The sequence below is a fragment of the Nocardia nova NBRC 15556 genome (assembly GCF_001613005.1).
Taxonomy (GTDB): domain Bacteria; phylum Actinomycetota; class Actinomycetes; order Mycobacteriales; family Mycobacteriaceae; genus Nocardia; species Nocardia nova.
Genome location: NZ_BDBN01000049.1, coordinates 1 through 57,091, shown reverse-complemented (window position 1 = coordinate 57,091; position 57,091 = coordinate 1). Strand labels below are relative to the sequence as shown.

55 protein-coding genes and 1 pseudogene (1 of these 56 cut by a window edge) are annotated in these 57,091 nt (G+C 69.0%); 20 read left to right on the top strand and 36 right to left on the bottom strand.

Annotation, left to right across the window (positions count from 1 at the left end; all coding sequences use genetic code 11):
- Positions 1–1,997 carry the 5' portion of a protein kinase domain-containing protein gene (locus NN2_RS20160; protein ID WP_063015479.1) on the bottom strand. 1,282 nt of this gene lie to the left of the window's left edge, so only the first 1,997 of its 3,279 coding nucleotides appear in the window; it begins with the start codon at positions 1,995–1,997; its stop codon lies off the left edge, out of view.
- A gap of 222 nt (positions 1,998–2,219) precedes the next feature.
- Here NN2_RS20160 and NN2_RS36430 point away from each other — a divergent pair, with 222 nt between their 5' ends.
- Positions 2,220–2,984 carry a Zn-ribbon domain-containing OB-fold protein gene (locus NN2_RS36430; protein WP_082857129.1) on the top strand — a complete coding sequence of 255 codons (765 nt, stop codon included), beginning with the start codon at positions 2,220–2,222 and terminating at the stop codon, positions 2,982–2,984.
- Between the two features lie 202 nt (positions 2,985–3,186).
- On the opposite strand, the gene NN2_RS20150 is transcribed toward NN2_RS36430, so the two are convergent.
- The 3 genes from NN2_RS20150 to NN2_RS39215 are packed head-to-tail and all read right to left on the bottom strand — an operon-like array spanning position 3,187 to position 5,985.
- The gene (locus NN2_RS20150) at positions 3,187–4,212 is read right to left on the bottom strand and encodes a C-terminal binding protein (protein ID WP_063015468.1); all 1,026 of its coding nucleotides are present in this window, start codon (positions 4,210–4,212) and stop codon (positions 3,187–3,189) included.
- Complete coding sequence (locus NN2_RS39220) at positions 4,199–4,918, bottom strand: IlvD/Edd family dehydratase (protein WP_218022042.1); 720 nt, start codon at positions 4,916–4,918, stop codon at positions 4,199–4,201. Before NN2_RS39220 ends, NN2_RS20150 begins: the two co-directional genes overlap by 14 nt.
- Positions 4,919–4,935: 17 nt before the next feature.
- On the bottom strand, positions 4,936–5,985 hold the full coding sequence (locus NN2_RS39215; RefSeq protein WP_218022041.1) for a dihydroxy-acid dehydratase domain-containing protein: 1,050 nt from the start codon (positions 5,983–5,985) through the stop codon (positions 4,936–4,938).
- A 170-nt stretch (positions 5,986–6,155) separates the two neighbouring features.
- Between NN2_RS39215 and NN2_RS20140 the strand changes: the two genes are divergently transcribed.
- On the top strand, positions 6,156–7,193 hold the full coding sequence (locus tag NN2_RS20140; RefSeq protein ID WP_218022040.1) for a quinone oxidoreductase family protein: 1,038 nt from the start codon (positions 6,156–6,158) through the stop codon (positions 7,191–7,193).
- A 297-nt stretch (positions 7,194–7,490) separates the two neighbouring features.
- Here the strand turns inward: NN2_RS20140 and NN2_RS20135 are convergent, their stop codons facing one another.
- Positions 7,491–8,072: a TetR/AcrR family transcriptional regulator gene (locus tag NN2_RS20135; protein WP_063015467.1), complete on the bottom strand. Its 582-nt coding sequence runs from the start codon at positions 8,070–8,072 to the stop codon at positions 7,491–7,493.
- A gap of 99 nt (positions 8,073–8,171) precedes the next feature.
- On the opposite strand from NN2_RS20135, the gene NN2_RS20130 reads away from it, so the two are divergent.
- On the top strand, positions 8,172–9,137 hold the full coding sequence (locus NN2_RS20130; protein WP_245658785.1) for an NADP-dependent oxidoreductase: 966 nt from the start codon (positions 8,172–8,174) through the stop codon (positions 9,135–9,137).
- Positions 9,138–9,358: 221 nt separating this feature from the next.
- Positions 9,359–9,760 (top strand): hypothetical protein, encoded by a 402-nt coding sequence (locus NN2_RS20125; RefSeq protein WP_063015465.1) that lies wholly within the window; start codon positions 9,359–9,361, stop codon positions 9,758–9,760.
- A 132-nt stretch (positions 9,761–9,892) separates the two neighbouring features.
- Here NN2_RS20125 and NN2_RS20120 read toward each other — a convergent pair whose 3' ends face one another.
- Positions 9,893–10,915, bottom strand: coding sequence for an NADP-dependent oxidoreductase (locus NN2_RS20120; RefSeq protein ID WP_063015464.1), 1,023 nt, complete (start codon positions 10,913–10,915; stop codon positions 9,893–9,895).
- A gap of 253 nt (positions 10,916–11,168) precedes the next feature.
- On the opposite strand from NN2_RS20120, the gene NN2_RS20115 reads away from it, so the two are divergent.
- A complete protein-coding gene (locus NN2_RS20115) occupies positions 11,169–12,284 on the top strand; it encodes an aminotransferase class I/II-fold pyridoxal phosphate-dependent enzyme (RefSeq protein ID WP_063015463.1) in 1,116 nt (371 codons plus the stop codon).
- A gap of 19 nt (positions 12,285–12,303) precedes the next feature.
- Here the strand turns inward: NN2_RS20115 and NN2_RS20110 are convergent, their stop codons facing one another.
- Together NN2_RS20110 and NN2_RS20105 are read right to left on the bottom strand one after the other, a co-directional pair.
- Complete coding sequence (locus tag NN2_RS20110) at positions 12,304–12,975, bottom strand: TIGR04282 family arsenosugar biosynthesis glycosyltransferase (protein WP_063015462.1); 672 nt, start codon at positions 12,973–12,975, stop codon at positions 12,304–12,306.
- A complete protein-coding gene (locus NN2_RS20105; RefSeq protein WP_227462922.1) occupies positions 12,972–13,634 on the bottom strand; it encodes a glycosyltransferase family 2 protein in 663 nt (220 codons plus the stop codon). The genes NN2_RS20110 and NN2_RS20105 overlap by 4 nt, the downstream gene beginning before the upstream one ends.
- 113 nt (positions 13,635–13,747) lie before the next feature.
- Here NN2_RS20105 and NN2_RS37275 point away from each other — a divergent pair, with 113 nt between their 5' ends.
- The 3 genes from NN2_RS37275 to NN2_RS20090 are packed head-to-tail and all read left to right on the top strand — an operon-like array spanning position 13,748 to position 16,915.
- Positions 13,748–15,154 carry a hypothetical protein gene (locus NN2_RS37275; protein WP_439955859.1) on the top strand — a complete coding sequence of 469 codons (1,407 nt, stop codon included), beginning with the start codon at positions 13,748–13,750 and terminating at the stop codon, positions 15,152–15,154.
- Between the two features lie 5 nt (positions 15,155–15,159).
- Entirely contained in the window at positions 15,160–15,849 is a 690-nt protein-coding gene (locus NN2_RS37270) for a response regulator transcription factor (protein WP_063015477.1), read from the top strand.
- On the top strand, positions 15,839–16,915 hold the full coding sequence (locus NN2_RS20090) for a sensor histidine kinase (RefSeq protein ID WP_082857128.1): 1,077 nt from the start codon (positions 15,839–15,841) through the stop codon (positions 16,913–16,915). The genes NN2_RS37270 and NN2_RS20090 overlap by 11 nt, the downstream gene beginning before the upstream one ends.
- 9 nt (positions 16,916–16,924) lie before the next feature.
- Here NN2_RS20090 and NN2_RS20085 read toward each other — a convergent pair whose 3' ends face one another.
- Positions 16,925–17,989, bottom strand: a complete 1,065-nt coding sequence (locus tag NN2_RS20085) for an NAD-dependent epimerase/dehydratase family protein (protein WP_063015460.1) — start codon at positions 17,987–17,989, stop codon at positions 16,925–16,927.
- 172 nt (positions 17,990–18,161) lie between these two features.
- A complete protein-coding gene (locus tag NN2_RS20080) occupies positions 18,162–18,647 on the bottom strand; it encodes a MarR family winged helix-turn-helix transcriptional regulator (RefSeq protein ID WP_197516560.1) in 486 nt (161 codons plus the stop codon).
- A 224-nt stretch (positions 18,648–18,871) separates the two neighbouring features.
- Between NN2_RS20080 and NN2_RS20075 the strand changes: the two genes are divergently transcribed.
- Complete coding sequence (locus NN2_RS20075; protein WP_082857126.1) at positions 18,872–20,479, top strand: carboxylesterase/lipase family protein; 1,608 nt, start codon at positions 18,872–18,874, stop codon at positions 20,477–20,479.
- Between the two features lie 23 nt (positions 20,480–20,502).
- On the opposite strand, the gene NN2_RS20070 is transcribed toward NN2_RS20075, so the two are convergent.
- On the bottom strand, positions 20,503–21,984 hold the full coding sequence (locus tag NN2_RS20070) for an amidase (protein ID WP_063015458.1): 1,482 nt from the start codon (positions 21,982–21,984) through the stop codon (positions 20,503–20,505).
- A gap of 325 nt (positions 21,985–22,309) precedes the next feature.
- Between NN2_RS20070 and NN2_RS20065 the strand changes: the two genes are divergently transcribed.
- Positions 22,310–22,783 (top strand): NUDIX hydrolase, encoded by a 474-nt coding sequence (locus tag NN2_RS20065; protein WP_063910817.1) that lies wholly within the window; start codon positions 22,310–22,312, stop codon positions 22,781–22,783.
- 37 nt (positions 22,784–22,820) lie between these two features.
- Here NN2_RS20065 and NN2_RS20060 read toward each other — a convergent pair whose 3' ends face one another.
- The gene (locus tag NN2_RS20060; RefSeq protein ID WP_174554994.1) at positions 22,821–23,693 is read right to left on the bottom strand and encodes an SDR family oxidoreductase; all 873 of its coding nucleotides are present in this window, start codon (positions 23,691–23,693) and stop codon (positions 22,821–22,823) included.
- Between the two features lie 31 nt (positions 23,694–23,724).
- Between NN2_RS20060 and NN2_RS20055 the strand changes: the two genes are divergently transcribed.
- Positions 23,725–24,153, top strand: coding sequence for an acyl-CoA-like ligand-binding transcription factor (locus tag NN2_RS20055; protein ID WP_156511379.1), 429 nt, complete (start codon positions 23,725–23,727; stop codon positions 24,151–24,153).
- Positions 24,154–24,169: 16 nt separating this feature from the next.
- On the opposite strand, the gene cbiE is transcribed toward NN2_RS20055, so the two are convergent.
- Positions 24,170–25,465: a precorrin-6y C5,15-methyltransferase (decarboxylating) subunit CbiE gene (gene cbiE, locus NN2_RS20050; protein WP_082857124.1), complete on the bottom strand. Its 1,296-nt coding sequence runs from the start codon at positions 25,463–25,465 to the stop codon at positions 24,170–24,172.
- Positions 25,466–25,586: 121 nt separating this feature from the next.
- Complete coding sequence (gene dprE2 / locus NN2_RS20045; protein ID WP_174554995.1) at positions 25,587–26,342, bottom strand: decaprenylphospho-beta-D-erythro-pentofuranosid-2-ulose 2-reductase; 756 nt, start codon at positions 26,340–26,342, stop codon at positions 25,587–25,589.
- Between the two features lie 43 nt (positions 26,343–26,385).
- Here dprE2 and NN2_RS20040 point away from each other — a divergent pair, with 43 nt between their 5' ends.
- Positions 26,386–26,796 carry a TIGR03618 family F420-dependent PPOX class oxidoreductase gene (locus NN2_RS20040; protein ID WP_063015455.1) on the top strand — a complete coding sequence of 137 codons (411 nt, stop codon included), beginning with the start codon at positions 26,386–26,388 and terminating at the stop codon, positions 26,794–26,796.
- Positions 26,797–26,853: 57 nt separating this feature from the next.
- Here the strand turns inward: NN2_RS20040 and NN2_RS20035 are convergent, their stop codons facing one another.
- Entirely contained in the window at positions 26,854–27,981 is a 1,128-nt protein-coding gene (locus NN2_RS20035; protein WP_063015454.1) for a M24 family metallopeptidase, read from the bottom strand.
- Between the two features lie 103 nt (positions 27,982–28,084).
- Here NN2_RS20035 and NN2_RS20030 point away from each other — a divergent pair, with 103 nt between their 5' ends.
- Positions 28,085–29,050, top strand: a complete 966-nt coding sequence (locus NN2_RS20030) for a 5'-3' exonuclease (protein ID WP_063015474.1) — start codon at positions 28,085–28,087, stop codon at positions 29,048–29,050.
- A 63-nt stretch (positions 29,051–29,113) separates the two neighbouring features.
- On the opposite strand, the gene NN2_RS36420 is transcribed toward NN2_RS20030, so the two are convergent.
- The 13 genes from NN2_RS36420 to NN2_RS19965 form a co-directional block, all read right to left on the bottom strand.
- Positions 29,114–29,857 (bottom strand): DUF4333 domain-containing protein, encoded by a 744-nt coding sequence (locus tag NN2_RS36420; protein WP_063015453.1) that lies wholly within the window; start codon positions 29,855–29,857, stop codon positions 29,114–29,116.
- Positions 29,858–29,961: 104 nt separating this feature from the next.
- A complete protein-coding gene (locus NN2_RS20020) occupies positions 29,962–32,658 on the bottom strand; it encodes a DEAD/DEAH box helicase (RefSeq protein ID WP_063015473.1) in 2,697 nt (898 codons plus the stop codon).
- Complete coding sequence (tatC, locus tag NN2_RS20015; protein ID WP_063015452.1) at positions 32,655–33,644, bottom strand: twin-arginine translocase subunit TatC; 990 nt, start codon at positions 33,642–33,644, stop codon at positions 32,655–32,657. Before tatC ends, NN2_RS20020 begins: the two co-directional genes overlap by 4 nt.
- A gap of 111 nt (positions 33,645–33,755) precedes the next feature.
- On the bottom strand, positions 33,756–34,046 hold the full coding sequence (tatA, locus tag NN2_RS20010; RefSeq protein ID WP_062997181.1) for a Sec-independent protein translocase subunit TatA: 291 nt from the start codon (positions 34,044–34,046) through the stop codon (positions 33,756–33,758).
- Positions 34,047–34,146: 100 nt separating this feature from the next.
- Complete coding sequence (locus NN2_RS20005) at positions 34,147–35,190, bottom strand: 2-dehydropantoate 2-reductase (RefSeq protein WP_063015451.1); 1,044 nt, start codon at positions 35,188–35,190, stop codon at positions 34,147–34,149.
- Positions 35,187–36,191 carry a helix-turn-helix transcriptional regulator gene (locus tag NN2_RS20000; RefSeq protein ID WP_030518118.1) on the bottom strand — a complete coding sequence of 335 codons (1,005 nt, stop codon included), beginning with the start codon at positions 36,189–36,191 and terminating at the stop codon, positions 35,187–35,189. Before NN2_RS20000 ends, NN2_RS20005 begins: the two co-directional genes overlap by 4 nt.
- 40 nt (positions 36,192–36,231) lie before the next feature.
- Positions 36,232–37,227 (bottom strand): helix-turn-helix transcriptional regulator, encoded by a 996-nt coding sequence (locus NN2_RS19995; RefSeq protein ID WP_030518119.1) that lies wholly within the window; start codon positions 37,225–37,227, stop codon positions 36,232–36,234.
- A 119-nt stretch (positions 37,228–37,346) separates the two neighbouring features.
- Positions 37,347–38,705 (bottom strand): Pup--protein ligase, encoded by a 1,359-nt coding sequence (gene pafA / locus NN2_RS19990; protein WP_030518120.1) that lies wholly within the window; start codon positions 38,703–38,705, stop codon positions 37,347–37,349.
- A gap of 323 nt (positions 38,706–39,028) precedes the next feature.
- Complete coding sequence (gene prcA / locus NN2_RS19985) at positions 39,029–39,811, bottom strand: proteasome subunit alpha (protein ID WP_063015450.1); 783 nt, start codon at positions 39,809–39,811, stop codon at positions 39,029–39,031.
- A complete protein-coding gene (gene prcB, locus NN2_RS19980) occupies positions 39,808–40,626 on the bottom strand; it encodes a proteasome subunit beta (RefSeq protein WP_063015449.1) in 819 nt (272 codons plus the stop codon). The genes prcA and prcB overlap by 4 nt, the downstream gene beginning before the upstream one ends.
- A gap of 26 nt (positions 40,627–40,652) precedes the next feature.
- Positions 40,653–40,847: a ubiquitin-like protein Pup gene (locus NN2_RS19975; RefSeq protein ID WP_030518123.1), complete on the bottom strand. Its 195-nt coding sequence runs from the start codon at positions 40,845–40,847 to the stop codon at positions 40,653–40,655.
- Between the two features lie 182 nt (positions 40,848–41,029).
- Positions 41,030–42,529 carry a depupylase/deamidase Dop gene (gene dop / locus NN2_RS19970; protein ID WP_030518124.1) on the bottom strand — a complete coding sequence of 500 codons (1,500 nt, stop codon included), beginning with the start codon at positions 42,527–42,529 and terminating at the stop codon, positions 41,030–41,032.
- A gap of 82 nt (positions 42,530–42,611) precedes the next feature.
- On the bottom strand, positions 42,612–43,367 hold the full coding sequence (locus NN2_RS19965) for a TetR/AcrR family transcriptional regulator (RefSeq protein ID WP_051757114.1): 756 nt from the start codon (positions 43,365–43,367) through the stop codon (positions 42,612–42,614).
- Positions 43,368–43,466: 99 nt separating this feature from the next.
- Between NN2_RS19965 and NN2_RS19960 the strand changes: the two genes are divergently transcribed.
- Together NN2_RS19960 and NN2_RS38655 are read left to right on the top strand one after the other, a co-directional pair.
- Positions 43,467–44,366 (top strand): AurF N-oxygenase family protein, encoded by a 900-nt coding sequence (locus tag NN2_RS19960; protein WP_063015448.1) that lies wholly within the window; start codon positions 43,467–43,469, stop codon positions 44,364–44,366.
- Complete coding sequence (locus NN2_RS38655; RefSeq protein ID WP_245658784.1) at positions 44,363–45,253, top strand: DUF4873 domain-containing protein; 891 nt, start codon at positions 44,363–44,365, stop codon at positions 45,251–45,253. Before NN2_RS19960 ends, NN2_RS38655 begins: the two co-directional genes overlap by 4 nt.
- 10 nt (positions 45,254–45,263) lie before the next feature.
- Here NN2_RS38655 and NN2_RS19950 read toward each other — a convergent pair whose 3' ends face one another.
- Both NN2_RS19950 and NN2_RS19945 read right to left on the bottom strand, forming a co-directional pair.
- Positions 45,264–45,644 carry a nuclear transport factor 2 family protein gene (locus tag NN2_RS19950; protein ID WP_063015447.1) on the bottom strand — a complete coding sequence of 127 codons (381 nt, stop codon included), beginning with the start codon at positions 45,642–45,644 and terminating at the stop codon, positions 45,264–45,266.
- Between the two features lie 118 nt (positions 45,645–45,762).
- A complete protein-coding gene (locus tag NN2_RS19945) occupies positions 45,763–46,131 on the bottom strand; it encodes an arsenate reductase family protein (RefSeq protein WP_030518129.1) in 369 nt (122 codons plus the stop codon).
- A gap of 41 nt (positions 46,132–46,172) precedes the next feature.
- Here NN2_RS19945 and NN2_RS19940 point away from each other — a divergent pair, with 41 nt between their 5' ends.
- Together NN2_RS19940 and NN2_RS19935 are read left to right on the top strand one after the other, a co-directional pair.
- Positions 46,173–46,781 carry an acyl-CoA-like ligand-binding transcription factor gene (locus NN2_RS19940; protein ID WP_063015446.1) on the top strand — a complete coding sequence of 203 codons (609 nt, stop codon included), beginning with the start codon at positions 46,173–46,175 and terminating at the stop codon, positions 46,779–46,781.
- A 52-nt stretch (positions 46,782–46,833) separates the two neighbouring features.
- A pseudogene (locus tag NN2_RS19935) lies at positions 46,834–48,436 on the top strand (FAD-dependent monooxygenase).
- A gap of 15 nt (positions 48,437–48,451) precedes the next feature.
- Here the strand turns inward: NN2_RS19935 and NN2_RS19930 are convergent.
- From NN2_RS19930 to NN2_RS19915, 4 genes are all read right to left on the bottom strand, one after another.
- Positions 48,452–49,414 carry a hypothetical protein gene (locus tag NN2_RS19930; RefSeq protein WP_245658783.1) on the bottom strand — a complete coding sequence of 321 codons (963 nt, stop codon included), beginning with the start codon at positions 49,412–49,414 and terminating at the stop codon, positions 48,452–48,454.
- A 589-nt stretch (positions 49,415–50,003) separates the two neighbouring features.
- A complete protein-coding gene (locus NN2_RS19925; RefSeq protein ID WP_063015445.1) occupies positions 50,004–50,864 on the bottom strand; it encodes a 5-oxoprolinase subunit C family protein in 861 nt (286 codons plus the stop codon).
- Positions 50,865–50,881: 17 nt separating this feature from the next.
- Positions 50,882–51,514 (bottom strand): 5-oxoprolinase subunit B family protein, encoded by a 633-nt coding sequence (locus NN2_RS19920; RefSeq protein ID WP_063015444.1) that lies wholly within the window; start codon positions 51,512–51,514, stop codon positions 50,882–50,884.
- Positions 51,511–52,260, bottom strand: coding sequence for a LamB/YcsF family protein (locus tag NN2_RS19915; protein ID WP_063015443.1), 750 nt, complete (start codon positions 52,258–52,260; stop codon positions 51,511–51,513). Before NN2_RS19915 ends, NN2_RS19920 begins: the two co-directional genes overlap by 4 nt.
- Positions 52,261–52,366: 106 nt before the next feature.
- Here NN2_RS19915 and NN2_RS19910 point away from each other — a divergent pair, with 106 nt between their 5' ends.
- A complete protein-coding gene (locus NN2_RS19910; RefSeq protein WP_063015442.1) occupies positions 52,367–52,894 on the top strand; it encodes an NUDIX hydrolase in 528 nt (175 codons plus the stop codon).
- On the opposite strand, the gene NN2_RS19905 is transcribed toward NN2_RS19910, so the two are convergent.
- Positions 52,891–53,571 (bottom strand): TIGR00266 family protein, encoded by a 681-nt coding sequence (locus NN2_RS19905; protein ID WP_030518137.1) that lies wholly within the window; start codon positions 53,569–53,571, stop codon positions 52,891–52,893. The two genes, NN2_RS19910 and NN2_RS19905, sit on opposite strands and share 4 nt — an antisense overlap.
- A 198-nt stretch (positions 53,572–53,769) precedes the next feature.
- Here NN2_RS19905 and NN2_RS19900 point away from each other — a divergent pair, with 198 nt between their 5' ends.
- On the top strand, positions 53,770–54,423 hold the full coding sequence (locus NN2_RS19900) for a peptidylprolyl isomerase (protein WP_036526032.1): 654 nt from the start codon (positions 53,770–53,772) through the stop codon (positions 54,421–54,423).
- A gap of 63 nt (positions 54,424–54,486) precedes the next feature.
- Here the strand turns inward: NN2_RS19900 and arc are convergent, their stop codons facing one another.
- Positions 54,487–56,247, bottom strand: coding sequence for a proteasome ATPase (arc, locus tag NN2_RS19895; protein ID WP_063015441.1), 1,761 nt, complete (start codon positions 56,245–56,247; stop codon positions 54,487–54,489).
- Between the two features lie 285 nt (positions 56,248–56,532).
- Here arc and NN2_RS37265 point away from each other — a divergent pair, with 285 nt between their 5' ends.
- The gene (locus NN2_RS37265; protein ID WP_063015440.1) at positions 56,533–57,036 is read left to right on the top strand and encodes a WKL family lipoprotein; all 504 of its coding nucleotides are present in this window, start codon (positions 56,533–56,535) and stop codon (positions 57,034–57,036) included.
- Positions 57,037–57,091 lie beyond the last annotated feature (55 nt).

The window sequence follows — 57,091 nt, the reverse complement described above, 5'->3', positions numbered from 1 at the left end:
TGCTCACGCCCGTAGTCGCGCACGGTCTCGAACATCCGGAACCGGACAGCGCCCTCCAGCTCCTCCCGGATCACGATCGACTTATCCACCAGCGACGACAACTCGTCGAGCAGACTCCCCCGCCCCGCCTCGGCCGTGCAGACCCGCTCGACCGCATCCATCTCGAAACCGCCCGCGAACACCGACAATTGAGCCCACAGCCGCTGCTCGGCCGGTGCGCACAGGCGGTAGCTCCAATCGATACACCACCGCAACGTCTGCTGCCGCTGCGGTGCGGTGCGGCTGCCGCGAGTGAGCAGTGCGTAGCGGTCGGTCATCCGAGCCAGGATCTGCTCGGGCGACATCGTGCGGATCCGCGCGGCGGCGAGTTCGATCGCCAGAGGCAGGCCCTCCAATCGGGCGCAGATTCCCGCCACCGCGGACATATTCTTCTCGGTGACCTCGAATCCGGGCACCACCGCCGCCGCGCGCTCGGTGAACAACGCCACCGCGTCGTATCGAGGCAGTGCCCGCAGCGTCGGCGCCGCGTCGAGAGTCGGAACGGTCAGTGGCGAGACCCGCAGCACCGCTTCTCCGGCGATGTCGAGCGGCTCCCGGGTTGTCACCAGAACCCGCAGGTCCGCGCACGCCAGCAACAGCGTTTCCACCAGATCCGCCAACGCGTCCACGACCTGTTCGCCGTTGTCCAGAACCAGCAGCGCCTCCCGCGCACGCAAGAATTCCACCAACGCCTCACGCATCGGCCGCGCCGGATCGTCGCGCAACCCCAGCGCACCCGCCACCACATCGATCAGCAGTGCCGGATCGGTCACGTCGGCGAGTTCTATCAGCCACACCCCGTCGGCGAAATCGGTGCGCACCATCGACGCCGCCCGTAACGCCAGCCGCGTCTTACCGACCCCGCCGACACCGGTCAACGTCACCAGCCGCCCCGTTGCCAGCAGGTTCTTGATCTCGGCCATCTCTCCCCGTCGGTCGATGAAACTGGTCAGCTCGAGCGGGAGCTCGGCCGTGCCGGCGCGTCCTGAAACTGGTTGCTGTGGAACGGATTCGGTATTCGGCGACGTCTCGTCGCGCGGCCTTCGCTTGGCGGCCGGCTGTCCTGGCAGGGCCATCTCGCCGACCCGGTATCCGTGGCGGTGCTGGACCTCTCGCAGCGCCTCGCCCAGCTCCGCCGCCGAGGGCCGCGCCTGCCGATCCCGATTCATCGCCGACTCCACGAGCGCGGCGACGTCTTCGGGGATGCCGCCTTCGCGCAGATCCGGCAGCGGCGCACTGGTGATCCGCAGGAACTGCGCGACGACCTGCTCACCGGTGCGCCGCTCGAACGCGGCATGCCCAGTCAATGCGGCGAACAGGGTCGCACCGAGCCCGTACACATCCGCGGCCGGCGTCGCCGCTTCCCCTGCGAGCACCTCGGGCGCGGTGAAGGCCGGCGAGGCGGTCACCACCCCCGTGGCCGTATGGAAGCCGCCGGCGATCCGGGCGATACCGAAGTCGGTGAGTGCCGGTTCCCCGTACTCGCTCAGCAGGATATTGCCCGGCTTCACATCCCGATGCATGATCCCCAGCCGATGCGCGGTCTCCAGCGCACCCGCGATCTTCACCCCCACCCACAGCACCGTCTCGACCGGCAACGGCCCTTCCCGGCGAATCCACGCATCCAGCGAATCCAGCGAGTGATACGGCATCACCAGATACGGCCGCCCACTCGCGGTCACGCCCACCTGCAACACCGTGACGATATTCGGATGCCCGGTCAACCGGCCCATCGCCTTCTGCTCCCGCAAGAACCGCGCCTGATTGTCGGCGTCCAACTCCGCGGTCAATACCTTCACCGCCACTGCGCGATCCAGGGCCGGCTGCGTACAGCGGTACACCACACCGAAACCGCCGTGCCCGATCTCCTCGGCATCCTCGAAACCCGACGCACTCAACTCCACCGCCACGGGTATGTTCACGTCGCGGCTGGTCCGCAGCGGATCCTCGTCGACCATCAGTCGCTCGCGAAGCATTGGGCTGTACCGGGCGCCATGCGCTCACCTTCCGACACCGCCAGCGTATCGCCGGCAAAGCCGCGAGACCGGCGCTTCGACCACAGCACCCGGCTCCTCCGACACGGCCGCTCCACACCGAGGAGCGGGCTCCCCGGTCGAAAAATAGGTATGTTCCGGGTAGTTCTACCGTCGCGCGAGACACGCCCGGAAACGAAGCTGTGAATGCGGGGGATCCCGATATCACCTTCGAGGTTTGCGATGGTCCAGCACACACAGACACCGAGCGGCTACCACACCCGCACCGGCGACTCTCTGATGGTTCGACGCTGCAGGCAATGCGACGGAATGCACGCGCCGACCACTGCGGAATGCGCCGCGTGCCGTACCCGGAACATGGAGTGGACCCCATCGTCCGGCCGCGGCTCGCTCGTGTCCTACCGGCTGGTGCACCGCAGCATAGGCGCACCGCATGCCGAGGTCGTCCCGCTGACGATCGCCATCGTCGAACTCGACGAGGGACCACGCATCTACGCCACCGTCGAAGGCGACCTCCCGACCTCCTCCGACCACCCGGTGCGGGTGCGCTTCGAGGCCCGGCCCAAATACGACCGCTTCCCGGTCTTCACGATCGACACCGCGCCCAAGGAACAGCTTCGCGAGTCGCCCGGTGACGCGGCAGACCGCGGCACGGAATGCGACGCCGCGTGGGTGCGGTCCTCGCTGCGCCGCTGCGATCTGATGGCACGAGCGGGCCTGCTGAGCGCCCCCGAAAAGACACTGGTCGCCTTCGCCGTTCGATGGGCGCCCTTCGGCGGCTCCAGCGGGGAGGAGTTGCTCGTGGCCTTCGGCACCGATCGGCGCAGGTTCCTGCATCTGGTGGCCGAAGCCCTGCACCCACGACGGACCGACACGCGCGCGGTACGCGAACACAAAAGACTGCTGCATCAGACCCTGACCCGAGCATGGCAGGTTGGACACACGAACTAGCGGCAACCGACTGCTCTCGCCGAAGCGGCCGAAATAGCCGAGGCCATCAACGCCCGTACGCCGATTCCGACGCCGAGCGCGGACTGACCCGGACTGTTCGAGTGGGACTGTGAACGTACGGCCGTCGACCGCGACTCCGGCAAGTTGATGCTGAAATACCCTCTGTGTGAGAGCCTTTCGGTTCGGCAGTCCGTCGGGCTTGTCACCTCCGAACTTCGTTCCGCCCGGCGCCGGGCGGTAGGTCGTTGACCGGGTATCGCGCCGGTTTCCCGGTCAGAACCCGGACGGCCTCTTCCGCGGCGATGGCCCGCACCGTTCTGACAGCTTCCTCGGAGTAGTAGGCGGCGTGGGGTGTGACGATGATGTTGGGTAGTTCGAGGAGGGGGTTGGTCGGGCGCCATTCGCGCTGTTTCGCGGGCTCCTCCTCGAGGTCGTCCAGTGCCGCGCCGGCGATCCATCCTTCGGTGAGCGCCTGATGCAGCGCCGCGTCCTCCACGATCGGTCCGCGTGCTGTATTCACAAGGATGGCAGTCGATTTCATCCTGCGCAGCGTCGCACGGTCGAAGGTGTGGTGGGTCTGCGGAGTGAGCGGCGTTTGGACGATGACGTAGTCGGCACCTGCCACGAGGTCGTCGAACGACATCGGCCGGACCTGAGCTGCTCGGATCTCGGACTGGTCGGCGAAGGGGTCGTATGCCCAGACCTCTACGCCGAAGGCTTTCGCGCGTTCGGCGATGAGCCGTGCGATCGCCCCGAAGGACAGCAGGCCCAGCACCTGACCCCGCAATCTGTGGATGGGCTCCCCGGTCTTCCAATGCCATTCGCCCTGCCGGGTCGCCCGGTCGTACCGGCAGATCTTGCGGGCGGACGCGAGCCACAGCGCGACCGCATGATCGGCGACCTCTTCGGCACACCATTCGTTCGGCGCGTTCGTGACCTGTATTCCGTGGCGGGTCGCGGCGTCGACATCGACGATGTCCACTCCGGTGCCGTAGCGGGCGATCACCCGGCACCGGGTCATCGCGCTGATCGCGCGCGATCCGACCCGCGCGTACTGAGTCAGGACGCCGCCGGCCTCGCGGCCCGCCTCGATCACCTCGTCCTCGCTCTTGCACTGCGCGGCAACCAGCCGCAGACCGGCCCCCTCGATGATTGCGCGTTCGATATCCACATCGCCGAAGTCGAAGTCGGCGATCAGGATCGTTTCGCCGGAGTCAGTGTGAGTCACGAGGAATCCCCTTGGTGTGGACGAGGTCCTGGTACGCCACGGCAAGCTCGAGGCAGCCGCCGCTGTCCAGTTGGCCGACCGTGGCCCGGTAGATCTCCTGCCACGGTGTCTGGTTTTCCAGTTCCGGTCGTGTGTAGTCGGCCCACCGCGCGGTGATCTCCTCCTCCGACAGGAGGACGTCGACCCGCGCGTTGTCCAGATCGACACGGATCCGATCACCGGTGCGCAGGATGGCGAGATTCCCGCCGACCGCGGCCTCCGGGCTGGCGTTGAGGATGGACGGCGCGTCCGATGTGCCGCTCTGGCGACCGTCTCCGAGGGTGGGCAGCGCGGTGATGCCTCGTTGGATCAGCGCGGCGGGAAGCTCCATGTTCACGACCTCGCCCGAGCCCGGATATCCGACGGGCCCGGTATAGCGGATGACAAGGATGCAGTCCCGGTCGATGCCCAGCTCCGGGTCTTCGATGCGAGCGTGGTAGTCCTCCGGCCCGTCGAACACGATGGCGCGAAAGTCGAACGCCGACGGATCGTCGGGGTGCGAACCGCGGGCCCGGAAGTTGTCGGTGAGGACCGATGTCTTCATGATCGCCGAGTCGAACAGGTTCCCGGCCATGACGAGTAGTCCGCCGTTTGCGGTGACCGGGTCGTCGAGTGGGCGAATGACCGCCGGGTCGGCGGGCGGGACGTCCTCCAAGTTCTCCGCCACGGTTCGCCCCGAGACGGTTACGGCGTCCCCATGCAGGTGTCCCGCTCCAGCAGCGACCGCATGACTGCCGGGACACCGCCGGCGCGGTAGAAGTCCTCGCCGAGGAACTCCCCTGCGGGAGCCAGATTCACCAGCACGGGAATGTCGCGTCCGACGCGCTGCCAGTCCCGGTTGGACAACTCCACACCGACGTGACGGGCAATCGCGTTGATGTGGATGGGCGCGTTGGTCGAGGCCGCGATGGCCGATGCGACAACGATCGCGTTCTCGAAGGCCCGCAGGGTCATGATCTTGCGGGGAGTCAGATCCTCTCGGACCAACGTGACAGCCCGAAGGCCGGTGGCGTAGGCCATCTGCGCCCGCTCGTTGTAGGGAGCCGGTATCGCCGCGCAGCCGGGCAACGACATTCCCAGCGCCTCGGCCAAACTGTTCATCGACAGTGCGGTGCCCATGGTGTTGCAATGGCCGATGCTGGGCGCGGAGGCGGTCACTCGCGTCAGATATTCGTCGTAGTCGATCTGCCCGGCGGCCAACAGCCGCTTCGACTGCCAGATCACCTGACCCGACCCGGTCCGCATGCCGCGATGATAGCCATTGAGCATAGGCCCTCCGGACAGGACGATCGCCGGGATATTGACCGTCGCCGCGGCGCTCAGACAGGCGGGCGTGGTCTTGTCGCAGCCCGTCGTCAGAACCACTCCGTCGAGTGGATATCCGTAGAGCACCTCGACCAGTCCGAGATACGCCAGGTTCCGATCCAGCGCCGCGGTGGGACGCTTTCCCGTCTCCTGCAACGGATGAACGGGGAATTCGAACGGAATGCCGCCGCCATCGCGGACGCCCGCCTTGATCCGGTCGGCGAGGGCGAGATGGTGCCGATTGCAGGGAACCAGATCATTACCCGTCTGAGCGATTCCGATGATCGGCCGGCCCGACTGAAGCTCTGCCCGGGTGAGACCGAAATTCAGGAACCGCTCGAGATAGAGAGCCGTCATCTCCCGGTTTCCCGAGTTGTCCCACCATGCCTGACTGCGTAGCTCCCCGACGGTGCGCTTCGTCTGCGACATAGATAAGAGCATGTCTTACGCAGGGCTTTTCGTGTAGCAGGTCGGAGCGGCGGCGAGTTGGACCGAAGTCTCTACCGGTGGGAAGGCCGGCTCTCCGCGGGAATGGACAATCATCATGGCGTCGGTGGCCGCGCTCGGCGGCTCGGTCGCCAGGAATGTACCTCCGCGGCGTGGGGTTGATTCCCATCGCGATCGACGGCAGTGAAGTATTGGGAGTGACGATGCGAGCCCTGGTGATGACCGCCCCCGGCGGTGCGGAGAAGTCGGAGATCCGCGAGGTGGACCCGCCGCGACCCGCAGCGGGCGAGGTGACCATCGACGTTGCCTACGCGGGCGTGAACTTCATGGACGTGATGGCTCGCCGAGGCGATGCGGGCTACGCCTCGTCGTGGCCCTACCGCCCCGGATTGGAAATCGCGGGCACTGTGCGCGAAGTGGGTGCCGAAGTCACCGGACCGGCCGTCGGCGATCGGGTCGCGGCCGTCGCGCTCGGCGGCGGAGGTTTTGCCGAGATCGCCACGGCGCGAGCGGAACTCACCGTCCCGGTACCGGACGCTGTCCCGTTGAGCTCGGCCGCCGCCACCCCACTCGGCCTGGCGACCGCTCTGCTGCTGCTCACCGAGGCCGGCCGCTTCACCGCCGGGGATACGGTTCTGGTGCATTCCGCCGCCGGCGGTATCGGCGGCGCGGTGGCACAACTGGTGCCGCTGCTCGGTGGCGGCCGCCTCCTGGGCACAGTGAGCCGCGCCGGCCGGTCGGTGCCCGGCTACGACACCGTCCTCGTCCGCGGCGACGGCCTGGCCGAGGAGATCCGCGCGGCGACCGATGGCCGCGGAGTGGACCTCGTGCTCGACCCGCTCGGCACCGAGGCACTCGATCTGGATCTCGAGGTCACCCGCCCCACCGGCCGAATTGTCTTGTTCGGCAACGCAGGTGGCGGCGCACCCGCCCCGCTCCCGCCCTTCGGTCGCCTGCTTGGCGGCAACCTCACCCTGACCGGTTTCAGCCACCGCGGCCTCGTCGCCGGTGCGCCGGCGAAGGTCGCCGCCGCTACCCGCCGGGTGCTGGACTACCTCGCCGAGGGCACACTGTCGCTCCCGGTCACCGAACTGGCGTCGCTGGACGAGGTGATTGCCGGACACGACCTGCTGGAATCCGGACAGGGTGTGGGCAAATACGTCGCCCGCATCGGTTCTGCGTCGACGTAGGTGCACAGCGGAGTCAACGCCGTGCCGGCTCGGATATGGCGCGCAGGAAAACGATTGTGCGAGAGCGCAATCCGCTACGTCGTCGCCTGATCAGCTCGTCAGCCGGCGGATCGAGCGGGCCGAGCGGCACGGCGCGGGTTCATATTCGCACGGAACTCGAAGTCACGCCGCGTCGCACGCGGGCGGGGCGACGCGAAACAGTCTGGGCGGGTTGACCTTCCGCTTGCGCGACGGTGCCGTCGGCCCTGCGCCCGGTCACGCGGGATTAATTGGCCGGTCGACCGTCCCCACCCGGGCTCAGGCCGGCTGGGCGGCGGGGCGGAGGCCGTCCATCAGGAGGTTCAGTAGCCGGCTCGCCATGGCTTCATGGGTGGGCCTCGGGGTGACGGTGAAGATTCCGACGAGCATGGCGGCGATGTCTTCGGCGGTGGCGTCGCAGCGAAGGTCGCCCGCCGCGTGGCCGGCGTCGAGAATCATGGTGATGGCCGCCAGTAGCTCGGTTCGGGTTTGGGCGTGGGCGATCTCGCCCGCCTCGATCATCGCCACCAGCGTGTCGAGCATCCCGTTCTTGGTCGCGATCCAGTCGCCGAACAAGTCCATCCACTGCCGCATCGCCGCGGCCGGGGGCAGTTGGCCGAGCAGTTCGCGGGCTCCGGTCGTCAGCCGCACGACCTGACCCCGGTAGACCGCGTCGACCAGCGACTCGCGGGTCGGGAAGTGCCGGTAGAGCGTGCCGATGCCGACGCCGGCCTCGCGCGCGATCGCACGCAGCGACGCGTCGGACTCACCCGAGGCGAACATGCGGGTCGCCACCCCGAGCAACTGGTCACGGTTACGGGTTGCGTCCGCGCGGGGCGCGCGCGTCTCCGATTCACTCAAAGCGGATCACGCTCCGTTTATGCTACGGTCGTTCATGTAAGCGGAGCATAGTCCGTTTCAGTGCGTTCTTCGGTCCGGACGAGACCTTCCCTCGGCCCGATGAGAGAGGCATACATGCACGAACACAGCGATCGACGGCTGACGGGCAGGGCGGTCCGGCTCGAGTCGTTCGGCAGCCCCGAAGTTCTGGAAGTCCGTGAGATTCCGGCTCCGTCGGCCGGTCCGGGGCAGGTTCGCGTGCGGGTCACCGCGGCCGGCCTGAACCCGATGGATTGGAAGATGATCGTCGACGCCGACACTGCCGCCCGGTTCGGTTTGAGCCTTCCGGCGGGATTCGGGACCGATTACGCGGGAGTGGTCGACCAGGTCGGCGAGGGGGTGAGCGGCTTCGCGCCCGGCGAACGGGTGTTCGGGGCTGCCCTCTCCCGCGCGGTCGCCGACTTCGTGGTGGTCGACGCGGGCGGAGCGATCGCGGCGAACGAGGCCTATCGCACCCCGGACGAGGTCGACGATCGCACCGCCGCCACCCTTGTGATCGCCGGCCGCACGGCATCGGCGGCTCTCGCCGTGGTCAATCCCGGCCCGGGAGACACGGTGCTGATCGGCGGTGCGGGAGGCGGAGTCGGCGTGTTCGCTGTCCAACTGGCCCGGCTGGCGGGAGCGCGTGTGATCGGGACGGGATCGGCGACATCGGCCGATTTCCTGCGTGATCTCGGAGCCGAGCCGGTCATCTACGGCGACGGCCTGGCCGACCGGGTCCGCGCCCTCGCCCCCGGCGGTGTCACCGCCGCCCTCGACCTGCACGGGACCGAAACAGTGGACGCCGCAAGGGATCTCGGCGTCCCCGACAGCCGAATCAGCCTCATCGCCACACAAGTCGACGGCGTAACGTCGGCCAACGGCGCCACCGCCGCACCCGGTGCGGTGGACGAGTTGGCCCGCTCGGTCGCGGCCGGACAACTCCGGGTGCCGATCGCGGCGAGCTTCCCCATCGAGCAGATCCGCCGCGCGGCCGAACTGCAAGCCGGAGGGCATGTGCGGGGCAAGGTCGTCATCGACCTCTAGATCCAGTGCCGGCCGCGGCTCGGACCACCGTGCCCTGGACGATGCGATTCAGGCCCCTTCGGTCAGCGGCGCGTACAGCCCACCTGTCCGGTGTCAGCGTCGGTGTCAGAACGGCATCAGGGCCCTGTCAGCGGCACCGGACAAAGTAAGTCCATCGAACAGGCCGAGCCCCACCGAGACCGGTAGGGCAACCGCCACAACATCTTTCGAAGGAGTACGCCATGTCCACCGCCCTCGTTGCGACCAAGCAGGACCAGCTCACCGTGCGCACCGCCGCCTACGGCGCGGTCTCTCTGCTCGCCGCTACTTCCGACAAGCCCCACAAGGCCGCCACCGCGGGCTCGGTGGCGCTGATGTCGGCGACCGGACCCGTCGGACATCTGCTGGCTGCGAAGTCCAAGGACATCACGTTGCGCGGAAAGTCCGTCGCCGAACTCGCCGACCAGGTACTGCCCGCGCTGACCACCGCGGTGACGGTGCTTGCCCAGCAGGATCCCGCGCAGGCCGACGACTTCCGCACCACCGTCGAAATGGCGCTCGAGGCCGCTGCGGCTCACGGCCGCCCCAGCCCCGTGACCTCCGAAATGATCCGCAAGATAACCGCGGCCATGCACACCGCGTAGAGACTGCACGCACCGTCGTCGGGCCGAGTTCCATCGCGCGGATGGGTCTCGGCCCGACGGCCTTCGAATAATCCGTGGCCTGACGTAGGCCCACCTTCCGGAGCGGCCTCGCGGTCCTCGGCGGTCGATAGGTCAGGACTCCACGATGTCGACCAACTGCTTACCGAGATTGCCGCCCTCGAAGACAGCGCGCAGTGCACCGGGAGCGGATTCCAAGCCGATACTCACGGTTTCGGCGATGGTGAGTTCGCCCCGGTCGTGCCAGTCGCCCAGCGCCGCGAACGCCTCGGGAAAGCGGTCGAGATAGTCGAGGAAGATGAACCCTTCCATGCGTGCCCGGCGCATGGCCAGCTGCATGTAGTTCCGCGGCCCGTACTGCGGGTCCGCGCCGCTGTACCCGGAAGAGATCGCACCGGCCAGAACGACACGAGCGCCGTGCGCCAAGTGCGCCAGACCATGCTCGAGAACGCGGCCGCCGACGCCGTCGAAGAAGACGTCGACACCGTCCGGGGCCAGGCGGGACAAACCGGCCGAGACGTCGTCGTTCTTGTAATCGATGGCGGCATGCAGGCCCGCACGGTCGGTGATCCAGGTGCATTTGGCCGGACCGCCTGCGATGCCGATGACAGTGCAGCCCAAGGCTTTCGCTATCTGTCCCGCAATCGATCCGGTCACACCGGCCGCAGCCGACACCAGCACCGTCCGGCCCGGCTCGGGCCGGCCGATATCCGTCATACCGAAGTACGCGGTCAAGCCGGGCGCTCCGAACAGGCTCAGCATCAGCGTCGGGGCGACACCGTCGGGCACCACGTTCAGCCCGAACAAACCCCCGTCGGACGCGACGACGTAATCCTGCCAGCCGACCATACCGGCGACCCAGCTGCCCTCCGGATAGCTCGCGGTGTTCGAGCGCACCACCTGCCCTACCCCGCTCCCCCGCATCACCGTGCCGACCGGAACCGCATCGATGTAGTTGTCCGAATCGTTGAGCCATCCACGCTGAGTGGGATCGATACCCAGTCGATGCACCCTGACCAAGGCCTCCCCAGGCCCCGGCACCGGAATCGGAGCGCTTCCGAGCTCGAAATCACCCTCCCGCAACTCCCCTTCGGGCCGCCTCCGCAGAATCCACTGCCGGTTCACCGTATCCGCCACCGGGCGATGCTAAATCACACACATCACAACCTTCGAACCATTTTCCGCCGCGACCGGCAGGCACGGGTTCGACTACTACCCCGTCCCGACGAGACGAGATCATGACGTCATTGTTTCGTCATCGCATCGAGGGGCACCTCACCCTCCGAGTGCGCGATGATCTTCGGGGCGCCCGCTCATCAGGCTGTGGCGGCGGGCACCGACCAGGCAGGGCGAATCACACCGACGAGCGCGACCTACCGAGGAGACCGAGGTGGCAACAGTCGCCGAACGCGTGCAGCAACATATCGGCCGCGGCCACGCGGCGCAGATGCGAGAAGCCCGGATGTTTCTTCGTGGCCCCGGCACCGCCGCCACCGACATCGGACTGTCGACGAGCGACTATCTGGCGCTGTCCGGCGACAGGCGGATCACAGCCGCCATGAGCGAGGCGCTGCTCACCCCGATCGAGCCCGAACCCGGTCCTCTGGCGCGTCGCCTGGCCGACTACACATACAGCGCTACGGCGGTGGTGTGCCAATCCGGCTGGGCGGCCAATATCGGGTTGTTGCAAGCCATTGCGGCGCCCGGCATTCCGATACATGTCGGGGAGAACACACACATGTCCTGGCGACAGGCGGCCCTGGCCGCGGCCGCGCCGCTGCACACCTTCGGGGACAACGACCCCGCCCGGCTGGCGGCGCAGATCCGCGCCCACGGCCCCGGCATCATCGCTGTCGACGCGATCGACAACACCACCGGCACACCCAGCCCCCTGGCGGCACTGTGCGACGTGGCCGACGAGACCGGTTCTCTGCTCGTGGTCGACGAATCGCACTCGCTGGGCGTCGTCGGCCCGCACGGTGCGGGTGCCGTGGTCGCGCTCGAGCTCACCCGGCGCGTGCCGTTTCGCACCGCCAGCCTGGCCAAGGCGTTCGTCGGCCGGGCCGGGCTGGTGACCGCGCTCGACCCCGAGTTCGCACCCTATTTCGATTCGGTGTCCTACCCTGCGATCTTCTCCTCGGGCCTGCGATCCCACGACATCGCCGGGCTGTCCGCGACCCTGGAGGTGATCCGAGCCGAGGACGGACGCCGCGCCCGGCTGCGCGAGATCGCCCATACCGTCCGAAAAGCGCTCGCCCGCACAGGTTTCGAGATGGCGGGAGTCGACAGCCACATCATCGCCGTTCCCGCCGGAACCGAAGCCGACGGTCGCGCGGTGCGCGCGATCCTGGAAGCACACGGTGTCCTCGGCGCGCCGTTCTGTCCGCCCGCCACCCCTGCGGGCAGGTCGCTGATCCGGCTGTCGCTGCACGCCGCCCTCACCGCCGAGCAGATCGGGCGAATCATCACCGCGTGCGAAGAGGTCCATGCCGTATACGGCGGGTGACCTCGGCCGCGCTCGGCGCTCATGCGTGCGGAGCCGTCACCGATCCGGCCGCCGCCGCGAACAGGCCCTGGCAGCCCGCTGCGACCTCGGCGATATCGGAGTACAGATCGACATCGTGGAGTTCCCGCAGCATATCGACGCGACAGCCGTTGCGCAGCAATGCCTCCCGAGTGAGCGCACCGGTTCGATCGGTGGACATCGGCACCTCCGCGAGGACTCGTGCCGGGCGCACGTCACACAGCCCCAGCGCCCACCAGCCGCCGTCGGCCGCCGGCCCCAGCACCGCATCCGGGCCGGCCAGCAGCCGAGCCCCGCATTCGGCCAGCAGCGCCGGCCCTGCCTGCGGGGTGTCCATCCCGATCTGCAGAACGGGCAGCCCGAATCGCGCCGCGTCGGCGTGCGCATTCGCCAGGCGCACACCGAAACCGTCGCCGCGCTGCGGGACCACATCGAAATCGCGCAGGGCCGAACCTATTTCGCGTGCGCGGCAGGCTCGCTCCAGATCGCCGGTCCACGCGACCACGCCTCGCGCCGCGCCGCAGTCGCGCGCCGCGGCCAGGGTGTCCAGGAGCGCGGCGGCGGCCAGATCCGCCGCCTCGGCCGGAGCCAGCGGCGGGGTCAGCCGGGTCTTGGCGAATCCGGCGACCGGCGCCTTCGCCACCACCAGCAGCGTCAATGGCAGAACAGTCATCGCACACTCCAGAAGTCGCGGGCGGCACGTACCGTCCCGATTACCGAACCGGACACTTTCGACACACCGTGGGTGCGCGGCCGATAGGTGACATCACGTTCGACCACCTTCCACCCGGCCCGCGCCGCGCCGGCCAGCAGGGCCAGCGGATATCCCGACCGGGGATGCAGCGGGCCCAGTGCCACCAGCTCGGAGCGACGGATCACGCGCATCGCGGCCAGATCGTGCACGGGCAGCCCGTAATGGCGCCGCAACCAGTGCGCCAGCAGCCAATTGCCCAGGCGCGCATGCCACGGCCAGGCGCCCCGGACCGGGCGGCGGCGCCCGGCCACCATGGTCACATCGGGGCCCAATTCGGCCACCAGCAGCGGCAATTCGTCGGGCGCCATCGAACCGTCGCCGTCGAGCACCGCCACCAGTTCGGTTGTGGCGGCCGCGATCCCGGCTTGGACCGCACTGCCGTAGCCCGGGACGGATTCGACGACCACCGTCGCGCCCGCGGCACGCGCCACCGCGGCGGTGTCATCGGTCGAACCGTTGTCCACGACGACGACCCGATACTCCGTCGGGACCGCCGCCAGGACGCCCGGTAGCGCGTCGGCCTCGTTCCGGCAGGGAATCACCACGGTCAGCTCTCCACTGGCTTCGACTGGGGTCACGTGTCGACCGTAAGGCCGATCGGACGAAAAACAGCTGGTGACACAGGTGACGAAAGTATGACGGCACGATCGCGTGCGCGCCGCGTCGCACCGACGGGACCTACGGTGAACGGGTGAGCGATACCCGCAGCAGCACCGCATCGCAGACACGGCGAGTATCGGGCGTGCGCGCCGATATCGCCTGCGCTGCAGCAGCGACGATCCTGGTGGCGGCCGCCTTCCTCGTGCCGAGGATCAGCACACCGCACTATCGCGAATCGCTCTACGCCGCGGCGGCGCCGATCTTCGGCTCCTGGCTTCCACATATCGGCTGGGGTACGGGCCCCGCGATCGTGATCGCCTTCGCCGTGGTGCTCTACGGCCCCCGGCTCGCCGCCACGCTCACCTGGCGACGGCTGCTGCCGGCCACTTGGGTGACCGCACTCGCGTGGGCGTTCTCCCTCGCCATGGTCGACGGGTGGCAGCGCGGATTCGCCGGCCGGCTCACGACGATGCACGAGTATCTGCACGAGGTCGGCGGAGTGCACGACATTCCGGCGATGCTGCGCGGATTCTCCGCCCGCATCCTGGACTATCAGCCCGATTCGTGGACCACGCACGTGTCCGGTCATCCACCGGGCGCACTGCTGGTGTTCGTCTGGATGGACCGGATCGGGTTGGGCGGCGGCGCATGGGCTTCCACGCTGTGCGTGGTAGTCGGCTGCAGCGCGTCGATGGCCGTGCTGGTGGCGATGCGGGCGTTGGGCGCGGAAAGCAGGGCGCGGGCGGCCGCACCGTATCTCGCCCTCGCGCCCGCGGCGATCTGGCTGGCGGTCTCGGCGGACGCGTTCTTCGCCGGAGTGGTCGCCTGGGCGGTGGCCGCGCTCGCGGTAGGACTCGGCGGCGCGCGGCCACGTCCGCTGATCCTGTTCGTCTCCGGGATGCTGTTCGGATTCGGCATCTATCTCAACTACGGACTGGTTCTGATGGCCGTCCCGGCCGCGGCGGTGGCACTGCTGCGCGGTGTGCGAGCGGTGTGGCCCGCGGTGCTGGGCGCGCTGGCGGTCGTCGCCGCCTTCACGCTGTCGGGCTTCTGGTGGCTGGAGGGTTATCACCTGGTGGTGCAGCGCTACTACCAGGGCATCGCGACGACGCGTCCCGCGTCCTACTGGATCTGGGGAAATCTGGCGGCGACGGTGTGTGCGATCGGATTGGCGTCTGCCGCTGCGCTGCATCGGCTTCCGGGTGCGCTGCACCTTCCCGCACCCACGCAGATCCGCGCCGCCCCCGCGGCGGCGCTCGCGCGCTGGCGTGCCCGCGCGGACCCGGCGGCGCTGCTGGCTCTGGCCGCGCTGACCGGTCTTCTGCTCGCCGATCTCAGCGGCCTGAGCAAGGCCGAGACCGAGCGGATCTGGCTGCCGTTCGACATCTGGGTGATCGGCGGAACCGCCTTCCTGCCGGCGCACACCGCGCGCGCCTGGCTGACCGTCCAGGCCGTCGGCACCCTGGTGCTCGCCCACCTCGTTCTCACGAATTGGTGAGCGCGGTGCGCATTTTGATCGCCGATGACGATCCCGTCGTGCGTGAGGTGGTCCGCCGCTACCTCGAACGCGACGGCATGGAGGTCACCGAAGCCGCCGACGGCGTACAGGCGGAACGCGCCCTCGACGGCGGTGACATCGATCTGGCCGTTCTCGACGTGATGATGCCCGCGCCCGACGGCATCGAGTTGTGCCGGTCGGTGCGCGAGGGCGAGCATCCCGAGACACCGATCATCATGCTCACGGCCCTCGGCGAGGAGGAGGATCGCGTGCTCGGGCTGACAGCGGGCGCCGACGACTACCTGACCAAGCCGTTCAGTCCGCGCGAGCTGGCGCTGCGGGTGGCGTCGGTGCTGCGCCGCACCCACGGACCGGCGCCGACGGCCGGTGTACTGCGCAGCGGCGAGATCCGCCTGCGGCCGGCGGCCCGGACGGTGGATATCGCCGGGCGGCCGGTATCGCTGACGGCACGCGAATTCGACCTGTTGTCTTTCCTGCTGGCCAATCAGCGGCGCGTGTTCAGCCGGACGGAACTGCTCGCGCAGGTGTGGGGCTGGGATTTCGGCGACCAGTCGACGGTGACGGTGCACGTCAAACGCTTGCGTGCCAAACTCGGCGATACCCACCGGATCGAGACGGTGTGGGGGCGGGGCTACGCCTGGGGTATCGGGACAGGAGTCGATCGTGCCGAATGATGTTGCGGGACTGGTCGGATGGGCACTGGCCGGGTCGGTGCCGGTCGTCGCGCTCGGAGCGGTGCTGCTGCGCGCCTTTCGCAATCGGGCCCTCGGGCTGTCGATGGTGATTCTGGTGCTGATCCCGACGCTGGCCACCCTCAGCGGTTTCATCGCCGTCAGCGGTCTGATGTTCAGCGACGCGCTGGCCAAGATGTCGGTGGTCCTCGTCGTGGTCACGGCGGTGACCGTGCCCGCGGCGGTCGTCCTGGGCCGGGCGCAGGCACGGCAGCTGGTCTGGGAGAAACAGATGCTCGATCAGGAGCGCGCCGCCGAGGCGTCGCGGCGCGAACTGGTGGCGTGGGTCAGCCACGATCTGCGCACGCCGCTGGCCGGGATCCGGGCGATGGGCGAGGCGCTCGCCGACGGCGTGGTCGCGCAGACCGGAGATGTCGAGCGCTACGGCAGGCAGGTGGTGCGTGAGACCACGCGATTGTCGGGCATGGTCGACGACCTGTTCGAGATGTCGAAGATCAACGCCGGAGCCCTGCGCCTGCACCTGGAACCACTGGATCTGCGCGAACTCATCGACGAGGTGGTCGCCGCCACCGAGCCGGCCGCCGGGCGTGCGGGAGTGAAACTGTCTGCCCGGCAACCGGATTCGGCGATCACCGTGGCCGGCAGCGACCAGGCGCTGACCCGGGTGCTGACCAACCTCGTGGCCAATGCGATCGCGCACACCCCGCCGGGCGGATGTATCGACATCTCGGCCGGGGTCGCACACGCCGGCGCCTGGGTGCGCATCGACGACACCGGTCCCGGCATCGCCGAGGCGGATCTCCCCCGCATTTTCGAGGCCGGATATCGCGGCACCGCCGCGCGCTCGCCCGCGGCCGAGGGCGGAGGTAGCGGTATGGGCCTGGCGATCGCCGCCGGTCTGGTGTCGGTCCACCACGGCGAAATCAGCGCGTCGAACCGGGAACGAGGCGCTCGCTTCGACATTCGGCTGCCACTGCTCGGCGGTGCCGGCCGTGCCGCGGTGTCGCCGCCCGCTCACGAGCGCGGGTTGTCGATCTCGTCGTCCTGAGCGTCGCCGTCAGTGCCGCCACTGCGGCGCCCCCGCACCGGCGGCGGCCCGCAACGGAGCGGTGGCGAAGTCGGTGAGCCCCTGCGTGGGATCGATCGCCGCGGTGAAGCCCAGCAGTTCGCGGGCCCGATCCGGTCCCGCGACGATATGCCGCACATCGCCCGGCCGGAACTCGCCGGTCACCACCGGCTCGGGGCCGCCCTGGGCACGGGCGAGGATCGCGGCCACCGCGCCGATGCTGATCGGATGTCCCGATGCGATATTCAGCGCCGTGAACCGGTCCAACGGCTGTTCCACGGCCCGCCGGTTGGCGTCGGCGATATCGGTCACGTGCACGAAGTCGCGCATCTGGGCGCCGTCCTCGAATACGCGCGGCGCCGCCCCCGCCTCGAGCGCCGAGCGGAAGATCGCGGCCACACCGGAATACGGTGTATCCCTGGGCATCTCGGGTCCGTAGACGTTGTGGTAGCGCAGTGCGGTCACCGTCGAGCCGGTGGCCGTGGCCCACGCCGCGGCATAGTTCTCCTGCGCGAGTTTGCTGGCGGCATACAGGCTGCGCGGGTCCAGTGTCGCATCCTCCGGCACCGGCGCCCAGTGCAGTGGCGCACCGGTGTCGGGGTGGCGATGATCGAATACACCGCGCTCGAGGTCTGCGCGCCGACGTGGCAACGGGGTCACCGCCACGGAATCGGCTGTGCGATAACGCCCTTCGCCGTACACCACCATCGACGATGCCAGCACCAGCCTGCGGCAACCGGCCCGATCCATCGCTGCCAGCAGTACCGCCGTTCCCAGATCGTTGTGACTGGCGTAGGCGGGCGCATCCTGAACGGTCACCCCCGCACCCACCACCGCGGCCTGATGGCACACCACATCGATTCCCGGCAGCACACGGTCGAGCGCGTCCTGGTCGCGCACGTCGAAGCGATGCAGCCCGTCCGGCGGCCGGGCCTCGACGCCGTGCGCCGCACTGAGCATCGCATCGACCGCCACCACCTCGTGCCCCGCATCGGTCAACGCGCGCCACACATGAGATCCGATAAACCCGGCCGCTCCGGTCAGCAGAATCCGCATACCGAGATTCTGGCCACGGTCGCGGCGCGATGCGGGGACGCGGCGCCACCGGTAAGCAAACCGTCACAATTCGAAGCGACTCTCGGCCATCGCGAATCCGCGCCCGCAGCCGTGCGGATGGGGCGGCCTCATCGAACGCGCCTTCCGACGAAATCTCCGGGCGGCGACACCGTCACCGTGACCCCGGCTGACCGCTGAGCTCCGCGAGCAGCCGCCGCAATGCGGGGACCGCCGATTCCACCGCCCGGCGATCGGCGGCGGAGAGCCGGGCCAGCGTTTCGCGCAGCATCGCCGCGCTCGCGCGGTCGTACCGATCCAGCAGCTCGCGCGCCCGCGCCGACGCGACGAGCATCGCCCCACGCCCGTCCCCCGGTGTCGGCAGCCGCTCGACGAGGTCGTCCGCGGTCATGGTGCGCAGCAGATTGCTGATGGTGGACTGTGCCACGTTCAATTCGGCGGCCGCCCGGCTCGGCGCGACTCCGCCCGTCGCCACCAGGAGCCGGAGCAGTTCGATCTGCGCTTCGGGGAGATCCGGCAGATCCTCGGCGGCTCGCGTGCGACGCAGGACCGCCCGGCGCAGCGGTCCGAGCAACGCGCTGAGTTGGGCGTCCACCGGCACCCGCGAGACCGGATCCGTTGGTGAGGCCGAGGTTTCCACCCCCATATTCTGCCCGCACGGCCGGTACGGACCCGGCGGAAAGGATAAGTGGGGGACGCGACATACTTGGTTCTGCATTGAAAGTATCTTCGAATATCACTGCCGCGCAACCGAAAACGCATACGTGCGCGACAACCCTGGCTTTCACGAAAACGGTGCGCGCGGCGAAGACGCCCGCCTACAGTACTTTTGCTGCAAAATTAAATGGAGTCAGGGAGCTTCACATGCCGATCCGCACTGCCCCTCGCACCCGAGCGCCGTGGCTGTCCTCGATACTGATCAGCGTCGCCGCGGTAGCGATGGCGGTGGTGACACCGACCGCCCACGCCGCACCGGACGCCGGTTCGGAGCCGGTTGTCGGTGTCACCGGCGGGCAGATTCGCGGCGTACGCGCCGATGGTGTCGTTCGATATCTCGGGGTGCCGTTCGCGCAAGCCGCCCGGTTCGCGCCACCGCAGCCCGCACCGCCCTGGCCGGGTGTCCGCCCGGCGGTCGCCCACGGACCGCAATGCCCGCAGTCGTCTCCCGTGCCCGGAGTGGTGTTGCAGCCGTCGAGCGAAGACTGCCTCAGTATCGACCTCTACGTGCCCGAACACCCCGCCGGCACCGCGCTGCCGGTGATGGTGTGGCTCTACGGCGGCGCGTTCGTCCTCGGATCCAATGCCCAATACGACTCCCCCGCCCGCCTGGTCCGCGACGGACAGGTCATCGTGGCGGTCCCGAACTATCGCGTCGGGCCCTTCGGCTTTCTGGCCCTGCCCGAACTGGCCGCCGAAAATGGCGGCGCGACAGGGACATACGGCACCCTCGATCAGCAGGCCGCGCTGCGCTGGATTCACGACAATGCGACAGCCTTCGGCGGAGATCCCGGCAACGTCACGCTGTTCGGTGAATCCGCCGGCGGCATGAGCGTCTGCACCCAACTCGCCTCCCCGACAGCGCGCGGCCTCTACGCCAAAGCCATCGTCGAAAGCGGTTCGTGCGCACGAAGTCCGCTCGCACCACCCACCCCGCAGGTTGCCTATCAGCGATCCGGCGACTACGCATCCAGCCTGGGCTGCGCCGACCCCGCCACCCGGTTGGCCTGCCTGCGCACATTGCCCGTCGATCGGCTCCTCGACTCTCCGACCACGCAACTGAACACCATGGCCGTCACGTGGACACCCATCCGCGACGGGGTCGTGGTGACCGACACGCCCGAGAACGCCCTGGCGGGCGGCGCGGCGCGTGACATCCCACTGATTGTGGGCAGCAATGCCGACGAGGGCGCGACCTTCATCGCACTGCTCGACTACGGACACGGAACCACGCCCTCGGCAACCGATTACACGCAGTGGACCCGAGAACTGTTCGGCGATAGCGCCGATCGCGTACTCCAGCGCTACCCGATCTCGGCGTATCCCACGCCCGCGGCCGCCAAGGAACGCGTGCTCACCGACGGATTCTTCGCCTGCCCGGCACAATTCACCGCCGAGACCGCCCGCCGCGGCGGCGCGCAGGTGTGGCGGTACCAGTTCAACGACGCACCCCTGCCACCCAATCCGCTACTGCCGGGCGCGTTCCACGGCGCCGAGGTCCCCTACGTCTTCTCCTCGCTCATGGGCCTGCCCATTCCGTTGCCGCCCGCGGCCGACCGGCTTTCGCGCGATATTCAGGACAGCTGGGCGCAATTCGCCCACACCGGAAATCCCGAAACACCGGCCCTGACCCCGTGGCCCCATGCCGCCGCCGACACCACCCTCGAGCTCGGCAGCGACCGCATCGGGCCCGCCGGCACCTTCGCCGCACAGCACCACTGCGACCTGTGGGCCGGTATCGATCACATCGGATAGCAGGCGACCGCTGCGCGCCGGTTTCAGCTCTGGAGCCGGCTCCGTTCGGCGACCTTGTCGAACCACGGCGCCGCCTGCTCGACCTGGGCGGCGATCTTGATCAGTGTCGATTCTCCGCCCAATGGGGCCACGAGTTGGACCCCCAGGGGAAGTCCGTCGGCGGTCCAGTGCAGCGGCAGGGAGATCGCTGGTCTGCCGGTGATATTGGCGAGCTGGGTGTAGGGCACCCAGCTCAGGTTACTGTTGATCAAGTCGTCGACGATCGAGGTGTGCTTGAGCAGGCCGGCGGTACGGGTCTTGAGAATCGCGTCGGTCACGCGTTGGAGCGACTTCGGCAATTCGAACTCCCCGATCTTGGGCGGCGGGGTGGCCATCGTGGGCGTCAGCAGCAGATCGTGGGCCCGGAAGTACTCGGTCAGTCGACGCGCATGGCCGTGCCGGGCCTCGACGGCGGCGACGTACTCCGGGCCTCGGGTCGCATTGCCCAACGCCGCCATGACCAGGGTGTCGCGTTCGAACCCCTCGTTGCCGCAGCCGGAGATGCGGCGCGCGTCGGCGACCTCGTAGGCGATGTAGACGAACCAGGTGAGCAAGAACTCACCGGCCAGGGCAGCGTCGTCGAACGGTGCCTCTTCCAGGATTTCCACCTGGTGACCCAGCTCGGTCAGTACTCGCGTTGCCGCCTCGACCGCCGCGTAGGCCTCGGGGTCGGGTTCGGGCGTAATGGCTGTCGGGATCCGCACGCCGATCCGGAGCCGGCCGGGATCCTGGCCTACCGCGTCGCGGTAGGGCCCGGCCACCGCCGGCTGAAACGGACCCCACGATTCTCCGCCGGCGATGACATCGAGCATCCCGGCGGTGTCGCGGACCGAGCGTGTGACGACCCCTTGAACAGCGGCACCGTGCATGAGTTCTCCGGTCGCCGGCCCCATGGGGGTCACCCCGCGTCCCGGTTTCAGACCCACGAGCCCGCAGCAACCGGCCGGAATCCGGATCGAACCGCCGCCGTCGTTCGCACCGGCGGCGGGAACGATGCCCGCCGCGACCGCCGCCGCGGAACCGCCCGACGACCCACCCGGCGTTCGCGACAGGTCCCACGGATTTCGGGTCGGTCCCCAGAGCTCGGGCTCGGTGATCGCCTTGGCGCCGAACTCGGGCATGTTCGTCTTGCCGAAGATCATCAGGCCGGCGTCGAGCCACCGCTGAACGATCGTCGCGTGCTCGGTCGCCGCAGTCGTGCGCAACGACCGCGATCCCTGCGAGGACGGGAGCCCGGCGTAATCCATTCCGAGATCCTTGATGAGGAACGGGACACCGGCGAAGGCTCCCGTGCGCTCCGCGTCGGCCGAGCACGGGACGTCGGCGATGATCGCGTTGATCCGCGGGTTCACCTCGGCGGCGCGTTCCCGGGCTGATGCCAGCAGTTCGGCGGCCGTGACCTCCTTCTTCGCGACCAGTTCCGCGAGACCGGTGGCGTCGTGTCGGCGGTACTCCTCGAAATTCACCTGCGCTCCTGTTTTCGCTCGACCGGTCACACCACGCGCGCGAGTTCCAGCGTCCTCTCGAACTCTACGACGAGGGACCCACGCCCGGAGCAATACCGATGGTTCATCGAATCCGTCCTTCCGAACGGCTTGTCCCGGGTCGAGACCGCCCCGTGGCCCTCGGACGGGAACCCGAGCGCGCCGAAGGCACCGACCACGCGAACGGTTCGGCCGTGACGCACCAAGGCGACCGAATCCGCCCTTCGCGCATTGCTTCCGGTCTACCGTAATAATGGGTCGTCTTGTACTGCCCGTGTGGTGCACCGATCGAGGGTTGGTGAGTCGGATGATCTCTACATCCATGCTCGACGAACTGTACGAAAGCGCGGAAAAGGACGGTGTCGCACTACGAATCGGCACGATCATCGATCGCGGCGGGGAGGTTCTGCTGCTGGAACGTGACGACAGCGGCCCCATCAAGGCCACCCTCAAACTTCCCGGCACCACCGTCGAACCCGGCGAACCGCTGGACGCGGCCGTGGCCCGCGGCGTCGCCACCGAGACCGGGCTGAACGTCACCCGAATCCGTTGCCACGTAGGTTCTTTCGACTATCTCTCGCCCGGCGGAAAACCGGTCCGCCGCCTGCACTTCGCCGTCGACGTGGCCGCCACGTACCCCATCCGCCTGTCCGTGCACAGTGCCTACACCTGGGCGCCACTGGGCAGCGACCTGCGCGTGACTCCCTCCATTCGCCGCATCCTCGAGGACTACCGCAAACTCGCCGAGGCTCGAACCCCCTTGTCGGAAACCTTGGGATGAGGATGGCCTCGCCGTCTCCCCGGTTCACACAGACGGGTCAGCTGTGCTCGTGCGCACCGTGCGGCAGCCACACACGGTCGGCCCGGATGCTCGCCTCCGGGGTGAAATAGTCCCCGGTCCGCAGGTCGTCGAGCAATGTCGCGTGGTGAGGCTTCCACCCCAGCAGCGCTCGGGTGTGGTCGCTGGAGACCGGGACGTCGAGGGAGAAGAATCGGGCCAGGAAGGGGTTCCCGAGATGCGCGGCGGCCTGGTCGAGTGTCAGGGAAGCGGTGGGGATGTCGAGCATGTGCGCGATCTGCTCCGCGACACTTCTGATCGTGACAGCGCTTTCGCCGACGTCGTGGAGCACGCTGCCGGCGGGAGCCTTCTCGAGGGCCAACCGGAACAAGACCGCGGCGTCGGCGCGGTGGACCGCCGGCCACCGATTTGCGCCCTCGCCGATGTAGGCCGAGACTCCTGACCTGCGCGCGGCCGCGACGAGAGCCGGAATGAACCCGTAGTCGCCGGGGCCGTGCACGGTCGGCGCGAGTCGTACCACGCCGGCCCGCACCCCGCACTCGGCAAAGCTCAAACAGGTCTGCTCGCCCGCAATGCGGAATGCGGCGACCGAATCGGGGTCCGGCGCCTCCTGCTCGGTGCTGACCCGCCCGGCCCTGGTCACCAGAGTGCCCGAGGTGCTGACAGGGGGCTTGCCGGAGCCGGCCAGCGCCTGCCCGAGTGCTTCGATCGCGCCGCAGTCGCGGCGAATGAGGTCATCCGGATCTGCGTAGTCGCCCCCGTAAGCCATGTGCAAGACGCCGTCGGCGGCTGCCGCGCCGCTCCGCAGACTGTCGAGGTCGTCCAGGGAGCCCGGATGCGGTGTGGCACCCAATGATTCGAGCCGGTCCGCGGCGGCCTTCGAGCGCGCCATGTTCTTCCGGCACTTCCCTGACAAACGTGAGGTGCTCTTCGACGGCGAAGCCGACCTGCGGACCACTCTGATGCAGGCGATCGCCGAAGCACCTCAGGGCCTGAGCCCGTTCGAGGTACTGCTGTGCGCATTCCGGAAATCCGCCCGGAATCTGGAACGCAACCGCCCGTTCTCCGATCCCCGATGGAAAGTCATCGGGGCGACCCCGGCGCTGCGCGAGCGCGAGCTGGCCAAACACGCGTGGCTCACCGAGGCCGTGGCGGAGGCTCTGCGACACCGTGGCATCGACGCCGGTCCGGCCGACCTGGCCGCCCGAACCGGCTGGGCCGCTTATCAATACGCGGTTCACGCCTGGATCGACGACCCCGCCGACGGTCTGGACGCGCATCTCTGCCGCGCCTTCCACGATCTGCGCAGCCTCTGCGCCGAAGCACCGATACGGGCAGGCTCCGAACACTGACCAGCGCCGCGCTTCGCTATTCAGGCGATACGGACCGATCGGGCGGCTTGACTGCGATCCACTGCGCGACCGGTAGGTGCGGGCGCCAGGCCGTGAATCCGCCGAGCGGCTCACCACGGTAGATCTGGAATTTCCGCAGTTCACCGCCGTGTGTCGCGGCCCAGCGCAGCAGCAGCGCCTCGGATTCCGCGGTCACGGCGTTGGCGACCAGCCGTCCCCCTGGCCGCAGCCGGTCCCAGCATGTCGCGAACAGTCCGTCCTGAGTGAGGCCGCCGCCGAGGAAAATCGCGTCCGGCGCCGGATCACCGGCCGCGGGCAGATCGGCGGGCGCCTCGCCGCGCACGACGATCGCGGGCACTCCGAGCGCCGCGGCATTGGCGGCGATCTGGTCGCGCCGCGCGGCACTGCGCTCGAATGTGATTGCGCGGCAGTCGGGATGGGTTCGGCACCATTCGATCGCGATGGTGCCCGACCCGCCGCCCACATCCCAGAGCAATTCGCCGGGCGCGGGGGCGAGCGCGGCGATCGACAGGGTGCGGACCTCCGCCTTCGTCAGCTGTCCGTCGCCGCCGTAGGAGGCATCGGGCAGTCCCGGAAGCCGGGTGAGCCGGGGTGCGGCCGGATCACGGACCGCCTCGACGGCGACGATGTTCAGCGGGTCCCCGGGCGGCCGCGACCACTGCGCCGCCGTGGCGGCGACGACCCGCTCGGCGGGACCACCGAGCTGCTCCAGCACGGTCAATCGCGATTCACCGAAACCGTTGCACCGCAACAGTTCCGCCACTTGCGCCGGAGAATGTTCGTCGGCGCTGAGCACCAGCAAGCGCCGGCCGTCGGCGAGAGCCGGCAGAACCGTCTCCAGGGGGCGGCCGACGATGCTCACCACCGGCGTGTGCGCACTCGCCCAGCCCAGTCGCGCACAGGCCAGCGTGGCCGAGGACGGCTGCGGGTAGACCCGGATCGCTTGCGGGCCGAGCAGGTTCGCCAGCGTGACGCCGATGCCGTAGAACATCGGATCACCGCTGGCGAGTACGCAGATACGCGAACCGCGATGCGCGGCCAGCAGTTCCGGCAACGCGGGCAGCAGCGGTGTCGGCCAGGCCCGGCGCTGCGCGATGCTCGCGTCGGCGGGGATCAGATCCAGCTGGCGGCGCGATCCGAAAAGCACCTGGGCCGCGGCGATCTCGTCACGCACGCGCGGGCTCAACCCCGGCCAGCCGTCGGCGCCGATGCCCACCACCGCGATGAGGCGATCGTTCTCCGGTGCGTTCTGCGTGTCTCCCGTTGCGAGAGTGTGTTTTTCGCCTGTCATATCGTCACCGCACGCCGTCGCGGCACTGGCCCGACCCGCCGACCTCTGCCGTGCACGCGGGCAACCGCCCTGTCGTGCTTGTGGCGCAGCGGTTCTGCCGCGCTGCGGGTGAGCTCGCGCATCAGCGGGGCATCCGGCGCCAGACGGCCCGCGGTACCCATCGGGCCACAGCGAAGGCGAATCGCAATGTGCGTGGTACCCAGACTTCGCCCGCGCGCCCGTGCAAGGCGGTGACCACCGCGTCGGCCACCTGCTGCGGTGTACTCGACAGGGGCGCCGGGCTCATGCCCTCGGTCATCCGCCCGATCACGAAACCCGGCCGGACGAGCAACAGGTGAACGCCACTGCCGTGCAACGCGTCCGACAGTCCCGAGGCGAATCCGTCCAGCCCCGCCTTGCCCGATCCGTAGACGTAGTTGGCCCGCCGCACCCGCACCCCGGCGACCGAACTGAACACCACCAGCTGCCCGCTGCCCTGGGCGCGCAGCAGATTCGCCAGCACCGTCAGCAGATTCACCTGCGCGACGAAGTCGGTGTGCAGTATCGCGACTGCCGCGGCCGGATCCTGTTCGGCGCGGGCCTGGTCGCCCAGTACCCCGAAGGCCAGGATCGCCACCCCGATACGGCCGTGGTCGGCGGCCAGTTTCTCCAGCAGCGGCTGATGGCCGGACAGGTCGTCGGCGTCGAACTCCACCGGATGGACCGCACGGGCGCCCGCCGCGCGCAGCATCGCGGCCTCCTCCCCCAGCCGATCGCTGCGGCGCGCCGCGAGCACGACCTCGCGGTCCGCGCAGATCCGGCGGACGACCTCGAGTCCCATCTCGCTGCGCCCGCCGAACAGTACGATCACCCCGTCGTCGACCTCACGCACACCCATGGCGCATAGTCTGCCATCGGCGCCGGTTGCTAGCGTCGCAGCCATGACGAGTACCGCGGCCGCACGCATCGACCTGTCTCCCAGCGCGCTGGAATTCGTGACCGAACGGCATCTGGCCACGCTCACCACGCTGCGTGCGGACGGTACACCGCACGTGGTCGCGGTCGGCTTCACCTGGGATCCCGAGGCCGGCATCGCGCGGGTGATCACCAGCGGTCCCAGCATCAAGGCGCGCAACGCGGACCGGCGCGGATACGCCGCGCTGAGCCAGGTCGACGGCCCGCGCTGGCTCACCCTCGAGGGCCCGGCCGAGGTCTGGACCGAACGCGATCAAGTCGCCGAGGCCGAAGCTCGCTACGCCGAGCGCTACCGCACCCCGCGGGAGAACCCGCAGCGCGTGGTCATCGCGGTGCGCGTCGCGCGGGTGTTGTCGAGCAGCACCCTGCGCGGCTGAGTTCTCCGCGCCGGGTTCTCCGCGCCGGGGCTCAGCGGTGCCTGTACTCGTTCGACCTCACAGCACCGTGAGACCGTGCGGACGCCGGTTCACCGATTCGCCGCCGTCTTCGGTGACCACCACGATGTCCTCGATCCGGGCGCCCCATTCGCCGCCGAAGTAGATGCCCGGCTCGATGCTGAACGCCATCCCCTCCCGCAGCACGGTCTCGTTGCCCGCCACGATGTAGGGCTCCTCGTGCACCGACAGCCCGATGCCGTGGCCGGTGCGGTGAATGAACGCCTCGCCGAAACCCGCCTCGGACAACAGGTTCCGGGCCGCGGCGTCGACCGATTCGGCGGTGACGCCCGGTCGCACGGCAGCCACCGCGGCGGCCTGTGCGCGTTCGAGTGCGGCGTAGCGCTCGGCGATCTCCGGATCGGGCTCCCCCAGCACGTAGGTGCGGGTGGAATCGGAGAAATACCCCGGTTCGACGGGGCCGCCGATATCGATGACCACCACGTCACCGGCTTCGATGATCCGGTCGGAATGGCTGTGGTGCGGGTTGGCGCCGTTGGGTCCGCTGCCGACGATGACGAAATCGGCGCGGTCGTGTCCCTCCTCGACGATCGCGGCGGTGATGTCGGCGGCGACCTCGGCCTCGGTGCGGCCCGGCTGCAACCACTCACCCATCCGGGCATGGACCCGATCGATGGCCGCACCCGCGCGGCGCAAGGCATCGATCTCGGCGGCATCCTTGATCATCCGCAACTCGCGGATGATCGGGGTCGCCGACACCGGCAGTGCCGTCAGCGCGTCCGCGATCGGAAGCAGATGCAGGGCGGGCATGGCATCGTCGACCGCGACTCGCGCGCCCGCGTTCAGCGTCGATTTCACGACCCCGTACGGGTCCACGCCGTCCACCCACGGCACCATGTGCAATCCGAGTTCACCGGCCGCCGAGCCGTCCAGCGCGGAGAGCTCCAGCTTCGGCACGACCACCGACGGGGTTTCGCCGCTGGCCGGGACGACCAGGCAGGTGAGCCGCTCGAAGGATTGCGCGGCCGATCCCAGCAGATATCGCAGATCCGGTCCGGGCGTGATCAGCAGCGCGTCCAGATGTGCCGCGCGGGTCAGCTCCGCCGCCCGCTCCAGCCGCTTGCCGTAGATCTCGGCACCGAATCGTGACTCCGTATGCGCGCTCATGCGATACGACGTTACCCGCCGCGCCGGACACGGTCCGGGCGATCACGACGTTCGCGACCGGGTCGTGGCCCGATTGTCGGTGCCGCCCGGTAGCGTCTGCGCCATGCTCACCTCCAGTGCGAGTGACCGGCCACTGCTGCTGCTCGACGGCGCCAGCCTGTGGTTCCGGGCGTTCTATGCCATCCCGGAGAAGATCACCGCGCCCGACGGCCGGCCGGTGAACGCACTGCGCGGTTTCACCGATATGATCGCCGCGCTGATCACCCGGCACAATCCGGGCCGCCTGGTGGTGTGCCTCGATCTCGATTGGCGCCCGGCCTTCCGCGTCGAGCTCGTGCCCTCCTACAAGGCCCACCGGCTCGACACCGGCGCCGACGCCCAACCGGGCGCCGAGGAGGTGCCCGACACCCTCACTCCGCAGGTCGACATGATCGCCGAGGTGCTCGCGGCGGCCGGGATCGCGACCGCCGGCGCGGCCGGCCTGGAGGCCGACGACGTGATCGGCACCCTCGCGACCCGCGAGCGCGACAACGAGGTGATCGTGGTCAGCGGTGACCGCGATCTGCTGCAGGTGGTGCGCGCCGACGCGCCACCCGTCCACGTCTTCTACGTGGGCCGCGGGCTGGCCAAGGCAGAACTGTACGGCCCTGCCGAGGTGGCCGCGAAATACGGTGTGCCGCAGGAGAATGCGGGCCCGGCCTATGCCGATATGGCGACACTGCGCGGCGATGCTTCCGACGGCCTGCCCGGTGTCGCCGGTATCGGCGACAAATCCGCCGCCACGCTGATTTCGCGCTACGGCTCGCTCGAGGCGCTGGTGGCCGCCGTCGCCGACCCGGCATCGGATCTGGCTCGCGGCGTACGCGCGAAACTCGCTGCGGCCGAAGAGTATTTGAAGGCGGCCGCACCGGTCGTGCGGGTCGTCCGCGACGCCGAGGTCGACCTGTCCGGCCCCGACCTGCTGCCCGCCGAGCCGGCCGATTCGGACCGGCTGCACGCGCTGGCCACCGCCTACAACGCCGAGAGCCCCGTCAAGCGACTGACCGCCGCCTTGGCGGCGAGCGCCTGATACCCGGCATTCATCACCGCCACGAGAACGTGGCGCCCGGCGATGGCTCCGGGCGCACGGCACTCAGTTGGGCCGGCCGACCTCGTAGGTGCCGTCGTCCTTGGTGATCTTGACGGTGACCTTCTTCTGCTCGCCACCGACCTTCAGGGTGCAGTCGAACGTGCCGCCGACCTCGACCTTCTGCCCCGAGGGGCAGCTGACGTTCTGAACGTCGTCGATGCCGTAGGAATCCTTGAGGACCTTCTGCACGCCGTCCTGCACGGCCTTGTTGTCCAGTTTGTCGCTGCCCAGGAAGACGAAGGCGAGGACCACGGCGACGACCACCACGACCAGTACGCCGATACCGCCGAAGAGCAGGCCCTTCTTCGACTTCTTGGCGGGCGTGGTGCTCAGCTGCGGTTCCTGCATCCCCCACTGCTGCTGCGACTGGTCGGGCTGCGGCGCCCACCCCTGCTGGGTGGGCTGCTGCTGCGCCCACTGCTGCTGCGACGGCTGCGGCGGCTGTCCCCACTGCTGCTGGGTCGGCTCCCACGGCTGCGCCTGGGCCGGTTGCTGCTGGGGCCAGGACGGCTGGCTCTGACCACCCCACTGCGGCTGCTGCGGCTGCTGCTGTTGCGGTTGCGGCGCCCACTGCTGCTGCGACGGTGCGGGCTGGCCCCACTGGGGCTGCTGCGGCTGCTGGCCACCCCATTGCGGCGGCGGTCCGGACTGGCCGGGCTGCGGCTGCCCCGACCACTGCTGGGTCGGATCGCTGCTGTGGCCCTCCCCTGGGCCAGGGGTCTCGTTCGGTCCGTACGGGCCGCTCATGTGCCTGCCTCCACTCGCACTCGTCGTCTCACATCCCCCCGCGTGAGGTGATCAGGCCCTCACCACGGTCGGTACCGGTAGTCATCCAATCACAGCCCGGCACGCTACGCGGCGTCCACCGCCACAACGCCACGCCGGATGGCACGGACCGACTTGGCGGCGGTGGCGGCGATTTCGGTGTCGTCGGCGGTCTGGTGGATCTGGTCGAGCAGATCGATCACCTGCCGGCACCAGCGCACGAAGTCGCCCGCCGACAACGCACTGCCCTGATCACCACTGGCCAGCAACGATTCGGCCAATCCGTCGCCGCGGGCCCATTTGTAGATGCCGGTGACGAAGCCCAGATCCGGTTCCCGGGTCGGCGGCAGTTTGTGCTTTGCCTCGTCGGTGCGCAACTGGCTCCACACGCCGATGGTGGCGCCGACCGCGCGCCGCACCGGCTCGGTCGGCCCGGACGGGCCGAGGTAGCCGCCCTCCTGCCGCGACTCGAAGACCAGCACCGACACCACGCCCGCGAGTTCGGCGGCACCGAGCCCGCGCCACAACCCCTGCCGAAGACATTCGGCCACAACGAGATCCGCCTCGGTGTAGATCCGGGCGAGCCGCCGCCCGTCGGCGGTGACCTCCCCGCCGTCGACATAGCCGCGCTCACTCAGCAGCGCGACGATCCGATCGAAGGTGCGTGCGAGCGAATTCGTTGTCGCAGCGACCTTCTGGCGCATCGACTCGGTCTCGCGCTCGAGCCGGTTGTAGCGCTCCCCCAGCCGGGCCAGCTGCTCCCGGTCGGGCCGGGAGTGGGCGGGATGAGCGCGCAGCGCCCGCCGCAGCGTCGCCAGTTCCCGATCGTCGGCCGCGCGGGCACGACCACCGCGCCGGCCCCGCCCGGGTACGGCGATCCCGGTGCTGCGCAACGCCGAGGCCAGATCACGGCGCGCCCGCGCGGTGCGGTGGTCGACGTGGCGCGGCAGCCGCATCCGGCCCAGCGGCTGAGCGGGGGTCGGGAAGTCGGCGGCCGAGACGCGACCGGCCCAGGTGTCGGCAGTCAGCACCAGCGGCCGCGGATCGCCCGGACTCGCGTCCGGTTCCAGGATCACCGCGAGACCCTGGCGGCGCCCGGTCGGGATGGCCACCACGTCACCGCGGCGCAGCGAGGTCAGCGACTCGACCGCCGCCCCGCGCCGGTCGGCGCGGCCCTGCCGTTCCAGTTCGCGTTCGCGCTGTTTGATCCGCTCCCGCAGCGACAGATACTCGAGGAATCCGTCGTCACTGATCTGCGAACGCAGCTTGCGCACCTGCGCCTCGTTGCGCTCGATACCGCGGACCAGGCCCACCACCGAGCGATCGGCCTGGAACTGCGCGAACGAGCGCTCCAGCAGCTCTCGCGACTGCGCGGCGCCCATCCGGTCGATCAGGTTGATCGACATGTTGTAACCGGGCCGGAAGGAGCTGCGCAGCGGATAGGTGCGGGTCGAGGCCAGGCCCGCGACGGCGCTGGTGTCGACATCGGGGTGCCACATCACCACCGCGTGGCCTTCGATGTCGATGCCGCGCCGCCCGGCTCGGCCGGTCAGCTGCGTGTACTCGCCGGGAGTCAGCTCGGCATGGGTTTCGCCGTTGAACTTCACCAGCCGTTCCAGCACCACCGTGCGCGCCGGCATATTGATGCCGAGAGCCAGTGTCTCCGTGGCGAATACGGCCCGCACCAACCCGCGGACGAACAATTCCTCCACGGTGTGCCGGAAGGCGGGCAGCATGCCGGCGTGATGGGCGGCCAGGCCGCGGAAGAGCGCCTCCCGCCATTCCCAGTAGCCGAGCACATCGAGGTCGGCGCGCGGCAGATCACCGGTATGGCGTTCGATCACCGCCTCGATCTCCGCCGCCTCCTCGGGACGGCTCAGATCCAGGCGCGAGCGCAGGCACTGGGCGAGGGCGCCGTCGCAGCCGGCCCGGCTGAAGATGAACGTGATCGCCGGCAGCAGCCCTTCCTCGTCGAGGCGGGCGAGCATCTCCGGGCGCGGCAGCGGCCGGAAGTCGCGGCGCGGACCACCGCGGTGGCGCGGACCGGACCAGCCGTTCATCCGGTCGGCAGTCTCGCGATGTTTGATGTAGCGAACCAGATCCTCGTCGACGAGGATTTTCTGATCGCTGGACTTCGTATCGAACAGATCGAACAGCCGCCGCCCGACCATGACGTGCTGCCACAGCGGCACCGGCCGCGTCTCGTCGACGATGACCGCGGTATCGCCCCGCACGGTCTCCATCCACGCGCCGAACTCCTCGGCGTTGCTGACCGTCGCCGACAGGCTCACCAGCCGCACCTCCGGCGGCAGATGCAGGATGACCTCTTCCCACACCGCGCCGCGGAATCGGTCGGCCAGATAGTGCACCTCGTCCATGACGACGAACGACAGCGCGTGCAGCGCGTCCGAACCCGCGTAGAGCATGTTGCGCAGCACTTCGGTGGTCATGACCACGACCCGGGCGTCCGGATTGATCGACTGATCACCGGTCAGCAGTCCGACCGCGTCGCGGCCGTAGCGATCCACCAGATCGGCGTACTTCTGATTCGACAGCGCCTTGATCGGGGTGGTGTAGAAGCACTTGCCACCGGCCGCGCGGGCCAGGTGCACGGCGAATTCCCCGACGACGGTCTTACCGGCGCCGGTCGGCGCGCACACCAGCACACTGTGCCCGTTCTCCAGCGCCGCGCAGGCCTGCTGTTGGAACGGGTCCAGGGAGAATTTCAGGTCGGCGGCGAATGCCGCGAGTTCGCCAGTCAGCGACGGTTGTCCCACGCTCAGAGGGTATCGGAGTAGTCCGACACCGGGCGCGGAGTTTTCGGCGCGGGCTCGGCCGAGACCGGTCCGGTCGCCGTCACCGGGCGGGCGGGCTCCACCGGGCTCACACCGTCCAGATCGTCGGGTCCGGCCAGCGGGGAGGCCTCGTCGTCGGACAGCGCGCCCCAGTTGTCGCCCCGGCGCGCGCGGCGTCCGTCGTTGAGCCGGGCGATCTGCACGGCCACCTCGAACAACACGGTGAGCGCGGCGGCCAGCGCCAGCATCGAGAAGGGATCCTGCGGGGTGACGATCGCGGCGAAGACGAACAGCCCGAAGATCATGCCGCGGCGCCACTTCTTGAGCCGCTCGTAGGTCAGCACGCCCACCATGTTCAGCCCGATGATCAGCAGCGGCGTCTCGAAGCTGACGCCGAAGATGATCAGCAGCTTGATGATGAATCCGAAGTACTGACTACCGCTCAGCGCGGTGATCTGCACATTGCTGCCGATTCCCATCAGGAAGCTCAGCGCGTGCGCCACCACCCAGTACGCGAGCACCGCGCCGGTGACGAACAGCACCACGCCGGAGGCGACGAAGCTGATCGCGTACTTGCGCTCCTTGGCGTAGAGGCCGGGCGTGACGAACGCCCACAGCTGGTACAGCCAGATCGGGCAGGCCATCACCACACCCGCGGTGAAGGCGACCTTGAACCGCAGCATGAACTGTTCGAACGGTGCGGTGGCCAGCAGCCGGCAGGTGCCGTCGGTGGTCAGTTGCGCACGATGTTCCGGCGGCAGCGAACAGTACGGGCCGCGCAGCAGATCACCCAGGCTCTCGATGCCCAGGAAGGAGTGCGAGTACCAGAGGAATCCGAGGATCGTGGTCAGCGCCACCGCCAGCAACGACTTCAACAGTCGCGAACGCAACTCTTGCAGATGTTCGACCAACGACATGGTGCCGTCGGGATTCGTCCTGCGCCGGCTACGGCGGGGGTCGAACGGAATGCGCATGGATGTGACTGCCTCGCTGATCACCTGGCCGGATCCGGATGAAACGCCCAACCGCCATCGCACCGCCACCCCGCGGGCGTTGCCGGGGTGACGGCCTCGAGACGGACCGGATCAGGCCGTGTGACGATCCTTGTCGGCCTGCGGGGCCGGATTCACCGGCTGGGCAGGCGGCAGTTCGGCCGCGGGCGCCGACTGCTGCGCGGTGCCGGACGCGTTCGCCGACCCCGTGTTCGCAGAACCCGCGTTCGCCGAGCCCTCGGAATGCATCTCGCTCATCTCGCTCTTGAAGATGCGCAAGGAACGTCCGAGACCCCGGGCGGCGTCGGGCAGCCGCTTGGCGCCGAACAGCAGCAGGATCACCAACGCAATGATGAGCCAGTGCGTCGGGCTCAATGAACCCATCGAAAACCTCCCAAGACTGTGGTATGTCCGATGCTACCGGACCCCGATCCGACGACTACGCGCGTCGTCACCCGTGGAACGGCCGGATGCCGGCGCGGGTTCAGCGCGACACCGGTCCCGGTGCCGCTGCGGTCGCGGCCCCGCGCAGCTCCGCGAGCAGGTCCGGGCCGCTCCAGCGTCGTTCGTCGCCGCTCTCGGCGGCCCGGATCAAGGCGACCAGCCGCGCGTTCACCGGGGTAGGCACGGCCACCATCCGGCCCAGCTCGACGATCTCCCCACAGAGCCAATCTATTTCGGTGCGCCGGCCCAGGGCCAGATCGTCGGCCATCGACGAGCGCGCCAACGGGTCCACCGCGAGCACCCGTCCGGCCACCCGCTCGAAGACGGCATCGGGAACGGTCAGCATGCGGGCCATCACGCGCGGCGGCAGGACGGTCAACCGCGCGGGACGGATCCGGGCCCGCCGCATCACCGCGAGTGCCTCGTTCTGGGCCAGCGCCAGGCAGCGCCGGTAGTCGCGGGTGGCCAGTTCCTCGCGCAGCGGGCGGCCCGACAGCGCGTTGATCGCGTTGTTGAGGTTGAGCAACAGTTTGGCCCATTGCACCGGGCGCAGATCGGAATGGCGGTCCAGGGGCAGTCCGGCCCGCTCGAACAGCGGCGCGAATCGCGACAGCGCCGGATCGTCGGACACCGCCACGGTGCCGTCGGTCCCGCGATGGAAATGGCCGGGGCCGCTGTGGACGACATTGAACATCACCATGCCCGCCGAGACCACCGCCGTGGGCAGCACCTCCCGGATCGCCGCATCGTTGCCGATGCCGTTCTGCAGGCTGATCACCACGGTGTCCGCGCGCACCCGATCGCGCAGCTGCGCCGCCGCCTGGGCGGTCTGCGCCGATTTCACGGTGACCAGCACCAGATCGGCGGTGGCCGCACTGTCCGGTTCGGTCTCGGTGCGGAAACCGCTCGCCGCGACGCGGTCGTCGCCGCCGTCCAGATCGGTCAGCCGCAATCCGTGGGCGCCGATCTCGTCCAGCAGCCGCGGGCGGCCGACGAAACTCACCTCGGCACCGGCAGCGGCGAGCTTGCCACCGACGAACAGACCGATGCTTCCGGCGCCGAGCACCGTCACCCGGAACGTCACGCGGGCCCGACCTCCTCGACCATGTTCCGGTCGTATCCGAGATCGCCGACGTGGTCGTAGGCGGCCAGCGCCGCGGCCGAACGTTCCCGCACCGCGCTCACCAGCTCGGGCGGTCCCAGCACGGTGACACCCGAACCGAAGCCGAGCAGCAGTCGCGCGATCCAGCCCAGCGTGGCGAACCGCATGGTGGCCTCGACGCTGCCGTCGGGGTGCACCACCACCGGATGCATCGGATACTGGTCCAGCACCCACCCGTAGTCGGCACGAATCCGCAAGCGCGCCAACGCGACTGCCGGATCGTCGGAGAACAGGTCGAGACCCGCGGACTCCTCGGTGGCGTGGCTGGGCGGGTTCGCCGCCTCCTCGAGTTCGGTGGCCTCCTCGATCCGGTCGAACCGAAACAGCCGCACCCCCTCGGCCTGCCGGCACCACGCCTGCAGGTAGGAGTTGTTGTCCACCAGCACGATTCGGATCGGATCGACGACGCGTTCGGACACCACATCCCGGCTCGCCGAGTAGTACACCAGCCGCAGCGCACGCCCGTCGGCCAGCGCGGACCGCACGGTGGTCACCGCCGGCGCCTCGGCCGGTTCGGCGGTGTCGGGTTCGCTGCGATGCCCCGCCTCGCCGGAAATGGCGGATTCGATCTTGGCGGTGGCCGACCGGGCGGCCGTGGGATCGACCATGCCCGGCAGATCCGCGATCGACCGCAGAGCCACCAGCAGCGCCGTCGCCTCGATCGAGGTCAGCCGCAGCGGCCGCTCGATACCGGCGGAGAAGGTGACCTCGATGCTCTCCTCGGAGAACGACAGATCGATCAGATCACCGGGACCGTAGCCGGGCAGTCCGCACATCCAGAGCTGATTGAGGTCGCTCATCAGCTGTTTGGTGCTGACACCGAGTTCCGCGGCCGCCTCGGGCGCACTGATCCCCGGATTCGCGAGGAAGTACGGAACCATATTCAGCAGCCGGGACAGCCGCGTCGACAATCGGCTGCTCATCGCCGCACCCCCGCCCGGGCCGTCGCGACGCTCGCGCGTCTCATGCCGACACCTCCGTCCGTTCCAGTACCGACCGCAGCCGCGCGATCACATCGGCCCGCAGATCCTCCGGGGCCAGTACCAGCGCATCCGGGCCGAGACCGGTGATCAGCCGCGCCAGCCAGTCCCGCGACCGCACCGGCACCTCCACCACCGAACCCGGGCGACCGGCGACCGTCTCCTCGGCGATCACCACGCCCAGCCGGCGGATCTCCTGGCCGCGGCCCTGCGCAACCCACACGGTCGCCGATCCGCTCACCGGCGCCGCACCCGTCACCTGCGCCACGATCCGGCGCAGATCCACATCCGCCGGTTTGTGCACGGCGTTCTCGGGCCCGTACACCTCCACGTCGGCTCCGATCCGCGACAGCCGGAAGGTCCGCACCGCATCCCGGTCGCGGTCGTGACCGACCAGATACCAGCGCCCGTGCCGGGTCACCACACCCCAGGGCTCCACATCGCGCGTGGTGTAGGGCGCGTTGTGGGTGACCCGATGCTCGAATCGCACCGCCCGCCCCGCATCGATGGCCGCCAGCAGTTTGCCCAGCGCGGCTTCCGACCCGCGCGTGCGCGCCGGTACCGCGGGCACCGACGCCGAGGCCGCGTCCGCGTCGACGTGCACACCGGCGGCCCGCAACTTGAGCACCGCGCTCTCCGCGGCACTGGCCAGCTCCGGGGACTCCCACAACTGCACCGCCACCGCGACCGCCGCCGCTTCCGCGCTGGTCAGGTCGATATCGGGCAGTTCGTAGGCATCGCGATTGATGCGATACCCCTCCTGCCCGGAGAATCGGCCCACCGGGCCGACCTCCAGCGGGATCCCCAGATCCCGCAGTTCGTTCTTGTCGCGCTCGAACATCCGGCTGAACGCTTCGTCGCTGGCCGACTCCTCGTAGCCGGCGACGCTGTCGCGAATGCGTTCCGCGGTCAGGAACTGCCGGGTCGACAGCAGCGCGATCACCAGATTCATCAGCCGCTCGACCTTGGAAATCGCCACCCGACACAGAGTAATCGGACTCCCGGAACGACGGTGCACCACCGCACCGATCCGCGCCGGGATATCGCCGCCGGAATCCGGATCGACCGGCCCCGCGGACCACCGCGGGGCCGACAACCTCACATCGAGGCGATCAACCGATCCACACGCTCGTCCACGGACCGGAACGGGTCCTTGCACAAGACCGTGCGCTGCGCCTGATCGTTCAGCTTCAGATGCACCCAGTCGACGGTGAAATCGCGGCCCGCCTCCTGCGCGGCGGTGATGAAATCACCGCGCAGTTTGGCCCGCGTCGTCTGCGGCGGAGTCGTCACCGCCGCGTCCACCGCCTCATCCTCGGTGACCCGCTTGACCAGACCCTTGCGCTGCAGCAGATCGAACACCCCGCGACCGCGCTTGATGTCGTGATAGGCCAGATCCAGCTGGGCGATCTTCGGATCCGACAGCTCCATCGAGTACCGGTCCTGGTAGCGCTGGAACAGCTTGCGCTTGATCACCCAGTCGATCTCGGTGTCGACCTTCGCGAAATCCTGCGCCTCGACCGCGTCGAGCGTGCGGCCCCACAGGTCCACCACGGCGTCCACCTGCGGATCGCGCTCGCGATTGCGCAGATGCTCGACCGCGCGGGCGTAGTACTCACGCTGGATGTCGAGCGCGCTGGCCTGGCGGCCACCCGCCAGTCGCACCGGACGCCGGCCGGTCAGATCGTGGCTGACCTCGCGAATCGCGCGGATCGGATTGTCGAGCGCGAAATCGCGGAACGACACCCCGGCCTCGATCATCTCCAGCACCAGCGCCGCGGTGCCCACCTTCAGCATGGTGGTGGGTTCGGCCATATTCGAGTCGCCGACGATCACATGCAGGCGGCGGTACTTCTCCGCGTCGGCATGCGGCTCGTCACGAGTGTTGATGATCGGCCGCGACCGCGTGGTCGCCGACGACACCCCCTCCCAGATGTGCTCGGCCCGCTGCGACAGGCAGAACGTGGCCGCCTTCGGCGTCTGCAGGATCTTTCCGGCACCGCAGATCAGCTGCCTGGTCACCAGGAACGGCAACAGCACATCCGAGATCCGGGAGAACTCGCCGGCCCGCACCACGAGGAAGTTCTCGTGGCAGCCGTAGGAGTTGCCCGCCGAATCGGTGTTGTTCTTGAACAGATAGATGTCACCGCCGATCCCCTCCTCCGCCAAGCGCTGCTCGGCATCGATCAGCAACTCCTCGAGCACCCGCTCACCCGCGCGATCGTGGGTGACCAGCTGAACCAGCGAGTCACATTCGGCCGTCGCATACTCCGGATGGGAACCGACATCGAGATAGAGCCGCGCTCCGTTGCGGAGAAATACGTTCGAACTACGGCCCCAGGACACCACCCGGCGGAACAGATACCGGGCCACCTCGTCAGGACTCAACCGACGGTGACCGTGGAACGTGCACGTCACCCCGAACTCGGTCTCGATCCCCATAATTCGTCGCTGCACACCATCGACATTACGGCAAAGCGAACGGCGAAAGTGGCTGTGCGAGCAAGCGGTTGCATACGGGTTCACAACAATATGGGCGGGGTCCGACGGCGCCGGCGCCGGCCGCACGGCGTTGGTGGCCTCTGGACCTCGTCGTCCAGGACCCGGGCCGCGCCCCTGCTGTGCGTCCACAGTGGGCGACCGACCTCGCGGCCGCCACAAATCCGCAGGTCGGAGCATATGTTCGCGTCGGTGTCCCACTACCGGAGCACGACGACGCCCGGCCCGGTCCTCCGCGTGGAGGACCGGGCCGGGCGTCGCGTTCGAAGCCGCTACCAGCGCTACGGGTTGGAGGGGTCGCCGGCGGAGGGTGTCTCCGGTTCGGCGTTCTCCTCGTCCGCACTCGCCGCACCGTCGACGGACAGCAGCGTCTCCAGCATGGCGTGCGGAATGCGGCGGAAGGCCCGGCGCGGGCGGGCCTGCTCCAGGGTCGCCACCTCCAGCGAGGACACCGCGATACCGCGCTTGTCCTTGTCGCTGTTGTCCGGCGAACCCTTCTGCAGGGCGTCCACGGCGGTGCGGATCGCGGCCCGCAATTCCAGGCCCGGCTGGAAGGTGTCCTTGAGCGCGGTGCTGATCGGGTCGGTATTGCCGCCCATCACCACGAAGTCGCGCTCGTCGACGATGGAGCCGTCGAAGTTGATCCGGTACAGGACCGAATTCGACTCCTGCTCCGGATAGCCGACCTCACCGATGCAGATCTCGACCTCATAGGGCTTGAGTTGGTCGGTGAAGATCGTGCCGAGGGTGGACGCGTACATGTTCGCCAGCGCCCGCCCGGTCACATCCCGCCGGTCGTACTGGTATCCACGCAGGTCGGCCTGCAGGATCCCACCACGACGCAAACTTTCGAACTCGTTGTACTTGCCGACCGCGGCGAATCCGATGCGGTCGTACAGTTCACTCACCTTGTGCAGCGTCGCCGAGGGGTTCTCGGCGACGAACAGCACACCCTTGTCGTACACCAGCACCACGACACTGCGTCCCCGGGCGATGCCTTTGCGCGCAAGTTCGGTCTTGTCGCGCATGATCTGTTCGGCCGACGCGTAGTACGGCAGTGTCATGGACGCGCACTCCCTTCTTCGGCCACCCGCTCGTCGACGATCGAGCGCGCGATCTGCTCGAGCCGCTCGTCCGAAACCTCCAGCGCCCCTTCGGCATTGATGACGATCGCCGTCGGGAAGATGCCACGCTGCAGATCCGGGCCGCCGGTGGCGGTGTCGTCGTCGGAGGCGTCCAGCAGCGATTCGACGGCGATGCGCAGGGCGCGGTCCTCGTCCATATCGCGGCTGTAGGTCTTCTTCAACGACGACTTGGCGAACATCGAGCCCGAGCCGGTGGCGGTGTAGCCGAAGCGCTCTTCGCTGCGGCCGCCGACCACGTCGTAGGACACGATACGGCCGGCCCGCGCCGGATCGGTGGCCTCGAGGTCGTAACCGACCAGAATCGGCACCACCGCCAGGCCCTGCAGTGCCGCGGGCAGATTGTCGCGGACCATCTTCGACAGCTTGTTGGCCTTACCGTCGAAGGTCAGCGGCACGCCTTCGATCTTCTCGTAGTACTCCAGCTCCACCGCGAACAGGCGGATCATCTCGACCGCCACGCCCGCGGTACCGGCGATACCGGCCGCGGAGAAGGTGTCGGTGATGTACACCTTCTCCATATCGCGGCTGGCCAGCAGGTTGCCCTGGGTGGCCCGGCGGTCGCCGGCGATCAGCACACCGCCGCGGTAGGTCACCGCGACGATGGTGGTGCCGTGCGGCGCCAGGTCCCCGGCCGAGCCGTTGCCCCCGGACGCGCGCCCGAAACCGTTGCCCGGCAACAGTTCCGGCGCGTTTTCCCGCAGATATTCGGAGAATGACGAGAGGGCGTACCCCATGTGGAGCCGCAAGGGGTCACCTGATGTCACTGGCCGCCTTTCTGGACGTAGGCACGCACGAAGTCCTCCGCGTTCTCCTCGAGCACGTCGTCGATCTCGTCGAGCAGGTCGTCGGTCTCCTCGGCCAGCTTTTCGCGGCGCTCCTGTCCCGCGGCCTCGACACCGGCCGCGTCGTCGTCCTCGTCGCCACCACCGGCGCGCTTGGTCTGCTCTTGTGCCATAGCAGCCGACCTCCTCTGTACTGATCATCGGCGAGCATCGGAAACCTCCGATGCTCGTCCCTCAACACTACCCAGCGACGGTGACAACATGCCGGATTACATCGCAATGTGCCCCCGCCGCAACGTCACAGCACGCCGTGCCACCCCGGCACGAACGCACCGCCGGCGGCCCGGCCGTACGGTCAGGAAGTGAGCTGCTTGACCAGTTCGGCGGCCGTACCGGCGCCCTCGAGCAACTTGCCGACGTGGGATTTCGTCCCGCGGCGCGGCTCCAGGGTGGGAATGCGGACCAGCGAGTCGCCGCCCAGGTCGAAGATCACCGAATCCCAGCTCGCCGCGGCGATATCGGCGCCGAAGCGGCGCAGGCATTCGCCCCGGAAGTAGGCGCGGGTGTCGGTCGGCGGGTTGGTCATCGCGTCGGTGACCTGCTGTTCGGAGACCAGCCGCTCCATCGAACCGCGCGCCACCAGGCGGTTGTAGAGGCCCTTGTCCAGGCGCACATCGGAGTACTGCAGATCCATCAGATGCAGCTTCGGCGCCGCCCAGCCCAGGCCCTCGCGGCTGCGCATACCCTCGAGCAGGCGCAGCTTGGCCGGCCAGTCGAGCAGGTGCGCGCAGTCCATGGGGTCGCGTTCGAGCAGGTCGAGCACGTGCGCCCACTTCTCCAGCACATCGGTGACGCGCGCGTCGTCGGTGCCCTCGCGGTCGTGGAACTTCTCCACCCGGTCGAGGTAGATCCGTTGCAGCGCAAGGCCGGTCAGTTCGCGGCCGTCCACCAGCGCGACCGTGGCGCGCAGGCTCGGGTCGTGGCTGATGGTGTGCACGGCGGTGACCGGACGGGCCAGTTGCAGATCCGACAGATCCTCGCCGGCCTCGATCAGATCCAGCACCAGCGCGGTGGTGCCGACCTTGAGGTAGGTCGACCATTCGGCCAGGTTGGCGTCGCCGATGATCACGTGCAGGCGGCGGTACTTGTCGGCGTCGGCGTGCGGTTCGTCGCGGGTGTTGATGATGCCGCGCTTGAGGGTGGTCTCCAGGCCCACCTCGACCTCGATGTAGTCCGAACGCTGCGACAGCTGGAATCCGGCATGGTCGCCGGACTGCCCGATGCCGACCCGCCCCGAGCCGGTGACGACCTGCCGGGAGACGAAGAACGGCGTCAGGCCGACGATGATCTGATTGAACGGCGTATCGCGGTTCATCAGATAGTTCTCGTGGGTGCCGTAGGAGGCGCCCTTACCGTCGACGTTGTTCTTGTACAGCTGCATGCGCGGCGCACCCGGCACGCTGGAGGCGTAGCGGGCGGCGGCCTCCATGACCCGCTCGCCGGCCTTGTCCCAGATCACCGCGTCCAGCGGATCCACGACCTCCGGGGCCGAATATTCGGGGTGGGCGTGGTCGACGTAGAGGCGGGCGCCGTTGGTGAGGATCATGTTCGCCGCGCCGACCTCGTCGGCGTCGATCACCGGCGCCGGCCCGTTGAGCCGGCCCAGATCGAAGCCGCGGGCATCGCGCAGCGGCGATTCCACCTCGTAGTCCCAGCGCGTGCGCTTGGCCCGGGGTACGCCCTCGGCCGCCGCGTAGGCCAGCACCGCCTGGGTGGACGTGAGAATCGGGTTCGCCGAGGGTTCCGTCGGTGTCGAGATGCCGTACTCGACCTCGATTCCGATGATGCGCTGCATGGGTCGAGCCTAGGCGACGCGCGGGATCCCCGGGGCCGCCCGGGTGCGGTGGCCCGTCACCGCAGCGCCGCGCGCCGCGAAATCAGTTGACCGCCAGCGGGTCCGAGGCCGCGGCATCGGTCCGGGCGACCAGGTCGGCGACGGTGGCGTCGCGGTCCAGCGGAACCCCCAGACTGCGTGCATTGCTCTCCAGCAGACCGAGCACCGATTCGGTCACGATCGCCTCGATCTGCTCCGATCCCAGCGCCGACGCGGTGTCGGCGCGCCAGCTGTTGACCACCCCGTCGACGAAGCCGACGATGCCGAAGGCCATCGGCCGGGCCCGCACGGGATCGATCCCGACGCGCGCGGCGGCGGTGGCGAACAGATCCGCGAGCCGGGCGCCGATGCGGTCGCGGGCCCCGGCCAGCGCGAGCGACGAATCTCCTTGCGGGGCACTCGCCGCGAGGAAGCGGTGCAGCTGCGGATGCGATGCCACCCAACCGACGTAGGTGCCGACCGCCCCGCGCACCGCGTCCTTGACCGTGCCGTCCGCCCGCAGCGTCGGAAGCAGTTGTTCGAGTAGCGATTCCAGGATCCGGCCGCGAATCTGCTCGTCCAGATCGGTCCGCCCGTCGAAGTGGCGGTACACGACCGGACGCGGCAGGCCCAGCCGGTCGGCGATCTGCTGGACCGACACCTCGGCGCCGTTCTCCTCGATCACCGCGACCGCGGCCTCGATCACCTCGGCACGCCGTCGCTGTTTGTGCCCGTTCCAGCGGGTACTGCGACCGTCCACACCGGTCGCGGCGGACCGTTCCGCACGCCGCGGGGGCCGCTGTCCACCGGTTTCACTCACATGTCAACGATACTCATGCGGTATTGACCGATACATGCCGTCTCACTAACCTTGGTGTTACAGCCTGTCTCGGTAATTCGATTCGTTTGGAGCGCAGTCATGGGCAACGACGCCACCCTGCTCCCGCGGGATACCTTCGCGCAGCGCCTGCTGCTCGGTTCGGTCCGCAAGTCCTACGACCCGGTGGTCGACCTGGACTGGGACGCGCCACTGGATCCGGACAAGTTCTTCCTGCCGCCGGAGGTGGTCTCGCTCTACGGCACCACACTGTGGGACGCGATGTCCGTCGAGCAGCGGCGCGAACTGTCGCGGCAGGAGCTCGCGAACATCCTCTCGGTGGGGATCTGGTTCGAGAACATCCTGAACCGGTTGCTGTTGCGGGAGTTGATGAACGGCGACCCCACCTCGCACCGCTCGCACTACACGCTGACCGAGATGGGCGACGAATGCCGGCACATGACCATGTTCGGCAAGTTGATCGACCGCATCGATGCCCGGCCCTATTGGCCCAAAGCTCCTGCCCGGCTGGCGATCTCGTCGCTGCAGCTGGTGCTGCACGGTCCGATGGTGTGGGTGGGAGCGCTAGTCGGTGAGGAGATCTTCGACGCGCTGCAACGCCGCACCATCGACGATCCGCAGTTGCAGCCGGTGGTGGCGCGCACGTTCCGCGTCCACGTCACCGAGGAGGCGCGTCACATCGGCTTCGCCCGCGACGCACTCGCCCGTCGCGTGCCGGCGATGTCGCGGGCGGAACGCGCCTATGTGCGCCTGTGTGTCGCCGTGGCCGCACCGCTGTTCGTCCGGCTGATCACCAACCGGCACATGTACATTCGGGCCGGCCTGGACGGGCGGGCGGCCACGCGGGCCGCGCTGGCCAATCCGCACGCGCATCGCATGCTCGCGGCCGGAGCCGCCGACCTCGGCGCCTTTCTGGACGAGAACGGTCTGCTCGGCCCGATCGGCAAGCGGCTCTGGCGGAGGCGGGGGTTGCTCGGATGAGGCCGGTCCGGCACAGCTCGGGTGGCGTGGCCGTCGTCGCTGCCCGTCCGGCGGCTCCGATCGTCGCGGCGACGCTGCGGCGCAACGGAATCCGCGATCTCACCGTCCTCGGCTCGACCTCGCGCACGGCCGATCGGCCGCCGCCCGCGGTGCACACCATGGAATTCGACGGCGCACGCGACGTCTGGCGGCTGCGTTCCGACGACGGCACGACCACGGCGGCGGTAGTGATCCTCGCCGATGCCGACCTCGACCCGCGCCGCATCGCCGGAGTCGGCGCCGACCTGCATACGCTGCTGGCCGATGGCCGGGTGGCCCATCTCGCCACGACGATGCACGAGATGCCCAATCTGTTCTGGACGCACTCCCCTGCCGGCGCGAACTGGCCGCACTATCCGGTGCAGGCCCGCGCCGAATACGCCGCGCGCTGCATCGCGGCGATGCGGCGGGCCGGTTGTAGCCGGATCCAGCTGCGACGTGCTGTGCAGCACGAGTCGGCTCGCCGCTGGGCGGCAGATCCGCGCCCCGGCCGGCGGCTGCCGCGACCGGATTCCGATCACTTCGATACGACCGTCGCCGCCGAGCGGGCGCCCGCCTACGAGTACGCCGGTCCGGCGGTACTCGACGCGCCGGGCGCCGAACTCGCGGTGACGGTCGCGCTGAACGGGCATCCGGACCCGATCGACGGCCACTACCACTGGTACGGCCGTCTCAGCGCCGCGGAGCCGGACCGCCTGCCCGATCCGGGGCGCGGTGCGGTATCGCTGCGGATCCCGGGCGGCGAGCCCGCCCCGGGCCGGCTGCAGGAGCGCGACCCGTGGGGAAATCTGCGGATCGCCGGAATCGGACGGCCCCCGTTTCCCCTGGCGGACAACGGCATTCACTGAGAACGGGCGGTCAGCCCGGGATCTTGTCCAGGAATCCGTGCACGCGGGCGATGCGATCACCGTCGAGAACGACCACATCGAAGCCCACGATCAGCGGTTCGGCGCCGGGAGTGCCCAGCGTCCACGTGAATCGCAGCTGGTCGTGGTGTCCGTCGACCGGTCCGAGACCGAATCGCATGCCGGCGAACTGTTCCCGGACGCCGGCGATCATCTCGTCGATCGCGGCGACTCCTTCGACGGCCGCGAGCGGATCGGTGTAGGTGGCATCCGGCCGGTACAGCTCCTCGAGCAGTTTGCGCCGGGCCGGGGCGTCGGCTTCGTTCCAGGTGTCGATGTAGCGCTGGGCGACGGTGTCGTAGGTGCTGGTGGTGGTGGTTTCGTTTTCGCTCATATGACGAGCATGTCGCAGTGCGCGCGCCCGGTCGATTACCCGTCGGGTAATGCCGCGCCACACCGAAGTGGTTGCCGCGCAGCCGGTCTGGACCTCCGGCCGCGCGGCGCGGGACGGATTACAGCACCGATTTCAGCGATTGCTCGTCGCGCGCGACGACGGCCCGGCCGTCGGGGGTGACCACGATCGGCCGCTGGATCAGCTTCGGATTGCTCGCCAGCGTCTCGATCCACTGCTCGCGATCGGCCTCCGTCCGCGACCAGCCCGCCATACCGAGCTCTTTGGCCTCCGGTTCACCGGTGCGGGTGATGTCCCAGGGCTCCAGGCCGAGCTGGGCCAGAACCTCGCGCAGGTCCGCCACGGTCGGCGGATCGTCGAGATACTGCCGCTCGATGTAGTCCACCCCGGCCTCGTCCAGCGCGGCTTTGGCCGCGCGGCTCTTGGAACAGCGAGGGTTGTGCCAGATCTGCGTGTGCCCGGAAGTCATAGCCGAAACCCTAGCGCGCCGGCCTGATCGCGACTGAGTGCATGACCACGGAGCCGGCCCTCGGGCTGCGGGAACGCAAAAAGCTCGATACGCGGCGCGCGCTCAGCGATGCCGCACTCGAGCTGATGTTCGAACGCGGCCTGGACCAGGTGCTGCGCGAGGACATCGCCGCCCGCGCGGGGGTCTCGGTGCGGACGTTCACCAACTACTTCGCCAACAAATACGAGGCACTGGCGTACCGGCAGATCGACCGGATTTGCCGAGGGATCGAACTGTTGCGGGCACGGCCGGCCGGTGAGCCGCTGTGGGCCGCGATCACCGAGGCGATGCTGGAACCGTTGCGGGTCGACGGCCTCGATGCCGATCCGCCGCCGCGCGACCGGCTGGCCGAGGTTCGCAAGCTCGTCGCCAGCCCCGAAACGCAGGCAGCACTGACCTGCACCACCACCGACGCCTTCACCGAGGCGGTCGCCGAACGCACCGGCACCGACCCCGGCACGCTCTACCCACGGCTGGTCACCGAAGCCGCGCTCGGGGCACTGGTGGCGGCGATCGAGGTCAACCCCCGGTGCGATCCCCCGGCCTCGATCACCGCGCTGACGCGGCAGGCACTGGAACTGGTCGCCGCCGGCCTGCCCGAACCCAACTGACTTCTCCACCCTTCCCTCGAAACCGCCTATCCCACAAAGGGGTTGATTTGTCATGCCCGAAAACATCTGTGAGGTACTGATTTCCGGTGCCGGACCGAACGGACTGATGCTGGCCTGTGAACTCGCACTGGGCGGCGTCACAGCGACCGTCCTGGATGAGCTGCCCGCACCCAGCACCGAACCCAAGGCCAACGGCCTCGTCGGGCAGGTGGTGCGGCTGATGGATATGCGCGGCTTGTACCGCCCCGCCGCAGGTGACGATGCTCCGGCGATCCCGCCACCGCTTCCGCGCTACTCGTTCAGCGGGCTGCCGCTGGACCTGGCGGAATTCGCGGACAACCCGTTGTACGCCCTGCCGATTCCACAACCGCGACTGGTCGCGCTGCTCGCCGCCCGCGCGCGGGAGCTGGGTGTGGCTGTCCGCTGGGGACACCGCCTGGACGATCTCGAATCCCACCGCGACCAGGTAATCGCGACCGTCGACGGTCCCGACGGGGACTATCGCATCCGGGCCCGCTATCTGGTCGCCGCGGACGGCGGGAAGAGTGCGGTGCGCAAGCTGGCCGGATTCGATTTTCCCGGCTGCACGGTGGCCGATCGCGTCACGCGATTCGGCCATGCCACCGTTCCGGACGGGCAGCGAACACCCAACGGCGGCATCGACATTCCCGGCGCGGGCCGGTTCCACTTCGGCCACAACCGCGTGGACAAGGGCATGTTCATCTTCGCCGAGCTGACCCCCGGGCGGCCGATGATCGGAGTGAGCGAATACGGCACCGACCATCTCCCGGCCGAGGACGAACCCATGACCTTCGCGGAGCTCCGCGAGAGCATCGAGCGAGTACTCGGAGCCGACGTGCCGATAACACCACCGACCGGCGCCGGCCCCCATGCGTTGCGCCGCACCGTCGGTCAGAACACCCGGCCGGCGGAGCGTTATCGCGCGGGTCGGGTGCTGCTCCTCGGAGATTCCGCGCACGTACACTCCGCGATGGGTGGCCCGGGGCTGAACCTCGGACTGCAGGATGCGATCAATCTGGGCTGGAAGCTGGCGGCGGAGATCAACGGCTGGGCACCGGCCGGACTGCTGGACACCTACGAGAGCGAACGCCACCCGGTGGCCGAGCGCGTGATGATGCACAGCCTGGCACAGAGCGCGCTGATCGCACCGGGACCCGAAATCTCCGGATTGCGCGACCTCGTCGCGGAACTGGTACGGATCCCGGCGGTCGCCGCCCACCTCGCCGAGCTACTGGCCGGGTCCGACACCCGTTACGACGTCGGCGACGACCATCACCTGTCCGGACGACTGGCCCCGGACTACTCGGTCACCACGGACGGCACTCGCATGCGGATCGCCGACCTGCTGCACACCGCACGGCCGCTGCTGATCGACGGGACGGGCGTAGCGGCCGCCGCAGCGGCGGAATGGCGAGAGCGTATCGAAATCGTTTCCGGCGCAATCACGCTCACGGAATCGAACCGGTCCGTCGACACCGCGTCCGGACCCGACATCGCGAGCACGCCGGCGGCGATGCTGCTGGCGCACCGACGGGTACGTCGCATGGGCCGCCGACGACGCGAGTGCCGACGGTCTGCATCGGGCGCTCACCCGGTGGTTCGGCGCAGCACCGGTGCTGTCGCACGCGCAGTGAGGTGGCGCACCGAAATCACAGGTGCATCCACTCCGGCCACATCCGCGACCACGGCTGCGTCGGGCCGGTGCAGTCGAAGATCGTGACATCGCGGGTGTTGCCGACAAATCCGAGCCGGGTGTCGACCCTGCCGACCGGGGTGAGTGAGGTGCACCGGCCGCGCATGTCCGCCTCCTCGCCACCGACGATCAACGCCGTCTCGGCACTGTCGGGCGGGGCGCCGAAGTAGCCGAAGCCGCGACTGGGACTGTAGATCGGCGGCAGCTCCGCGCGGCCGAGGTGGTCGAGGGCGCTCGCCTGCCAGTAGGTGTCGGTGACGACGACAGCGCGGTCCCGGCGCGCGGGTGGGAGCCCGCGATAGGCCGTCGTGACCGCCGCGGTGAGTTCCGGCCAGCCGAATTGCCCGTAGGTGCCGATCGCTATCGCCGCCGAGACATCGTCTCGGGGTGGCTCGACCGCCGCGGCCGGACGCCACGGCAGCGAGCTCACGATCGTGGCCACCGCCGCAATCGTCACGACCGCGGTCGCGACACCGGCGATCCGGCGGCCGACCGCCGCCCGCGTTCGCATCCAGTGCACCACCGCGACGGCGCCCGCCGCGAGCACCACCCCGTACATCCCGGCCGGGTAGTACACCCGGCCGCCGGTGACGAGGAAGACGAGGTCGACCAGAATCAGGGTGGCGCCCAGAAAACGATACGGCCGCAACGGTTTCCAGCGCAGCAGCGCCCACAGCCCGCCAAGCAGCACCAGGACCCCGAGAACGCCGGCCAGGATCAGCGAGATCGGCACGAACAGCAGCCGGCCGCCGAGGATCGCCTGTTCGGATGCGATCTCCGCGCCCATCGCCAGTTGCGGCCAGCCGTGACTTACCTGCCAGATCACCTGCGGCACCGCAGACAGCACGGTGACTCCGGCACCTGCCCACAGCAGCGGCCGGCGCAGCAACTCGCGGGGACCGAAGACCGCACAGCTCACGGCCAGTGCGATCCAGAAGAAGATCGACGGTGTTGGTGGTCAGCATCGACCCCTGCAGCAGCAGAAACGGCGAGCACGCGTAGGCGAGGGCGGCCAGTGCCTGCGCGGTGCGCCCGCCACCGAACTCGCGAGTGATCATGGCGCATAACGCGACCGCCGCGACCGTGATCAGCACCGCGGGCAGCCGCAACGCCGGATAGGAGCCGGGAACGAGCGTGTCCATCATCCGGGCCAGCAGCGGCAGCATCGGGCCCTGATCGGCGTAACCCCAGCTCAACCGGCGACCGGCGGCGAGGAAGTAGAGTTCGTCGCCGAAATATCCGTACCTCGAGGCCGCGAACAGCAGCGCCGCCGCGCCGAGGGCGGCGATCGGCGCGACCACCGGCCACGCGAGCGGTGGAATCGCGGCCGATTCGGTCGCACCGCGCGCGTCGGTGTCGGACTCGCACACATCGGTCACCGGCACACTCCTGTAGCGGATTTCGTGGGGACGTCTGCGAACGTATCGGTTTCCGGCCGCGGCGGAGTCGCCCCGCAGACCGATCCGCGGTCAGCCTCGAGAGGTATGCCGACCCATCCCCACGGCGGATCAGGGCTGCCAGGAACGGAATTCGATCAATTGGCCGGGACGGGCCTGGCCGAGCAGATCGACATCGGCGTCGATCACGGTGCCCACCACGGGATAGCCGCCGGTGATCGGCCGGTCGGCCAGCAGCACCACCGGGCGACCCGCCGGTGGCACTTGAATCGCACCCAAAGCCATTCCCTCGGTGGGCAATTCGGCATCGTTCGCTCGCCGCAGCGGTGGGGCGTCACCGTGGCGGTCCAGGCGCACACCGATCCGGTCGGTGTCGGTGGAGACCGCCCAGGCGCCGGTGAACAGATCGGCGGGATTGTGGAACCAGTCCGCGCGCGGCCCGAGCCCCACGCGCACCCGCAGCGTCCCCTGGGTGAGCGGCGCGACGGGAGCCATCTCGACCGTCGGCCAGCCGCGCGGCGGGGCGCCGACCGGCAGGGTGTCGCCTCGGCGCAACGGTTCCGGACCCAAACCCGCCATGGTGTCGCGGCTGCGCGATCCGAGAACCGGCTCCACCGCGATCCCGCCGCGCACTGCCAGATAGCAGCGCAGGCCCGCCTCGGCCATGCCGATCCGCACCCGCTGCCCGGCCGCGACGAACAGCACCGACGCCGGGGGTTCGGGCCGGACGCCGACGTTGATCGGCACCGGCGCTCCGGTGATGCTCACCACCGCCGGGGCGTCGAATTCCACGCTCAGCCCGCCCAGCACGCATTCGATGGCCGCCGCCGATTCGGCATTGCCCACCAGGCGGTTCGCCAGCCGCAGCGCCCGCCGGTCCACGGCCCCGGAGACCCCGACCCCGGCATGGAACCAGCCGGGCCGGCCGAGATCCTGCACGGTGCTCAGCGCGCCCGGTTCGAGCACCCGCATCCGCGCCGCCGAGGATCTCACCGATCCACCGCCTCGAACCGGACCCGGGTACCCGCGCGCAACAGCGCCGGTTCGGGCCGCGCCACATCCCACAGGACCACGTCGCTACGGCCGATGATCTGCCAGCCGCCCGGCGAACTGCGCGGATAGACGGCGCTGTATCCACCCGCCAGGGCGACCGACCCCGCCGGAACGACGGTCCGGGCCTGCGAGCGGCGCGGCACCGACAGTCCGGCGTCGGGCGCGTGCAGATAGCCGAAGCCGGGCGCGAAACCGATGAACGCGCACCGCCACTGGGCATCGGTGTGCCGTTCGACCAGTTGCCCGGGTGTGATGCCGAGAAGTTCGGCGGCGTCGGCGAGGTCGGGGCCGTCGTAGCGCACCGGAACGGTGACCACATCCGCCGCGGCGGCACTGTCGGAATCGGCGTCCGATGCGAGATCCAGTGCGCGCACGCGTGATTCGATCGCCGCGGGGTCGATGCCGGGACACAGTGTGAGCAGGACGGTCCGGGCGGCGGGCAGGAGGTCGGCCACGCCGTCGATCGGCGCCCGCCGCAGGTGGTCGAGCAGCAGCGGCAGCTGGGCGGCGTCGGCCGGTTCGAGCAGCAGCGCGCGGTCTCCCGCGGGCCGCACGGTCACCGCGCTCATGTGAAACTCCGCAGTTCGACGCCCTTGTCCAGCAGCGACTGCCGGATCGAGCGCGCCATCCGGACGGCATCGGGCGAATCGCCGTGGACGCAGAGGCTGCGCACCTCGACCCGCACCTGCTCACCGGCCACCGTGTGCGCGTGCCCGTCCACGGCGATCGACACCGCCTGCCCGAGCGCCGCCTCCGCGGCCAGCACCGCACCGGCTCGCCCGCGCGGCACCAGCCTGCCCTCGGGCGTATAGGCCCGGTCGGCGAAACCTTCCGCGTGGAACGGGATTCCGGCCGCCTCCGCCGCGCGTGCCAGTTCGGAATCGGCGGGGCCGAGCAGGCTCAACTCCTCGAAGGCGAGCAACGCCGCGACCACCGCCTCGGCCGCCGCCGGATCGGATGCCGCCGAGTGATACAGCGCGCCATGGGGTTTCACATAGCGCACCCGGTCACCGGCCGCCCGGGCGAAGCCGTCGAGCGCGCCGATCTGATAGATGGATTCCGCGGTCAGCTCGGCCGGGGACACCATCATCTCGCGGCGGCCGAATCCGGCAAGGTCGCGATAGGAGATGTGCGCGCCGATCCGCACCCCGTGCGCGACCGCGAGATCACACGTGCGCCGCATGATCACCGGATCCCCGCCATGGAAGCCGCAGGCGATATTGGCGCTGGTCACGACGTCGAGCAGCGCCGCGTCGTCGCTCATCGTGTACGCACCGAACCCCTCCCCGAGATCGCTGTTCAGATCGATCACCACGGAGTATCACCTCGCCTCGCCGTTGTCCTACCGCCATCGTCCGCGCCCGTCGCCGATACGCCACCGTGGGCGCATTCTCCCGCACTCACCGCCTAGGCTGGCGGGAATGGGTGAGGTGATCGCCGTCTACGACGGCCGCGGCAACGAGACCGGCAGCGCCGAACGCGCCGAGGTGTATGCCGAAGGATTGTGGCATGCCAGTGCCGGCGTGCTGGTGCGATCGCTCGACGGGCGGCGCATCTACGTCCATCGGCGTACCGATACGAAGATGGTGTTCGCCGGAATGCACGACTGCCTGGCCGGCGGGGTGCTGGCCCCCGGCGAGGATCCCGCCGCCGCGGCGGCGCGCGAGCTGGGCGAGGAATTGGGAATCGTTGCCGCGCCAAGCGAACCGCGGCCGCTGGCGCGGGTGTCCTGGGACGGCAGCTGGGCGGGCCGCCCGATGCGGTGCCACCTGTTCGCCTACGAGATTCGCTCCGACGGGCCGATCACCGTCCAGCCCGAGGAGATCGCCGCGGGCTGGTGGTGGACCGACACGCAGCTGTGGGAGCACCTGAGCGATCCCGGCTGGCCGTTCGTCCCCGACACCCGGGTCCTGATCGACGAACTGCTGCATCCGCGCAATCGGACCTAGCCGGACGAGGTGACCGCGCCGGCCCAGGCCGCGAACGCGCCGGGGTTGCGGGTCTGCAGCAGCACCCGGCCCGGACCGGTGAAGTCGAACACCAGACCTTCGCCGGAAGTGATCGACTGCAGCGAACGACCCGAAACCGCCCGGCGGATACCGAATTTCAACGCCAGGTCGTAAGCCACCACATGGCCGCAGTCGATGGTCACCGACTCCCCCGGCTGCAGATCGATCACGTCGATCGCGCCGAAGACGCCGAGCACGACCTCGCCCTGCCCCTGGGCACGCAGGCCGAATCCGCCCTCACCGCCGAACATATTCGCGAAACCGCCCCATTTCGCTTCCACTTGCACGCCATGGGAATTGGCGATCCAGCCGCCGCGGCTGATGAAGTACGGGCGATCGGGCGCGATCGGCAGCGCCAGCATGTCCCCAGGCAGCGCCGGCGCCACATCGACCCAGCCGCCCTGTGGCGGCGCGGTGAACGTGGACACGAAGAACGACTCACCGGCCAGCACGGAACGCTTCAGCCCCGCCAGAAATCCGCCCTCGGCCTTCGCGGCCAGGCTCACCCCGGCCGAATGGGCCACCATCGCACCGGTTTCCGCACGCAACGGCTCCCCGCCGGCGAGAAAACACCGTGCCACCGTGGACGACGGATTATGCCGCAACACCACCTGCATGGCCGCGACGTTAGCAGCGCCGGGACCGGGATGTCCCATTCACCCGCACCCGGCGGTCGGGCATGCGATGATGCCGGGCGACCGAACCCATCACGAGACGAATCTCGGAGGCCCGCCCCGGTGCATATCGATGTCCCACACTCGCAGTCCGATCTCGACCACTCCGCCCGACGCGACCGCAGATCGCGCAGATTGCCGGTGCGCAGCGGCCTGGCGGCGGCGGGTGCGGCGATCGCACTGCTGGCCGGCGGCACCCCTGCCGTGGCTGCCCCGCTGCCACTGCACACCCAGGCACCCGGCTGCATGACCCCCGGCGACGCCCAGCCCAACGGCAAGCAGTGGCCGGCCGAACCCGCGGTGACCATCGACCCCAACGCCGGATACACGGCGACGCTGGAAACCAACTGCGGAACCATCACCGTCGCCCTCGACGCCGCGCGGGCCACGCATACGGTCAACTCGTTCGCCTTCCTCGCCGGCGAGCAGTACTTCGACCACACCCGCTGCCACCGCCTGACCACCGAGGGCATCTTCGTGCTGCAGTGCGGTGACCCGACCGGAACCGGCACCGGCGGTCCCGGCTACCGGTTCGGCGACGAGAACCTGGCCGGGGCGACCTACCCGGCGGGAACGGTCGCCATGGCCAACTCCGGCCCGAACACCAACGGAAGCCAGTTCTTCCTGGTCTACTCCGACAGCAAACTGCCGCCCAGCTACACCCCCTTCGGCCGGATCACCGGCGGGATGGACGTGCTGCAGAACATCGCCGCGGGTGGCGTGAAGGACGGATCCGGCGACGGCGCACCGGCCACCGATATTGTGCTCGACTCGGTGGCCACTGCCCGGCGCTGACACCGGATACGGCGAAGGCCGCGCTCGCGATGCGAGCGCGGCCTTCGTGTGTGTGCGGTACTCCTAGAGGTACTGACCCGTATTGGATTCGGTATCGATCGCCCGGCTCGCCGAAGCGTTCTTACCGGTAACCAGCGTCCGGATGTAGACGATCCGTTCGCCCTTCTTACCCGAAATACGTGCCCAGTCATCCGGATTGGTGGTGTTGGGCAGGTCCTCGTTCTCGGAGAACTCGTCGACTATCGAATCGAACAGGTGCTGGATGCGCAGACCGGGATTGCCGGTCTCGAGCACCGATTTGATCGCGTACTTCTTGGAACGGTCCACGATGTTCTGGATCATGGCGCCGGAGTTGAAGTCCTTGAAGTACAGGACCTCCTTGTCACCGTTGGCGTAGGTGACCTCGAGGAAGCGGTTGTCCTCGCTCTCGGCGTACATCCGGTCCACGACCCGCTCGATCATCGCCTTGACGCACTTGGAGCGATCGCCGGCGAATTCGGCGATGTCGTCGGCGTGCAGCGGCAGTTCCTCGGTGAGGTACTTGGAGAAGATGTCCTGTGCCGCTTCGGCATCCGGACGCTCGATCTTGATCTTGACGTCCAGACGGCCGGGGCGCAGGATCGCGGGGTCGATCATGTCCTCGCGGTTGGACGCGCCGATCACGATGACGTTCTCCAGGCCCTCCACGCCGTCGATCTCCGACAGCAGCTGCGGCACGACCGTGGTCTCCACATCCGAGGACACACCCGAACCACGAGTGCGGAAGATCGAGTCCATCTCGTCGAAGAACACGATCACCGGGGTGCCTTCGGAGGCCTTCTCACGAGCCCGCTGGAAGATGATCCGGATGTGGCGCTCGGTCTCGCCCACGAACTTGTTCAGCAGCTCGGGACCCTTGATGTTGAGGAAGAAGGACTTGGCCTCCTTGGCGTCCTCACCACGCGCCTCGGCGATCTTCTTCGCCAGCGAGTTGGCGACCGCCTTGGCGATCAGCGTCTTACCGCAGCCCGGCGGACCGTAGAGCAGCACGCCCTTGGGCGGGCGCAGCGCGTATTCGCGGAACAAATCCTTGTGCAGGAACGGCAGCTCCACCGCGTCGCGGATCTGCTCGATCTGGCGGCCCAGGCCACCGATGTCCTCGTAACCGACATCGGGCACCTCTTCGAGCACCAGATCCTCGACCTCGGCCTTGGGAATGCGCTCGAACGCGAATCCGGCCTTGGTGTCGACCAGCAGCGAGTCACCCGGCCGCAGCCGCCGCACGGGCGCGTTGGGATCTTCGACGTCGTCCGCGTCGACCAGCGCCGACAGCGGGCCCGACAGCCAGACCACGCGTTCCTCGTCGGCGTGGCCCACGACCAGGGCGCGGCGGCCGTCGTCGAGGACCTCGCGCAGGGTGCCGATCTCACCGGTCCGGTCGAAGGTGCCGGCCTCGACCACCGTGAGCGCCTCGTTCAGACGCACGGTCTGTCCGTAGTGCAATTCGGAGGTGTCGATGTTCGGCGAGCACGTCAGGCGCATCTTGCGTCCGGAAGTGAACACGTCGACCGTCTGGTCCTCGTACACACCGATCAGCACGCCGTAGCCGCTGGGCGGCTGGCCCAGCCGGTCGACCTCCTCACGCAGCGCCACCAACTGCTGACGGGCCTCCTTGAGGGTGTCCATCAGTTTGGTGTTGCGAATCGTCAGCGAATCGATACGAGCTTCCAATTCCCTTGAACGATCCGGCGAGTCGGCGAGTTGCCTACGGAGTGCAGCCGCCTCGGCGCGTACCACCTCGAGTTCTCTCCAGGCCGCCGAATCCGAATTCTCGATGGGGCTCATGATGCTGCTCCTCCCAGTCCCGGTCTATCAACGCTACCGGGCGCGAACCGTTCTCGCTTTCCGACATGGTTTCGTCGTGATCACATCTCAGCTGCGGTACCAGCCCGGGCAACCATGTTAGCCTGCCCTAACCTGCATTCGGCGAGCGATTTCGCCGGACCGAACCGAAAGGTCTAGTCGATGCTCCTTCCTACCCGCCACAGCGCTACTCCCTTCGGTGGCAGTACCCGCACCGGGAGCAACGCCACGCGGACCGCCGGTGTTTCCGGTGTGCGTCGCTCCTGGATGCATCTTGCCGGGTTCCGCCTTGCCACGGCTACCGCCTTTACCGCGCTCGCCGTTACCGCTATGACAGCATGCGGGTCCGACAATTCCCAGGACTCCACGCCGACGGGCACCACGACGGCCACCTCGGCCGCAGCCGCCGCCACGAGCGCCGCCGCCGCGCCCGCCCCCACCGCCGAGGAACTGCAGACCACCCTCAACGGCTTCGTGGATCCGGCCAAGCCGACCGCCGAGAAGGAGAAGCTGGTGGTCGGAGGGGGTAAACGAGCCGCCAACATCGACACCATGACCAAGGGCCTGGCCAACTACGGCACCATCACCTTCACCGTCGCCGATGTCAAGACCGAGGGCGATCAGGCCACCGGCCAGGTCACCATCACCTCGCCGCACGGCCCGGCCGGCCCGATGCCGATGACCTGGCAGCACTCGGCGGCCGGCTGGCAGCTGTCCGACGCCTCCGCCTGCCAGATCCTGGCGATGGGTATGGCGCCCTGCCAGCCCTGAGCGCCGCACGGCCCGAGAGAGGAAGGCCTCAGCCGCTCGCTCAGCCCTTGGAGGG

Coding starts and splice junctions, on each gene's coding strand:
- NN2_RS20075 (WP_082857126.1), top strand. CDS start 18,872: ATGCCGATCCGCACTGCCCCTCGCACCCGAGCGCCGTGGCTGTCCTCG.
- NN2_RS19945 (WP_030518129.1), bottom strand. CDS start 46,131: ATGACTTCCGGGCACACGCAGATCTGGCACAACCCTCGCTGTTCCAAG.
- NN2_RS19950 (WP_063015447.1), bottom strand. CDS start 45,644: ATGAGCGAAAACGAAACCACCACCACCAGCACCTACGACACCGTCGCC.
- NN2_RS20035 (WP_063015454.1), bottom strand. CDS start 27,981: ATGAGCGCGCATACGGAGTCACGATTCGGTGCCGAGATCTACGGCAAG.
- NN2_RS19905 (WP_030518137.1), bottom strand. CDS start 53,571: ATGCAGGTGGTGTTGCGGCATAATCCGTCGTCCACGGTGGCACGGTGT.
- NN2_RS19960 (WP_063015448.1), top strand. CDS start 43,467: ATGGGCAACGACGCCACCCTGCTCCCGCGGGATACCTTCGCGCAGCGC.
- NN2_RS19925 (WP_063015445.1), bottom strand. CDS start 50,864: ATGCGGGTGCTCGAACCGGGCGCGCTGAGCACCGTGCAGGATCTCGGC.
- NN2_RS20060 (WP_174554994.1), bottom strand. CDS start 23,693: ATGGCGCGCTCGAAGGCCGCCGCGGACCGGCTCGAATCATTGGGTGCC.
- NN2_RS36430 (WP_082857129.1), top strand. CDS start 2,220: ATGCGGGGGATCCCGATATCACCTTCGAGGTTTGCGATGGTCCAGCAC.
- NN2_RS20040 (WP_063015455.1), top strand. CDS start 26,386: ATGACGAGTACCGCGGCCGCACGCATCGACCTGTCTCCCAGCGCGCTG.
- tatC (WP_063015452.1), bottom strand. CDS start 33,644: ATGCGCATTCCGTTCGACCCCCGCCGTAGCCGGCGCAGGACGAATCCC.
- arc (WP_063015441.1), bottom strand. CDS start 56,247: ATGAGCCCCATCGAGAATTCGGATTCGGCGGCCTGGAGAGAACTCGAG.
- NN2_RS20030 (WP_063015474.1), top strand. CDS start 28,085: ATGCTCACCTCCAGTGCGAGTGACCGGCCACTGCTGCTGCTCGACGGC.
- NN2_RS20110 (WP_063015462.1), bottom strand. CDS start 12,975: ATGACTGTTCTGCCATTGACGCTGCTGGTGGTGGCGAAGGCGCCGGTC.
- dprE2 (WP_174554995.1), bottom strand. CDS start 26,342: ATGGGTGTGCGTGAGGTCGACGACGGGGTGATCGTACTGTTCGGCGGG.
- NN2_RS20000 (WP_030518118.1), bottom strand. CDS start 36,191: ATGAGCAGCCGATTGTCGACGCGGCTGTCCCGGCTGCTGAATATGGTT.
- NN2_RS36420 (WP_063015453.1), bottom strand. CDS start 29,857: ATGAGCGGCCCGTACGGACCGAACGAGACCCCTGGCCCAGGGGAGGGC.
- NN2_RS20065 (WP_063910817.1), top strand. CDS start 22,310: ATGATCTCTACATCCATGCTCGACGAACTGTACGAAAGCGCGGAAAAG.
- dop (WP_030518124.1), bottom strand. CDS start 42,529: ATGCAGCGCATCATCGGAATCGAGGTCGAGTACGGCATCTCGACACCG.
- NN2_RS20085 (WP_063015460.1), bottom strand. CDS start 17,989: ATGCGGATTCTGCTGACCGGAGCGGCCGGGTTTATCGGATCTCATGTG.
- prcB (WP_063015449.1), bottom strand. CDS start 40,626: ATGGGGTACGCCCTCTCGTCATTCTCCGAATATCTGCGGGAAAACGCG.
- cbiE (WP_082857124.1), bottom strand. CDS start 25,465: ATGACAGGCGAAAAACACACTCTCGCAACGGGAGACACGCAGAACGCA.
- tatA (WP_062997181.1), bottom strand. CDS start 34,046: ATGGGTTCATTGAGCCCGACGCACTGGCTCATCATTGCGTTGGTGATC.
- NN2_RS20130 (WP_245658785.1), top strand. CDS start 8,172: ATGAGAGAGGCATACATGCACGAACACAGCGATCGACGGCTGACGGGC.
- NN2_RS37265 (WP_063015440.1), top strand. CDS start 56,533: ATGCATCTTGCCGGGTTCCGCCTTGCCACGGCTACCGCCTTTACCGCG.
- NN2_RS19975 (WP_030518123.1), bottom strand. CDS start 40,847: ATGGCACAAGAGCAGACCAAGCGCGCCGGTGGTGGCGACGAGGACGAC.
- NN2_RS38655 (WP_245658784.1), top strand. CDS start 44,363: ATGAGGCCGGTCCGGCACAGCTCGGGTGGCGTGGCCGTCGTCGCTGCC.
- NN2_RS39215 (WP_218022041.1), bottom strand. CDS start 5,985: ATGTCGCAGACGAAGCGCACCGTCGGGGAGCTACGCAGTCAGGCATGG.
- prcA (WP_063015450.1), bottom strand. CDS start 39,811: ATGACACTGCCGTACTACGCGTCGGCCGAACAGATCATGCGCGACAAG.
- NN2_RS19920 (WP_063015444.1), bottom strand. CDS start 51,514: ATGAGCGCGGTGACCGTGCGGCCCGCGGGAGACCGCGCGCTGCTGCTC.
- NN2_RS20125 (WP_063015465.1), top strand. CDS start 9,359: ATGTCCACCGCCCTCGTTGCGACCAAGCAGGACCAGCTCACCGTGCGC.
- NN2_RS19940 (WP_063015446.1), top strand. CDS start 46,173: ATGACCACGGAGCCGGCCCTCGGGCTGCGGGAACGCAAAAAGCTCGAT.
- NN2_RS19910 (WP_063015442.1), top strand. CDS start 52,367: ATGGGTGAGGTGATCGCCGTCTACGACGGCCGCGGCAACGAGACCGGC.